Origin of the sequence: Streptomyces sp. NPDC092952, assembly GCF_044754785.1 — a bacterium.
Taxonomy (GTDB): domain Bacteria; phylum Actinomycetota; class Actinomycetes; order Streptomycetales; family Streptomycetaceae; genus Streptomyces.
Genome location: NZ_JBIVPT010000009.1, coordinates 55554 through 111016 on the forward strand (window position 1 = coordinate 55554; position 55463 = coordinate 111016).

General features: G+C 72.2%; 54 protein-coding genes (2 of these 54 cut by a window edge). 11 read left to right on the plus strand and 43 right to left on the minus strand.

All coding sequences use genetic code 11. From position 1 onward, the window contains the following. Positions 1–449, minus strand: the 5' end (the start) of a protein-coding gene (locus ACIQGQ_RS22140) for an ABC-F family ATP-binding cassette domain-containing protein (protein WP_402398350.1). It extends 1189 nt beyond the left edge of the window; 449 of the gene's 1638 nt are visible here — the first part of the coding sequence; the start codon lies at positions 447–449; its stop codon lies off the left edge, out of view. Between the two features lie 51 nt (positions 450–500). Continuing rightward, entirely contained in the window at positions 501–2495 is a 1995-nt protein-coding gene (locus tag ACIQGQ_RS22145; protein ID WP_402398351.1) for a Xaa-Pro dipeptidyl-peptidase, read from the minus strand. 213 nt (positions 2496–2708) lie between these two features. On the opposite strand from ACIQGQ_RS22145, the gene ACIQGQ_RS22150 reads away from it, so the two are divergent. Together ACIQGQ_RS22150 and ACIQGQ_RS22155 are read left to right on the plus strand one after the other, a co-directional pair. Then, the gene (locus tag ACIQGQ_RS22150; protein WP_402398528.1) at positions 2709–4202 is read left to right on the plus strand and encodes a M1 family metallopeptidase; all 1494 of its coding nucleotides are present in this window, start codon (positions 2709–2711) and stop codon (positions 4200–4202) included. A 122-nt stretch (positions 4203–4324) separates the two neighbouring features. Continuing rightward, a complete protein-coding gene (locus ACIQGQ_RS22155; RefSeq protein ID WP_402398352.1) occupies positions 4325–5365 on the plus strand; it encodes a LacI family DNA-binding transcriptional regulator in 1041 nt (346 codons plus the stop codon). 81 nt (positions 5366–5446) lie between these two features. On the opposite strand, the gene ACIQGQ_RS22160 is transcribed toward ACIQGQ_RS22155, so the two are convergent. The 3 genes from ACIQGQ_RS22160 to ACIQGQ_RS22170 form a co-directional block, all read right to left on the minus strand. Continuing rightward, a complete protein-coding gene (locus ACIQGQ_RS22160) occupies positions 5447–8143 on the minus strand; it encodes a M4 family metallopeptidase (protein WP_402398353.1) in 2697 nt (898 codons plus the stop codon). Positions 8144–8276: 133 nt separating this feature from the next. Continuing rightward, the gene (locus tag ACIQGQ_RS22165; RefSeq protein ID WP_402398354.1) at positions 8277–9302 is read right to left on the minus strand and encodes a helix-turn-helix transcriptional regulator; all 1026 of its coding nucleotides are present in this window, start codon (positions 9300–9302) and stop codon (positions 8277–8279) included. 209 nt (positions 9303–9511) lie between these two features. Beyond that, a complete protein-coding gene (locus ACIQGQ_RS22170) occupies positions 9512–9988 on the minus strand; it encodes a macro domain-containing protein (protein WP_402398355.1) in 477 nt (158 codons plus the stop codon). Between the two features lie 131 nt (positions 9989–10119). On the opposite strand from ACIQGQ_RS22170, the gene ACIQGQ_RS22175 reads away from it, so the two are divergent. Continuing rightward, positions 10120–10851: a MerR family transcriptional regulator gene (locus tag ACIQGQ_RS22175; RefSeq protein ID WP_385209036.1), complete on the plus strand. Its 732-nt coding sequence runs from the start codon at positions 10120–10122 to the stop codon at positions 10849–10851. A gap of 28 nt (positions 10852–10879) precedes the next feature. On the opposite strand, the gene ACIQGQ_RS22180 is transcribed toward ACIQGQ_RS22175, so the two are convergent. The 4 genes from ACIQGQ_RS22180 to ACIQGQ_RS22195 are packed head-to-tail and all read right to left on the minus strand — an operon-like array spanning position 10880 to position 16656. Next, positions 10880–13051: a 3-hydroxyacyl-CoA dehydrogenase NAD-binding domain-containing protein gene (locus tag ACIQGQ_RS22180; RefSeq protein ID WP_402398356.1), complete on the minus strand. Its 2172-nt coding sequence runs from the start codon at positions 13049–13051 to the stop codon at positions 10880–10882. 30 nt (positions 13052–13081) lie between these two features. After that, positions 13082–14296: an acetyl-CoA C-acetyltransferase gene (locus tag ACIQGQ_RS22185; protein ID WP_385209030.1), complete on the minus strand. Its 1215-nt coding sequence runs from the start codon at positions 14294–14296 to the stop codon at positions 13082–13084. Positions 14297–14329: 33 nt separating this feature from the next. Then, complete coding sequence (locus tag ACIQGQ_RS22190) at positions 14330–15472, minus strand: acyl-CoA dehydrogenase family protein (protein ID WP_402398357.1); 1143 nt, start codon at positions 15470–15472, stop codon at positions 14330–14332. Between the two features lie 53 nt (positions 15473–15525). Then, the gene (locus tag ACIQGQ_RS22195) at positions 15526–16656 is read right to left on the minus strand and encodes a CaiB/BaiF CoA transferase family protein (protein WP_402398358.1); all 1131 of its coding nucleotides are present in this window, start codon (positions 16654–16656) and stop codon (positions 15526–15528) included. Positions 16657–16872: 216 nt separating this feature from the next. Here ACIQGQ_RS22195 and ACIQGQ_RS22200 point away from each other — a divergent pair, with 216 nt between their 5' ends. Continuing rightward, positions 16873–18063, plus strand: coding sequence for a saccharopine dehydrogenase family protein (locus ACIQGQ_RS22200; RefSeq protein WP_402398359.1), 1191 nt, complete (start codon positions 16873–16875; stop codon positions 18061–18063). A 28-nt stretch (positions 18064–18091) separates the two neighbouring features. On the opposite strand, the gene mmpA is transcribed toward ACIQGQ_RS22200, so the two are convergent. Together mmpA and ACIQGQ_RS22210 are read right to left on the minus strand one after the other, a co-directional pair. Then, positions 18092–18256 (minus strand): morphogenic membrane protein MmpA, encoded by a 165-nt coding sequence (gene mmpA / locus ACIQGQ_RS22205; RefSeq protein ID WP_366298224.1) that lies wholly within the window; start codon positions 18254–18256, stop codon positions 18092–18094. Between the two features lie 28 nt (positions 18257–18284). After that, complete coding sequence (locus tag ACIQGQ_RS22210) at positions 18285–18947, minus strand: endonuclease V (protein ID WP_402398529.1); 663 nt, start codon at positions 18945–18947, stop codon at positions 18285–18287. 520 nt (positions 18948–19467) lie between these two features. Here ACIQGQ_RS22210 and ACIQGQ_RS22215 point away from each other — a divergent pair. Next, positions 19468–19953, plus strand: coding sequence for a hypothetical protein (locus ACIQGQ_RS22215; protein WP_402398360.1), 486 nt, complete (start codon positions 19468–19470; stop codon positions 19951–19953). Positions 19954–19983: 30 nt separating this feature from the next. Here ACIQGQ_RS22215 and ACIQGQ_RS22220 read toward each other — a convergent pair whose 3' ends face one another. Further along, the gene (locus ACIQGQ_RS22220) at positions 19984–20523 is read right to left on the minus strand and encodes a hypothetical protein (RefSeq protein WP_402398361.1); all 540 of its coding nucleotides are present in this window, start codon (positions 20521–20523) and stop codon (positions 19984–19986) included. 121 nt (positions 20524–20644) lie between these two features. Here ACIQGQ_RS22220 and ACIQGQ_RS22225 point away from each other — a divergent pair, with 121 nt between their 5' ends. Further along, positions 20645–20944: a YciI family protein gene (locus ACIQGQ_RS22225; protein WP_402398362.1), complete on the plus strand. Its 300-nt coding sequence runs from the start codon at positions 20645–20647 to the stop codon at positions 20942–20944. 57 nt (positions 20945–21001) lie between these two features. On the opposite strand, the gene ACIQGQ_RS22230 is transcribed toward ACIQGQ_RS22225, so the two are convergent. Next, the gene (locus tag ACIQGQ_RS22230; RefSeq protein ID WP_402398363.1) at positions 21002–22102 is read right to left on the minus strand and encodes a WD40/YVTN/BNR-like repeat-containing protein; all 1101 of its coding nucleotides are present in this window, start codon (positions 22100–22102) and stop codon (positions 21002–21004) included. A gap of 174 nt (positions 22103–22276) precedes the next feature. Here ACIQGQ_RS22230 and ACIQGQ_RS22235 point away from each other — a divergent pair, with 174 nt between their 5' ends. Both ACIQGQ_RS22235 and ACIQGQ_RS22240 read left to right on the plus strand, forming a co-directional pair. Then, positions 22277–22693: an SsgA family sporulation/cell division regulator gene (locus ACIQGQ_RS22235; protein WP_402398364.1), complete on the plus strand. Its 417-nt coding sequence runs from the start codon at positions 22277–22279 to the stop codon at positions 22691–22693. Positions 22694–22919: 226 nt separating this feature from the next. Next, a complete protein-coding gene (locus ACIQGQ_RS22240) occupies positions 22920–23894 on the plus strand; it encodes an acyl-ACP desaturase (RefSeq protein ID WP_366298219.1) in 975 nt (324 codons plus the stop codon). A 54-nt stretch (positions 23895–23948) separates the two neighbouring features. Here ACIQGQ_RS22240 and ACIQGQ_RS22245 read toward each other — a convergent pair whose 3' ends face one another. From ACIQGQ_RS22245 to ACIQGQ_RS22285, 9 genes are all read right to left on the minus strand, one after another. Further along, on the minus strand, positions 23949–24449 hold the full coding sequence (locus ACIQGQ_RS22245) for a tetratricopeptide repeat protein (RefSeq protein ID WP_402398365.1): 501 nt from the start codon (positions 24447–24449) through the stop codon (positions 23949–23951). 62 nt (positions 24450–24511) lie between these two features. Beyond that, a complete protein-coding gene (locus tag ACIQGQ_RS22250; RefSeq protein WP_352274724.1) occupies positions 24512–24760 on the minus strand; it encodes a WhiB family transcriptional regulator in 249 nt (82 codons plus the stop codon). Positions 24761–24964: 204 nt separating this feature from the next. After that, positions 24965–26038 carry an LLM class flavin-dependent oxidoreductase gene (locus ACIQGQ_RS22255; protein WP_402398366.1) on the minus strand — a complete coding sequence of 358 codons (1074 nt, stop codon included), beginning with the start codon at positions 26036–26038 and terminating at the stop codon, positions 24965–24967. A 4-nt stretch (positions 26039–26042) separates the two neighbouring features. Next, positions 26043–26930: an ABC transporter substrate-binding protein gene (locus ACIQGQ_RS22260; protein WP_402398367.1), complete on the minus strand. Its 888-nt coding sequence runs from the start codon at positions 26928–26930 to the stop codon at positions 26043–26045. Then, positions 26931–27695 (minus strand): ABC transporter ATP-binding protein, encoded by a 765-nt coding sequence (locus tag ACIQGQ_RS22265; RefSeq protein ID WP_402398368.1) that lies wholly within the window; start codon positions 27693–27695, stop codon positions 26931–26933. Beyond that, on the minus strand, positions 27692–28522 hold the full coding sequence (locus ACIQGQ_RS22270) for an ABC transporter permease (RefSeq protein ID WP_402398369.1): 831 nt from the start codon (positions 28520–28522) through the stop codon (positions 27692–27694). The genes ACIQGQ_RS22265 and ACIQGQ_RS22270 overlap by 4 nt, the downstream gene beginning before the upstream one ends. Further along, positions 28519–29529, minus strand: a complete 1011-nt coding sequence (locus tag ACIQGQ_RS22275; RefSeq protein ID WP_402398370.1) for an NrtA/SsuA/CpmA family ABC transporter substrate-binding protein — start codon at positions 29527–29529, stop codon at positions 28519–28521. Before ACIQGQ_RS22275 ends, ACIQGQ_RS22270 begins: the two co-directional genes overlap by 4 nt. Then, a complete protein-coding gene (locus ACIQGQ_RS22280; RefSeq protein WP_402398371.1) occupies positions 29526–30548 on the minus strand; it encodes an ABC transporter substrate-binding protein in 1023 nt (340 codons plus the stop codon). The genes ACIQGQ_RS22275 and ACIQGQ_RS22280 overlap by 4 nt, the downstream gene beginning before the upstream one ends. A 170-nt stretch (positions 30549–30718) precedes the next feature. Further along, positions 30719–30829, minus strand: coding sequence for a putative leader peptide (locus tag ACIQGQ_RS22285; RefSeq protein WP_366298210.1), 111 nt, complete (start codon positions 30827–30829; stop codon positions 30719–30721). A gap of 216 nt (positions 30830–31045) precedes the next feature. Between ACIQGQ_RS22285 and ACIQGQ_RS22290 the strand changes: the two genes are divergently transcribed. Both ACIQGQ_RS22290 and ACIQGQ_RS22295 read left to right on the plus strand, forming a co-directional pair. Continuing rightward, on the plus strand, positions 31046–31828 hold the full coding sequence (locus tag ACIQGQ_RS22290; RefSeq protein WP_402398372.1) for an IclR family transcriptional regulator: 783 nt from the start codon (positions 31046–31048) through the stop codon (positions 31826–31828). A 101-nt stretch (positions 31829–31929) separates the two neighbouring features. Further along, positions 31930–34212 (plus strand): DEAD/DEAH box helicase, encoded by a 2283-nt coding sequence (locus ACIQGQ_RS22295; RefSeq protein ID WP_402398373.1) that lies wholly within the window; start codon positions 31930–31932, stop codon positions 34210–34212. On the opposite strand, the gene ACIQGQ_RS22300 is transcribed toward ACIQGQ_RS22295, so the two are convergent. Next, positions 34213–35292, minus strand: a complete 1080-nt coding sequence (locus ACIQGQ_RS22300) for an ABC transporter permease (RefSeq protein WP_402398374.1) — start codon at positions 35290–35292, stop codon at positions 34213–34215. Next, a complete protein-coding gene (ligD, locus tag ACIQGQ_RS22305) occupies positions 35289–36299 on the minus strand; it encodes a non-homologous end-joining DNA ligase (protein WP_402398530.1) in 1011 nt (336 codons plus the stop codon). Before ligD ends, ACIQGQ_RS22300 begins: the two co-directional genes overlap by 4 nt. A 97-nt stretch (positions 36300–36396) precedes the next feature. Between ligD and ACIQGQ_RS22310 the strand changes: the two genes are divergently transcribed. Next, entirely contained in the window at positions 36397–37464 is a 1068-nt protein-coding gene (locus ACIQGQ_RS22310) for an ATP-dependent DNA ligase (RefSeq protein ID WP_402398375.1), read from the plus strand. Here ACIQGQ_RS22310 and ACIQGQ_RS22315 read toward each other — a convergent pair. The 19 genes from ACIQGQ_RS22315 to ACIQGQ_RS22405 all read right to left on the minus strand — a co-directional run. Continuing rightward, the gene (locus tag ACIQGQ_RS22315) at positions 37447–38658 is read right to left on the minus strand and encodes a lytic murein transglycosylase (RefSeq protein ID WP_402398376.1); all 1212 of its coding nucleotides are present in this window, start codon (positions 38656–38658) and stop codon (positions 37447–37449) included. The genes ACIQGQ_RS22310 and ACIQGQ_RS22315 overlap by 18 nt on opposite strands. Before the next feature lie 31 nt (positions 38659–38689). Further along, positions 38690–39460, minus strand: coding sequence for a hypothetical protein (locus ACIQGQ_RS22320; protein WP_402398377.1), 771 nt, complete (start codon positions 39458–39460; stop codon positions 38690–38692). Positions 39461–39500: 40 nt separating this feature from the next. Continuing rightward, positions 39501–39998: a hypothetical protein gene (locus ACIQGQ_RS22325; protein WP_366298244.1), complete on the minus strand. Its 498-nt coding sequence runs from the start codon at positions 39996–39998 to the stop codon at positions 39501–39503. 88 nt (positions 39999–40086) lie between these two features. Next, the gene (locus ACIQGQ_RS22330) at positions 40087–40740 is read right to left on the minus strand and encodes a hypothetical protein (RefSeq protein ID WP_402398378.1); all 654 of its coding nucleotides are present in this window, start codon (positions 40738–40740) and stop codon (positions 40087–40089) included. Between the two features lie 23 nt (positions 40741–40763). Next, the gene (locus ACIQGQ_RS22335) at positions 40764–41285 is read right to left on the minus strand and encodes a hypothetical protein (RefSeq protein ID WP_402398379.1); all 522 of its coding nucleotides are present in this window, start codon (positions 41283–41285) and stop codon (positions 40764–40766) included. Continuing rightward, entirely contained in the window at positions 41282–42544 is a 1263-nt protein-coding gene (locus ACIQGQ_RS22340; protein WP_402398380.1) for an MCE family protein, read from the minus strand. Before ACIQGQ_RS22340 ends, ACIQGQ_RS22335 begins: the two co-directional genes overlap by 4 nt. Next, positions 42541–43683 carry an MCE family protein gene (locus ACIQGQ_RS22345; protein WP_402398381.1) on the minus strand — a complete coding sequence of 381 codons (1143 nt, stop codon included), beginning with the start codon at positions 43681–43683 and terminating at the stop codon, positions 42541–42543. Before ACIQGQ_RS22345 ends, ACIQGQ_RS22340 begins: the two co-directional genes overlap by 4 nt. Beyond that, complete coding sequence (locus ACIQGQ_RS22350) at positions 43680–44789, minus strand: MCE family protein (RefSeq protein ID WP_402398382.1); 1110 nt, start codon at positions 44787–44789, stop codon at positions 43680–43682. Before ACIQGQ_RS22350 ends, ACIQGQ_RS22345 begins: the two co-directional genes overlap by 4 nt. 1 nt (position 44790) lies before the next feature. After that, the gene (locus ACIQGQ_RS22355) at positions 44791–45810 is read right to left on the minus strand and encodes an MCE family protein (RefSeq protein ID WP_402398383.1); all 1020 of its coding nucleotides are present in this window, start codon (positions 45808–45810) and stop codon (positions 44791–44793) included. Continuing rightward, positions 45807–46838 carry an MCE family protein gene (locus ACIQGQ_RS22360; RefSeq protein WP_402398384.1) on the minus strand — a complete coding sequence of 344 codons (1032 nt, stop codon included), beginning with the start codon at positions 46836–46838 and terminating at the stop codon, positions 45807–45809. The genes ACIQGQ_RS22355 and ACIQGQ_RS22360 overlap by 4 nt, the downstream gene beginning before the upstream one ends. Then, positions 46835–48148, minus strand: a complete 1314-nt coding sequence (locus ACIQGQ_RS22365) for an MCE family protein (protein WP_402398385.1) — start codon at positions 48146–48148, stop codon at positions 46835–46837. The genes ACIQGQ_RS22360 and ACIQGQ_RS22365 overlap by 4 nt, the downstream gene beginning before the upstream one ends. Then, positions 48148–48951 carry an MlaE family ABC transporter permease gene (locus tag ACIQGQ_RS22370; protein ID WP_402398386.1) on the minus strand — a complete coding sequence of 268 codons (804 nt, stop codon included), beginning with the start codon at positions 48949–48951 and terminating at the stop codon, positions 48148–48150. The genes ACIQGQ_RS22365 and ACIQGQ_RS22370 overlap by 1 nt, the downstream gene beginning before the upstream one ends. Positions 48952–48954: 3 nt before the next feature. After that, positions 48955–49818, minus strand: coding sequence for an MlaE family ABC transporter permease (locus ACIQGQ_RS22375; protein WP_402398387.1), 864 nt, complete (start codon positions 49816–49818; stop codon positions 48955–48957). Next, positions 49815–50810, minus strand: coding sequence for an ABC transporter ATP-binding protein (locus ACIQGQ_RS22380; RefSeq protein WP_402398388.1), 996 nt, complete (start codon positions 50808–50810; stop codon positions 49815–49817). The genes ACIQGQ_RS22375 and ACIQGQ_RS22380 overlap by 4 nt, the downstream gene beginning before the upstream one ends. A 558-nt stretch (positions 50811–51368) precedes the next feature. Next, positions 51369–51887: a hypothetical protein gene (locus ACIQGQ_RS22385; RefSeq protein WP_402398389.1), complete on the minus strand. Its 519-nt coding sequence runs from the start codon at positions 51885–51887 to the stop codon at positions 51369–51371. A gap of 52 nt (positions 51888–51939) precedes the next feature. After that, a complete protein-coding gene (locus ACIQGQ_RS22390; protein ID WP_402398390.1) occupies positions 51940–52899 on the minus strand; it encodes a hypothetical protein in 960 nt (319 codons plus the stop codon). A 47-nt stretch (positions 52900–52946) separates the two neighbouring features. Further along, positions 52947–54419, minus strand: a complete 1473-nt coding sequence (locus ACIQGQ_RS22395) for a DUF6801 domain-containing protein (RefSeq protein WP_402398391.1) — start codon at positions 54417–54419, stop codon at positions 52947–52949. 71 nt (positions 54420–54490) lie between these two features. Then, a complete protein-coding gene (locus tag ACIQGQ_RS22400) occupies positions 54491–55150 on the minus strand; it encodes a hypothetical protein (protein WP_402398392.1) in 660 nt (219 codons plus the stop codon). Between the two features lie 96 nt (positions 55151–55246). Further along, positions 55247–55463, minus strand: partial view of a hypothetical protein gene (locus tag ACIQGQ_RS22405; protein WP_402398393.1) — the 3' portion only. The gene runs 434 nt beyond the window's last position; the window shows 217 of its 651 coding nt (coding positions 435–651); its start codon lies off the right edge, out of view; it ends in the stop codon at positions 55247–55249.

The window sequence follows — 55463 nt, forward strand, 5'->3', positions numbered from 1 at the left end:
ACGGTCAGGCCGAGCTCGGCCGCGGTCTCCTCGGCGCGCTCGTCCAGGTCGGCGCCGCCCAGGGCCAGCCAGCGCTCCAGGGTCTCGGCGTAGGCGTCGTCCGCGCCGGGCGTCCCGTCGACGAGCCCCTGCGTCGCGGCGTCCATCGCGGCCTGGGCCTCGGCGACGCCGGTGCGGCGGGCCAGGAACTCCCGCACGGTCTCGCCCGCGCGCCGCTCCGGCTCCTGCGGGAGGTGGCCGACGGTGGCGGTGGGCGGGGAGAGCCGCAGCTCGCCCTCCTCCGGCCGGTCGAGTCCGGCGAGCAGCCGGAGGAGGGACGATTTTCCGGCTCCGTTGACTCCGACGAGACCGATCACGTCGCCGGGCGCGACCACGAGGTCGAGCCCGGCGAAGAGCGTGCGGTCGCCGTGTCCGGCGGCGAGGTCCTTGGCGACGAGAGTGGCAGTCATCAGGGGGCCGATTTTAGGGGACGCCCCCCGATGGCCCGCCGGCCGGCGGTGTCAGGAGCGGCCGTCTCCCGGAACGTGCCGGGTCCGGTGCGGCGGGGTCACGCCCCGGAGCCCGGGCACCGGGTCCGCGGCCGTCGCGGTGGCGGAGCCGGCGGTGGCCCGTACGAAGGCGCCGGCGCCGCCGACCAGGGGCAGCTTCGCGGTGGTGCGGGAGAGGTCGAGGGTGAGGGTGGGGGTGGAGTCGGGCGGGTCGATGAGGTCGCGGTCGGTGCCCGCGACGATCAGGGCGAGGCGGTGGCCGGCCGGGACGACGTGGTCGGTGGCGGCCAGGTCGACGGTGAGGGTGACGGGGCGGCCCGGGGTGAGCGGGCGGCCCTTGCCGGGCGAGGCGTAGGTGCCGAGGTCGGCCCAGCCCCGGCTGATCACGGTCCGGTCGACGGTGGTGGTGCGGGCCGCGGTGTTCCGGTAGCAGGCGCTGTCGCCGGGGGTGCTCCCGCCCCAGCAGCTGCGGTCGGCGAGGGTGGTGATGCCCTCGCCGGAGGCTCCGTAGTCGCGGATGGTGTCGGGGCCGATGTCCACCAGGACCGCGGAGAGGTGGGCGGTCGAGGTGGTCGGGGTGGCGGTGACGGTGACCTTCGTGGAGCCGGACAGGCGCAGGTCGGCGGTGAGCGGCGCGGTGCGGAACCCGGCCTTGGCGCCGGTGCTCCGGTCCACGTCGGCGGCCCAGTCGGTCTCGCTCAGCGCCGGGTCGTCGGTGAACGTCTCGGTGGCGCCGGGGCGGGCGGGGCGCAGGCCCAGGGTGCCGACGCCGGGGGCGGTGCCCGGGGCGGGGCGCACGGTGGTGGGGCGGGTGGTGCGGGGCGGCCAGGCCCGGTCGGTGGACCACTGGTCGGGGTGGCGTTCGACGTCGGCCATCGGCTCGCGGTCGATGCCGTTGTCGTAGCCGAGGAGGTAGTGGTCGAACCAGCGGTGCAGGGTGTCGACCCACTCGGCGCGCCGGTAGTCGAACGGGTCCACGTGTCCGGTCTGGGAGAGCCAGATCTTGCGTTCCACGCCCTGGGCCGCGAGCGCGTCCCACCACTGGCCGAGGTGCTTGGTGCGGACGTTGAGGTCCTGCATGCCGTGGACGGCGAAGACGCTGGCGCGTACCTTGCGGGCGTCCTTCACGTAGTCGCGCTCGCTCCACAGCGGGGTCCAGTCGCCGTTGCGCGGCGACCCGTCGGCGAGCCGCTGCTGCACGGCGGCGCAGCGTCCGCCCGCCTCGGGGCTCTCCACGTAGCCGGCGAGCAGGTCGGGGCCGCCGTCGTAGAGGGGTGCGCCCTGGGCGAAGTAGTAGTCGTACCAGGAGGAGATGGCGCTGATCGGCACGATGGTGCGCAGTCCCCGGACGCCGGTCGCGGCGACGCCGTTGGCGATGGTGCCGTCCCAGCTCTTGCCGATCATTCCGGTGCGCCCGTTGGACCAGCCCGCCGTGGCGCGTTCGTCGCCGGTGCGGGTGGTGTAGGCGCGGGCGCGGCCGTTCAGCCAGTCGATCACGGCCTTGGCGGACTGCACCTCGGCGCGTCCGCCGACGTCGACACAGCCGTCCGCGCGATTGGTTCCGGCCAGATCGACGGCGACGAAGGCGTAGCCGCGCGGGACGAAGTAGTTGTCGTAGTAGAGCGGGAATCCGACCGGTTGACCGTCGCTGTCGTAGGTCTTGAGCTGGCTCTCGTTACCGCGTCCACAGCAGGAGTAGTACGGGCTGGCATCCATGATGACGGGGATCTTCCGGCCCTGGCGGGCAGGTTCGCGCGGCCGGATGATGTCGGCGGCGACCCGGTCGGAGCGGCCGTCCCCGTCGCTGTCGAGGCCGGTGTCGACCCAGACGGATTCGCGGACGGCGTCCGCGTAGGAGTAGACGGGCCGGCTCTCCGGCGGCCGGGCGTCGCCGGGGCCCGCGCCCTGTGCGCCGGCCGGGGAGAGCAGGACGGCCATCAGGGCGGCCACGGCCGCCACCACCAGGGATCTGTACCTCGAACGGAGTCCTTGCGCACGTGTCGGCATGGGCGGAAGGTACTCCTGGTCAACTCCCGTGCGACAGAGGGCGGTCGACGGCGAAGGGGGCGTGATCGCGGTGTGCACCGGGCGCCCCGCGATGGCGGCCGAATGGCGATCGTGTGACAGCTGTGGCCATGGACACGACCGGGGCGGTGGCCTCTGATTAGGGTCGACGTGACGGTTCAAGAGATCTTCCGCCCCGACCACTTGGAGCATTCCGTGCACCGCAGACTCATCGTCCCGAGCGCGCTCGCGGCCTCCCTGCTGCTGGCGATCCCGGCCTCGGCCGCCGGGGGCACCGCGGGCGCCCCGGGCATCGGCGACCCCTACTACCCGTACAGCGGCAACGGCGGCTACGACGTCTCCCACTACGACCTGCGGCTGAAGTACCAGCCGAAGACCGATCTGCTGGAGGGGACGGCGACGATCCTCGCCACGACCACCCAGGAACTCTCCCGTTTCAACCTGGACTTCGGGCTGGACGTCTCCGAGGTACGGGTGAACGGGAAGATCGCCGGTCACGAGAAGACCGGCGAGCAGGAGCTGGAGATCACCCCGGCGGCTCCGCTGGCGAAGAACAAGGCCGTCTCGGTGGTCGTGCGGTACGCGGGCAAGCCCTCCGAGGTGAAGATCAACGGCTGGACGTCCTGGGTCCGCACCCCGGACGGCGCGGTGGCCGCGCAGGAGCCGGAGTCGGCCGCCTGGTGGTACCCGAGCAACGACCACCCGCTGGACAAGGCCACGTACGACATCTCCGTCTCGGTGCCGGACGGCCTCCAGGCGATCAGCAACGGGACGCTCCAGTCGCAGAGCTCCAAGCTCGGCTGGACCCGCTTCAACTGGCGCTCCAGCAAGCCGCAGGCGACGTACCTGACGACGCTGGCGGTCGGGAAGTTCGACATCACCACCGACACCACGGCCGACGGGCTGCCGGTGATCAACGCGTACAGCAGGGACCTCGGCGCCAACGCCGGGGCCGCGCGCGCCAGCATCGAGCGGTCCACCGAGGTCGCGGAGTGGCTGTCGGAGGTCTACGGGCCGTACCCCTTCGAGGCGCTCGGCGGCTACGTCCCCAACGTGACCAGCAGCTTCGCCCTGGAGACGCAGACCCGGCCGTTCTACAGCCCGAAGCAGTTCGCCAGCGGCGCGAACATCCAGGTCGTCGTCCATGAGCTGGCGCACCAGTGGTACGGCGACAGCGTCTCGGTCAAGGGCTGGAAGGACATCTGGATCAACGAGGGCTTCGCCCGGTACAGCCAGTGGCTGTGGTCGGAGAAGGAGGGCGAGGGAACCGCCCAGGAACTGGCGGACTACACCTACGCCCAGCACCCGGCCGACGACCCGTTCTGGCAGGTCAAGCCCGGTGACCCGGGCCCGGACAACCAGTTCGACGGGGCGGTCTACGACCGGGGCGCCCTCGCCCTCCAGGCGCTCCGCAACGAGGTGGGCGACGAGAGCTTCTTCGCGCTGCTGAAGGGCTGGCCCGCCGAGCACGCCTACGGCAACGCGAGCGTGGCCGACTTCGTCGCGTACGCGGAGCGGGTCTCGGGCAAGCCCCTGGCCTCGCTGCTGGACACCTGGCTGTTCCAGCCGGTCCGGCCGGAGGCTCCGGCGGCCGCCGGAGCGCGGGGTCGGAGTGCCGACGCGAAGCCCGCGCGGCCCGCCTCCTGGAAGCGGATCGCGGCGACCGACTCCGTGCACGACCGCCGCTGATCGGCACACCGGCGTACCGGGGCCGCCGCCCCTCCCCCACCGGGAGGGGCGGCGGCGTTGGTTAGGCTGACGGCGCCGGTGCGGTAGGACCGGTCCGATGCCGTGTGTACGAGGAGCGCCCCTTGCCCGGTCCGTCCCGCGAATCCGCTTCCGAGGCCCGCCCCACCCTGGAGGCGGTGGCCGCCCGCGCCGGGGTCTCGCGGGCGACCGCCTCCCGGGTGGTGAACGGCGGGGCCGGGGTGCGCAAACCCCTCGCGGAACAGGTGCGCAGAGCCGTCGAGGAGCTGGGCTACGTCCCGAACCACGCCGCCCGGACCCTGGTCACCCGGCGCAACGGCGCGGTCGCCGTGATCGTCGACGAACCGGAGTCCCGGCTCTTCTCCGACCCGTTCTTCTCCCGGCAGATCCGCGGCATAAGCCGTGAACTCACGCTCCACGACTCGCAGTTGGTGCTGCTCCTGGTGGAGGGGCGCGGTGATTTCGACCGGGTCGCCCGCTACCTGGCCGGCGGTCATGTGGACGGCGTACTGGCCTTCTCGCTGCACACCGACGGCGGACTCCCCGCGGTCATCCACCGGTTCCGGGTGCCCACGGTCTACGGCGGCCGGCCCGGCGAGGACCCCGGACCGGGCGCACCCTATGTCGACTGCGACAACCGGGGCGGCGCGGCGGCGGCCGTGCGCCATCTGGTCTCCCTGGGCCGCCGCCGGATCGCGCACATCGCCGGGCCCCGGGACCAGACCTCGGCGCTCGACCGGATCGACGGCTACCGCGACGTGCTGCCGGACGCGGACCCGGCCCTGGTCGCGGACGGGGACTTCACCGCGGAGGGGGGTGCGCGGGCGATGGCGGAGCTCCTCGGCCGCACCCCGGACCTGGACGCGGTCTTCGCCGCCAACGACCTCATGGCCTCCGGCGCACTGCGGGTGCTGCGCGAGCGGGGGCGGGTGGTGCCGGAGGAGGTGGCGCTGGTCGGCTTCGACGACATGGGGTCGATAGCCGAGGCCACCGATCCCCCGCTGACGACGGTCCGTCAGGACGTGGAGGGGATGGGCCGGCTGATGGTGCGGATGCTGATGGAGCGGCTGTCCGGCGACGGCGGCGACGAGGCGCCCCGCTCGGTGGTCACCCCGACCGAGCTGGTGCGCCGGGCCTCCGCCTGAGCCCTGCCCCGGTCACGGGGCAGGGGCGCCCCCCGGGTACCGGGTGGACGCCCCTGCCTTCGGTGCGGTGGTGCCGGACCGCTACTCGCAGGTTCCGGCGAAGGTCGCGCGGGTCACCACGTCGGTGGCGGCCGCGGTGGTGTCCAGCCAGGCGATGCGCTGGCCGTCACCGAGCGACGGGGCCAGCTGGGCGCCGGAGGAGCAGGAGACCCGGGTGAAGGTGTTGAGACCGGCGAGCACGTCGGCGGTCCTGGCGACCTTCGCCTTGCCCGGCCCGCTCCAGGAACCGAGCGCGCCCCACAGGTCGAACGTGGAGTAGGCGAAGTACTCGTCGGTGACGGAGAACTGGGCGAGGTAGACGCTCGACGGGTAGCGCAGCGCGGCGGCCTTGGGCAGGTCGTCGAGCGGGCCCGACACGAACTTGGTGCTCGGGATCAGGAAGCCGCCGGTCTCGCGCCAGAAGACCCGGTCCGAGGTGAGCTGGATGTCCGAGACGTAGTCGAAGAGGAAGCCGGTGATGCGCTTGGTCTGCGTGGTGCCCGTCCTGATGTCGTGGACGTACACGTACGTGCCGTCGCCGCCGGCCCAGGCGATGCGGCCGTTCTTCATCGCCAGGTGGCTCGCGTGGGTGCCGGCCTCGGGGGTCACGTTGACCGTGGTGCCGTCGGCCTTGCGGAGCATGACGTCCTGCTCGCCGTCGGCGGTGGTGCTGATGTAGGCGAGCGCGCCGTTGTCGGTCACCGGCTCGGTCTCGTCGGCGTCGGGGCGGTCCACGACCTTCTTGATCGCGCCCTGGCCCTTGGGACCGGTCTGGTAGACGCCGATGGAGTCACCGGCGATCCGGGTGAAGACGATGCGGTCGTCGTCGAGCGAGGGGTCGAGCAGGTAGGCGTCCTTCTGGGCCAGCTCGTGCGTCGGCTTCTTGCCGAAGCGGCCCACGGTGATGCCGAAGGCGGCGCTGCCCTGGTCCCAGGCGATGGCGTCGCCGTGGCTGATCGCGTAGACGTCGCCGTTGATCTGGGCGGCCTGCTCGTCGACCCCGCTGTAGACCTCGTACGCGGGCAGGACGTCGGCGCCGATGGTGGTGCCGTCGTGCGTGCCGCCCTTCTGCTCCCAGCCGGCCTCGATGCCGTGCTCGTCGAAGGCCTTGTCGATGGCGGCGAGGTCGGCCTTGGAGACGTTCAGCGACTTGGCGGCGAGGGTGACGGCGTTGCGCATGTCGGTGAAGCCGGAGAGCGGGGTGAGGTAGTTCTGCGCGGACCGGTAGATGATCCGGTCGGCGAGCTTGCTGTCGATGTTCTTGCGCATGTCCCACAGCGCGCCGCCGACGATGGTGGAGTTGTAGTGCACCCCGCCGTTGTCGATGTCGAGCGGGATGGGCTGGTAGTCCTTCTGCGCGCTGCGCCCGTCGTTCAGGTCGCGCAGGGCGCACTCCTCCAGCGGCTTGGTGCCGTTGCAGAGGTACTCGCCGATGAGGCCGGACGTGGGGTCGCTCATCGCGACGCCCTTGTCGGCGGTCTCCATGGCGTTGCCGAAGTAGTCGGATATCGCCTCGTTGAGCGCGCCGGACTGGTTGAGGTAGACGAGCCCGGCGGAGTGCTCGGTGACGCCGTGCGTCATCTCGTGGCCGACGACGTCCAGGCCGACGGAGAGCGGGACCCCGTTCATGTGGCCGTAGACCATCTTGGAGCCGTCCCAGAAGGCGTTGGCGTAGTCCTTGCCGTTGGAGGCGACGTTGACGACGGAGTAGATCGTGCCGCCCTTGCCGTCGACGCCGTCGCGGCCGATCTGGTTCTTGTAGTACTCGTAGACCTTCGCCGCGTTCAGGTGGGCGTCGACCGCGCCGGAGGTGGTGTTGGCGCCGTCGAAGCGGTCGCCCGCCGAGGTGGCCAGCGGGATGTCGTCGGTGACCGGGCCGCCCGCGACGTCCGTGTACTGCTTGCGCTGCGCGTCGTAGGTGCGGATCTGGCCGCCGGTGGCCGGGTACATGGCGCGCGTGGAGTCGACGAGGGTGTACGAGCCGTCCGTCTCCTTGTTGACGTCCAGCTTCGCCTCGGTGCCGTCGACGCGGACGCCGGTGCCCTGCGCGGGCGAGGCGTCGGCGGCGTCGACGTTGTTGTACGAGAGCGCGATGCCGCCGACCCGGGCGTCGATGTACACCTCCTGGCGGACCGGGGCGCCGTTCGCCCTGCCGCCGGTGACGGTGAAGTGCCAGGCCAGCCGGCCGCCCTTGGCGTCGGGCAGGACGGACAGGCCGTGTGCCTCGGTCTTCGCGCCCCGTACGCCGGACAGGCCGCGGTCCAGGGAGAACATCCGCTGCTTCGCGGTGGCCTCGCTCACCGTCGGCGTGGTGGAGACCGTGAGGTCGGTGTAGAGCGTGCCGGTCGCGGAGGTGACCTGCTGGCCGCCGTCGGCCGCCCGGGTCTGCACCGCGTACTCGGCGCCGAAGACCGGGACCCCGTTGTGCTTCTGCTGGAAACGCACCGAGGACTGCGCACCGTCCTTGGTCGTCCTGACCGTGCTCAGGTCGGAGACGGGGACCTTGTACGTGCCCCGGTGCGCCTTGATGTGGGCGCGGGCGGCCTGGGCCGGGGTGCCCGCGCGGGCGGCCTTGTCCAGCCCCTGCGTCATCGCCGGGGCCACCCCGACCTGGTCCGGCGCCGGCGCCGGTTCCGGTGCGGTGTCGCCCGCCCAGGCCGGCGCGGCCATCAGGGACGCGCCGGTCGCGGCGGCGACCACCCCGGTCGCCAGCAGCCGCAGCACGTTCGTTCGTCTCACAGGACCTCCCCATCGCACACCTGCGCCCGGTCCGTACGAGGCATCGAGCGCTTGACGTGCTGATCGTTCGCCATGCGGGTGCGGGTGAACAAGGGATGACGCTGGCGCGAAAGCGCCGTGGCGTAATTACGCCTCAGCCGCCGCCGGGCTCGCCGGAGTTGCCCGGAACGTCCGGCAGCCAGCCCGCCCGGGCCGCGTACCAGCCGAGCTGGAAACGGGTCGCCGCGCCCACCTCGTCCATCAGCGCGTGCAGCCGCCGCTGGACGGTGCGGTGGCCCATGCCGAGCTGGCGGGCGATGGCGGCGTCGGTCAGGCCGACGTGGAGCAGGGCCACGATCTGCCGGTCGACGGCGGCGATCCGGTCGCCCCGCTCCTCCTCGGAACCCGTGATGCTCAGCCGCCAGCCCTTCTCGAAGTGCTCCTCGAAGAGCGAGACGAGCGCCGTGAGCAGGCCGGTGCGGTGCACGACGAGGGCGACCGGCTCGGACTCGCGTTCCGGGTCCAGCGGCAGCAGGGCGACCCGTCGGTCCACGATGGCGAGCTTGATCGGCAGCTTGTCCGTGACGGAGACGTGCTGGCCCTGGGCGACGCAGGAGGAGAGCAGCGCGGCGGTGTGCGGGTTCTCCAGCCATTCGCGCTCGACGACGCTGCGCACGCGCACGCCCCGGCGGGCCATCTCGGCGTCCACCTCGTGGTGGTTGTCCTCGAAGCTGAGCACGGCGGGCACCCGCCGGGTCGGCACCAGGGTGCACACCTCGCTCCTGGCCCGGCGCTGCATGCTCAGCAGCCGCTGCCGGATGGCCGCCGGGCCGGAGAGCACCTCCACCGGTGCCCCCGAGGCATGTGTCTGGGCGGAGCGGTGGCGCTCGGCGAGATCGCCGACGAGCGATTCGACCCGGAGCAGCGCGGAGCGGCGGGATTCCAGGAGCGGGCCGAGCGCGAGGAGCGGGGAGGCGGCCCGGTAGCGGACCACGCCCCCTTCGTCCGGCCGGGCGGCGCTGGCGAGCCCCCGGTCGACGAGGGAGTCGAGGACCCGGGTGACCGCCCGGACGTCCAGCGGACCGGTGAACATCTCGGGTTCGCTGTCGGGCCGGTCCACCAGACGGCGGTAGACCGCGTCCTCGTCCGGGGCGAGCCCCAGCATGGTGAGCAGGGACATGTCGATCTGGCCGGGCGGTGGAGCGCCCCCGGGTCTTGCGGACTCCCCGCGCCCCGCGGACGCCCCGTCACCAGCACCGTCCTCAGCCCCGCCACCAGCCCCGGCACCCGTCACCGGACCCACCCCGCTTCCTGCCGCCACGCCAAACGGAAGCAGGCTATCCGGCCGGTTCCTGTCGGCCGGGGCGGGCCGGGGACGGGCCGAGGGCGTCAGTCGAAGTCGTACACCGTCACCGCTATGCCCCGGCCGGTCAGCCGCTCCTCGATCAGCGGCTCGATCAGGGACCACTTCCCGCCGGCGAGCCCGCAGCCGATCCGCGGCATGTGGACGGAGGCCCCCAGCTCCTGGGCCTTTCCGGCGACCGCGTCGAGCGCCGTGCCGATCGCCTCGTAGCGCACCGGGACGCCGTTGCTCCCCCGGCGCATGCCCCGCTGGCCCACCATGTTGGCCACCCAGATGTCCGGGCGCACCTGGACGAACTGCGTCGCGCCGAGGGCGAAGTCGTTCTCCGCGCGCTCGCGGTGCCAGCGGCGGTAGGCCGCCTCGGGCTCGGGCCAGCGGCGGGAGACCGCGAGGACGAACCCCTTGCCCCAGCCGCCGAGGTCGTTGCAGACATGGGCGATCAGCTTGACGCCCTTGGCCTGGGGCGCGGTCGCGTCCCCCTGGATGTATGTGATCCCGGACATGGGAACGGACCCTACGCGCCGCCTCTGACAACCGGGCACTTTCACATCATTGGTGAGACAGCAATACTGTTGCAGTGGACGGACGCCGCGCGCCGCGGCCCGTCCCCCACGGCCGGACACGAGGAGCAGATATGGCGACCGGGGCCGACGAGCCCGCGCTCACCGTCGACGAGCTGGCGGCACGCGCCGGGGTGACCGTGCGTACGGTGCGTTTCTACAGCACCCGCGGGCTGCTGCCGCCCCCGGTCATCGGCCCGCGCCGGGTGGGCCGTTACGGCCCCGACCACCTCTCCCGGCTGGCGCTCATCGAGGAGCTCCAGCACCAGGGCATGACGCTGGCCGCGATCGAGCGCTACCTGGAGCAGTTGCCGCCCGACCTCAGCGCCCAGGACCTGGCGATCCACCGGGCCCTGGTGGCCTCCTGGGCACCGGACTCGCCGGAGGACGCGACCCGGGCGGAGCTGGAGCGGCGGGCGGGCCGGGCCCTGTCCGAGCAGGACCTCGCCCGGCTGGCGGCGATGGGGGTGCTGGAGCGCGCGGAACCGGTCGACGGGAACTACCGGCTGGATCCGGGGCTGCTGCGGCTGGGGGTCGAACTGCTGGGCGTGCCGATCGCGCACGAGACGATCCTGGCCGCCCGCACGGTGCTGCTGGAGCACTCCCGGTCGGCGGCGCGGGATCTGACCCGGCTGTTCCGGGACGAGGTGTGGGGACCGTACCGGGAGCGGGAGTCGGACCCGGAGCACGTGGCGGCGATGAAGTCGCTCTCGGCCCATATGCAGCCGATGGTGCTCCAGGCGCTGGTGACCGCGTTCCAGCGGTCGTTGAAGCAGGAGCTGCGGGCCGCGTTCACGGCGGAATGAACGCGGCCCGCGGGGGCCGGGGCCGCCGTCAGTCGTGGAAGGTCTCGCCCTTCTCGGCCTTCTCCACCAGCAGCGCGGGCGGCAGGAAGCGGTCGCCGTACCGTTCGGCGAGCTCCCGGGCGCGGGCCACGAAGCCGGGCAGTCCGCCCTCGTAGCCGTTGATGTACTGGAGCACGCCGCCGGTCCACGGCGGGAAGCCGATGCCCATGATGGAGCCGATGTTGGCGTCCGCCACGGTGATCAGGACGTTCTCCTCCAGGCAGCGGACGCTGTCCAGCGCCTCGGAGAAGAGCATCCGCTCCTTCATGTCGAGGAACGGGATGTCCGTGTCCGGCTTGGTGAAGTGCTCGCGCAGTCCGGGCCACAGACGGGTGCGGGCGCCGTTCTCGTCGTATTCGTAGAAGCCCGCGCCGCCGCTGCGTCCCGGGCGGCCGAACTCGTCGACCATCCGGTCGACGACCTCGTCGGCGGGGTGGCCGGGCCAGGTGCCGCCGGCCTCCTCGACGGCCCGCTTCGTCTCGTTCCGGATCCTGCGCGGCAGGGTGAGGGTCAGCTCGTCCATCAGGGAGAGCACCTTGGCCGGGTAGCCGCACTGGGCGGCGGCCTGCTCGACGGAGGCGGGCTCGACGCCCTCGCCGACCATCGCCACGCCCTCGTTGATGAACTGGCCGATGACCCGGGAGGTGAAGAAGCCGCGCGAGTCGTTGACGACGATCGGGGTCTTCCTGATCCGGCGGACCAGGTCGAAGGCGCGGGCCAGGGCCTCGTCGCCGGTCCGCTCGCCCTTGATGATCTCGACCAGCGGCATCTTGTCCACGGGCGAGAAGAAGTGCAGCCCGATGAAGTCGGCCGGGCGCTCGACACCCTCGGCGAGGACGGTGATGGGGAGGGTGGAGGTGTTGGAGCAGAGCAGCGCGTCCGGGGCGACGACGTGCTGGATCTCCTGGAACACCTTGTGCTTGAGCGCGGTGTCCTCGAAGACGGCCTCGATGACGGCGTCGCAGCCCGCCAGGTCGGCGGGGTCGGCGGTCGGGGTGATCCGGGCCAGCAGCTCGGCGCGCTTGGCCTCGGTGGTGCGGCCGCGGGCCAGCGCCTTGTCGAGGAGCTTCTCGCTGTACGCCTTGCCCTTGGCGGCGGCCTCGGCGGAGACGTCCTTGAGTACGACGTCGATCCCGGCGCGGGCGCAGGAGTAGGCGATGCCCGCGCCCATCATCCCGGCGCCGAGCACGGCGACCCTGGTGACCTGGCGCTCCTCGATGCCCTTGGGGCGGCTGGCGCCGGAGTTGACGGCCTGGAGGTCGAAGAAGAACGCCTGGATCATGTTCTTCGCGACCTGGCCGGTGACCAGCTCGGTGAAGTAGCGGGCCTCGATGGTCTGCGCGGTCTCGAAGTCGACCTGGGAGCCCTCGACGGCGGCGGCCAGGATGTTGCGGGGCGCGGGCATCGGGGCGCCGCCGAGCTGCTTCTTCAGGTTCGACGGGAAGGCCGGCAGGTTGGCCGCGAACTTCGGGTTCGACGGGGTGCCGCCGGGGATCCGGTAGCCCTTGACGTCCCAGGGCTGCTGGGACTCGGGGTGGGCGTCGATGAAGGCGCGGGCCTTGTCGAGCATCTCCTCGCGGGTCGCGGCGAGCTCGTGGACCAGGCCGTTGTCCAGGGCGCGGCGCGGGGTGTACTGGGTGCCCTGGAGGAGGACCTTCAGCAGGGCGTCGGCGATGCCCATGAGCCGGACGGTGCGGGTGACGCCGCCGCCGGCGGGGAGCAGGCCGAGGGTGACCTCGGGCAGACCGATCCGGGAGCCGGGGGCGTCGAGGGCGACGCGGTGGTGCGCGGCCAGGGCGATCTCGTAGCCGCCGCCGAGCGCCGCGCCGTTGATGGCCGCGACGACGGGCTTGCCGAGGGTCTCGATGCGGCGCAGCGCGCTCTTGATGGCGAGGCCGGTCTCGAAGACCTGCTGGGCGTTGTCGGGGCCGACCCGGACCATGTCCTTGAGGTCGCCGCCGGCGAAGAAGGTCTTCTTGGCGGAGGTGTAGATGATGCCCCGGATGGAGTCCTTCTCGGCCTCGGCGCGCTCGGCGACGGCGGCGATGGAGTCCTTGAACGCCTGGTTCATCGTGTTGGCGGACTGGTCCGGGTCGTCGAGTACGAGGGTGACGACGCCTGTCTCGTCCTGTTCCCAGCGGATGGTCGTGCTCTCGGTCATGGTTCTTCTTCTCCGTAGGCGGGGGGACGGTCAGACGCGCTCGACGACGGTGGCGATGCCCATGCCTCCGCCGACGCAGAGGGTGGCGAGGCCGTACCGCTGGTCGCGGCGCTCCAGTTCGTCGATGAGGGTGCCGAGGATCATGGCGCCGGTGGCGCCGAGGGGGTGGCCGAGCGCGATGGCGCCGCCGTTGACGTTGATCTTGTCGAGGGAGAGCCCCATGTCCCGGGCGAAGCGGAGCACGACGCCGGCGAAGGCCTCGTTGATCTCGACGAGGTCGATGTCGTCGATGGTCAGCCCGGCCTTGGCGAGGGCCTTGCGGGTGGCGGGCGCGGGGCCGGTCAGCATGATGGTCGGCTCGGAGCCGGAGACGGCGGCGGAGACGATCCGGGCGCGCGGGGTGAGCCCGTAGCGCTCGCCGGTCTCCTTGTTGCCGATCGCGACGAGGGCGGCGCCGTCGACGATGCCGGAGGAGTTGCCCGCGTGGTGGACGTGGTCGATCTTCTCGACCCAGTGGTACTTCTGCAGCGCCACCGCGTCGAAGCCGCCCAGCTCGCCGACGGTGGCGAAGGAGGGCTTGAGGGCCGCGAGCGAGTCGGCGGTGGTGCCGGGGCGCATGTGCTCGTCGTGGTCGAGGACGACGAGTCCGTTGCGGTCCTTGACGGGGACGACGGAGCGGGCGAAGCGGCCCTCCTTCCACGCCTCGGCGGCGCGCTCCTGGGAGAGCGCGGCGAATTCGTCGACGTCGCGGCGGGAGAAGCCCTCGATGGTGGCGATGAGGTCGGCGCCGACGCCCTGCGGGGCGAAGCCGACCTGGTAGCTGGTCATCGGGTCCATCGCCCAGGCGCCGCCGTCCGAGCCCATCGGCACCCGGGACATCGACTCGACGCCGCCCGCGAGGACCAGGTCCTCCCAGCCGGAGCGGACCTTGGCCGCGGCCAGGTTGACGGCCTCCAGTCCGGAGGCGCAGAAGCGGTTCTCCTGGACGCCGGCCACGCTGTCCGGGAGCCCGGCGGCGATGGCGGCGATGCGGGCGATGTCGGAGCCCTGGTCGCCGAGCGGGCTGACCACGCCGAGGACGATGTCGTCGATGGCCGCCGGGTCGAGGCCGGGGAAGCGGTCGCGGATCTCGTGGATGAGGCCGACGACGAGGTCGATCGGCTTGGTGCCGTGCAGGGCCCCATTGGCCTTGCCGCGGCCGCGCGGGGTGCGGATCGCGTCGTAGACAAACGCTTCGGTACTCAAGACAGCAGCCTTTCGGGGTGGTTGTGCGAGGGTTCAGGCGAGCAGGGAGCGGCCGATGATCTCCTTCATGATCTCGGTCGTACCGCCGTAGATGGTCTGGATACGGCCGTCGGTGAACGCCCTGGCGACCGGGAATTCCGCCATGTAGCCGTATCCGCCGTGCAGTTGGAGGCAGCGGTCGGCGACCCGCTTCTGCAGTTCGGTGGCCCACCACTTGGCCATCGAGGCGTGCACGGCGTCCAGCGTCCCCTCGGAGTGGTCGACGATGCAGCGGTCCAGGAAGGTGCGGGTGACGGCGCACTCGGTGGCCATCTCGGCGATCTCGAAGCGGATGTGCTGGAGCTTGGCGAGCGGGCGGCCGAACGCCTCGCGCTCCTTGACGTACTTCGTGGTGATCTCCAGCAGGTGCTCGGCGGCGGCGATCCCGGCCACGGCGATGCCCATCCGCTCCTGCGCGAGGTTGGTCATCAGGTGGATGAAGGCGCCGTCCCGTTCGCCGAGCAGGTTCTCCTTGGGGACGCGTACGTCGTGGAAGAAGAGTTCGGCGGTGTCCTGGGACTTCTGGCCGATCTTGTCGAGGTTGCGGCCCCGCTCGAAGCCCTCGGCGCCGCGTTCGACGACGATCAGCGAGAGCCCCTTCGCGCCGCCCTCGGGGGTGGTCCTCGCGACGACGACGACCAGGTCGGCGAGGATGCCGTTGGAGATGAAGGTCTTGGAACCGTTGAGCAGCCAGTGGTCGCCCTTGTCCTCGGCGGTGGTGCGGATGCCCTGGAGGTCGGAGCCCGCGCCGGGTTCGGTCATCGCGATGGCGGTGATCGTCTCGCCGGTGCAGAAGCCGGGCAGCCAGCGCCGCTTCTGCTCCTCGGTGGCCAGGCCGGTGAGGTAGGGGCCGATGATGTCGTTGTGCAGGCCGAGCGCGAGGCCGGGGGCGCCCGCCCGGGTGAACTCCTCGGCGAGGACGGCGCTGTAGCGGAAGTCGGTGTTCCCGCCGCCGCCGTACTCCTCGGGCACGGCGAGGCCCAGCAGCCCCTGCCGGCCGGCCGCGAGCCACGCCTCGCGCGAGACGATGCCGTCCTTCTCCCACTGCTCGTAGTGCGGGAGCACTTCCTTGGTGAGGAAGGTCCGCACGGTCTCGCGGAACGCGTCGTGCTCCTCGGTGAAGATCTGCCGCTGCACAGCGGTCCTCCTGGAGTGGTGTCTCGGTGGTGGGTGGGCTCCGTGCCGTCCGGTCAGCCGGTGAGGCCGGGGACGTCCCAGTCGGCGGCGACGGCCCCGGTGTCCGCGCCGGGCCGCGCGGGTCCCCGGCGTACGGAGACGGGGGTGGCGGAGAAGCGCGGTGCGGGGGCGGGCTGGGTGAGGCCCTCGTGCTCGACGAAGGTGGAACGGGCGGCGAGGTGCGGGTGGCCGGGCGCCTCGCGGAGCGAGAGGACGGGGGCGACACAGGCGTCCGACCCCTCGAACACCTCGGTCCACTCGGCGCGCGTCCGGGTACGGAACCGTTCGGCGACCGCCGTGCGCAGCTCCTCCCACCGGGCGATGTCCCCCCGGGCCGGGGCATCGTCGCCGAGCCCGAGGAGCCGGACGAACTCCTCGTAGAACCGCTGCTCCAGCGCTCCGACCGCCATGTACTGCCCGTCCGCGGTCTCGTAGGTGCCGTAGAACGGGCAGCCGCCGTCCAGGAGGTTGGAGCCGCGCCGGTCCTGCCAGCCGCCGGCCGCCAGCATGCCGTGGATCATCATGGCGAGGTGGGCGGAGCCGTCGACGATCGCCGCGTCCACCACCTGCCCCTGGCCGCCGGGGGTACGGGCGTGCTGGAGGGCGGCGAGGACGCCGACGACGAGGTAGAGCGAGCCGCCCGCGTAGTCGCCGACGAGGTTGGCCGGGACGGTGGGCGGCTCGTCGGGCCGGCCGATCATCGAGAGGGTGCCGGTGAGCGCGATGTACGCGATGTCGTGCCCGGCGCGCTCGGCGAGCGGCCCCTCCTGGCCCCAGCCGGTCATCCGGCCGTAGACCAGCCGGGGGTTGCGGGCCAGGGCGGCGTCCGGGCCGACCCCGAGGCGTTCGGCGACGCCCGGCCGGTAGCCCTCGATCAGGACGTCGGCGCGCTCGGCCAGGTCGAGCACGGTGGCGGCCCCGCTCTCGGACTTGAGGTCGACGACGACGGAGCGCTTGTTGCGGTTGGTGAGGTCGTACGCGGGATCGATGCCCAGCCCCGGGCCGCCGGGCCGGTCGACCCGGACGACATCGGCGCCGAGGTCGGCCAGGAGCATCGCGGCGAACGGGCCCGGTCCGATGCCGGCCAGCTCGACCACCCGCACCCCTGCCAGCGGGCCCCGCGGGTCGTGCTCTGTCGTGGTCATCAAGCCCCCAGCGGTATGACACAACTGATGTAACATCGATGATGCTAAGAATGTGCCGCGCTCCGCACAACCCCTGGGCCCGAGCGGGCGCCCAGGACGTCCCCGGTGCCGCGTTCCGGATCCTTCCGCACCCCGGCCGCCCTGCCGGGCAGCGCCACGACCCCCTCCGCTAACCTCTGGCTGCCACATCGGCATCTGGCCCCCGCGGAGGCAGTCATGAACAGACGGAACGGGGAACAACGCCCCTACGACGTGGTCCTTTTCGGCGCCACCGGCTTCGTGGGAACCCTCACCGCCGAGTATCTGGCCGTCCACGGACCCGCCGGTCTGCGCTGGGCCGTGGCCGGACGGAACCGGGCCGGGCTGGAGCGCCTGCGCGAGCGGCTCACCGCGCTCGCCCCGCACTGCGCGGACCTCCCGCTGCTGCATGCCGACGCCGACGACGAGCCCTCACTGCGCGCCCTCGCCGAGTCGGCCCGGGTGGTGGCCACCACGGTGGGCCCCTACGTCTGGTACGGGGCGAAGCTCGTCGCGGCCTGCGCCGAGGCGGGGACGGACTACGCGGACCTCACCGGCGAGGCGGAGTTCGTGGACCGGATGTACCTGGAGCACGACGCGCGGGCCCGCGAGACGGGGGCCAGGCTCGTGCACGCCTGCGGCTTCGACTCCGTTCCGCACGACCTCGGGGCGTACTTCACCGTGCGGCAACTGCCGCGGGACGTGCCGCTGACCGTCGACGCCTTCGTCAGCAGCGACGCCGTCTTCTCCGGCGGCACGTTCGCCTCGGCGCTCACCGCGATGGGCCGGGGCACCGGGATGCTGCGCGCCGCCCGGGAGCGCCGGCTGCACGAGCCCCGGCTGGTCGCCCGCCGGGCGCGCGCCCCGCTGGGCGCCCCGCACTTCAGCCCGGAGACCGGCGCCTGGGCGCTGCCGCTGCCGACCCTGGACCCCCGGGTCGTCGAGCGCTCGGCGCGGGCACTGGACCGGTACGGCCCCGACTTCCGCTACCGCCACTTCGCCTCGGTGCGGCGTCTGCCGGTGGCGCTCGGCGGCGCGGCGGCGGCCGGCCTCCTGCTGGGGGCCGCGCAGATCCCGGCGGCCCGGTCCTGGCTGATGGACCGGTACGAGCCGGGGCGGGGGCCGGACGCGGAGCGGCGGGGGCGCAGTTGGTTCCGGGTGCGGTTCGTCGGCGAGGGCGGCGGACGACGGGTCTTCACCGAGGTCTCGGGCGGTGATCCGGGCTACGACGAGACGGCGAAGATGCTCGCCGAGTCCGCGCTCTGCCTCGCCCTGGACGACCTCCCGCCGGTCTCGGGGCAGCTGACCACGGCCGCCGCGATGGGCGACGCGCTGCTGGAGCGGCTGCGCGCGGCCGGGCTGCGGTTCCGGGTCGCGGCGGTCCGCTGAGCGGGGCCCCGGGGCCGCCCGTACGGCGTCAGAGCGCCCAGGACACCAGCGTGCAGACGATCGACACGGCCCAGACCACGCCCGCCACCATGCCGAGTGTCACCCCCACCGCGAGTCGGCGCTGGGCCAGGTAGACGGTGCCGGGTCGCGTGGACGTTCGATGTTCGTTCATGAACACAAGCTTGCCGGTCATGATCGTCGAAGGGTATCCGCGGGGGTGCTCAGGCGGTCGCTTCCTTCAGGACCCGGCGGCAGAGCGCGTCGGCCCTGCGGGTGGTCTCCGGCTGCCGGAAGCCGCGGGCCAGGAGCAGCGTGTGGGCGCAGGCGTTGTCGAGGCCGGTGCGGTGGCCCACCGAGACGAAGACGGGCTTGACGCCGTCCTGGGTACGCAGTGCCGCGCCCACCTCCTCCTCGCCGTCGAGCAGCGGTGACCGGTCGCCCCGGCGCGGACCCGGCTGCTCGTAGGTGAAGGTGAACGGGTTCTTGGCGACGCCGATCACCGGGAGGCCGGTGAGCACCCCGAGATGACTGGCGAGCCCGAAGCTGCGGGGGTGCGCCCGGCCGTATCCGTCGCAGATCACGAGCCCGGGGTCGACCGGCAGCGCTTCGAGGGCGGCCAGCACGGTCGGGATCTCCCGGAAGGCCAGGAGGCCGGGCACGTACGGGAAGGTGACCCGGCCGGTGGCGGTGGCCTCGGCGACCACCTCGGCCGTCGCGGCGTCGAGGACGACCGCCGCGGCGACGACGAGATCGCGCTCGTCGTCGTAGGCCACGTCGACGCCGGTGACCCGCCCGGTGCCGGGCGGCGGCCCCGGCTCGTCGAGCACCACCCGGGCCCGCAGCGTCTCCTGGACGGCACGGGCTTCGGTCTCGTCGGCGGGCATCGAGAACTTTGTCATGGTGCTGGCGAGTCTAAGGGCTGTCCCGTAATCCCTGGCGGGCGTGCGGCGTCAGTCACGGCACCTCGCCGCGTTGTCGGAACGCCCGAATACATCCAGTATTCGGGCGTCCCTCCGCCTTGCGATGCACCGCGTCTGACGCCGCACGCTGATCCACCAGGGATTACGGGACAGCCCTTAGGACGTCACCTTCTTCGATGGGTCCGCGGCAACGGGGGAGGAAGTGGACGGCGCTGCGCGTTCATGGCGGTGGTGGAGACGGCGGGAGCCGACCGGACACCGCACCGACGCTCACCTCGGAGGTCCCCCGGATCCGGAACTTGTGCCGGGAGGTACAGCTGGCATGCTTCGTGGCCGATGGCACGGGAGAGGGAGGGGCCGGATGCACGACCGAGTACCTGACGGCGACGAATACGAGGACGACTTCGAGGACCGGGACGGGGACAGGGACGGCGACGGGGCCGGGCCTGCCGGGGCGTCAGGGCGATGGCGCTCCTGCTTCCTCGTGACCGTGCTGGCGGTCGTGCTCGTGGCCGGTGGCGTGACCCGGCTCTTCTGGGACGATCTGATGTATCCCTTCGGTGACCCCCGTGCCTGCGACGGCAGCGACGTGGCCCTGCCGGCAGCGATCAAGGCGGGCGGTGCGTTGCTGCCGCGGGACGCCACCGACGTCCGGTACTACACCCACGAAGGCAAGGCCGTCGTCTCCTTCGTCAGTGACCAGGTCCCGGACTACCTTGTGCGGACCGGATCGATTCCCGATACGGATTCGCTGTTCGCCGACGAGAGCGTCGTCAAGTACGGCATGGCCCCCGGGGACACGGAACTGCCCAAGGGGTTGTGCGGGGCGGGCTTGCGGGCACCGGCCTGGTACGGCGGCGCGCCGTCGGCCGAAACGATCCTCGTCGAACGCTCGCCACTCGGTTCCGAGACACTGCGGAGTCCGGCGCGGGTGCAGGTGACGTTCCTCTACACCGATCCGGCCCCCTGAGCGGAGGCGGTCCGACCGCTGGAGGGCCGGTCAGGGCAGGAGCCGGCGGATTGCGGTCCAGGTGACGAGTCGCTCACGGACCGGGCCGGGTGCCAGGTGGCCGACCAGGCTTTCCAGATGGGCCGTCAGGCTCTTGTGCCACCGCAGCTCGCGGATCTGCCCGGTGGGAAGGTCGCGCCGGCCCTCCGCGAGAGCAGCGGCCCGTAAGGGCGTGAAGGTCAGTGCGTCGAGCGTGTCGGACGCCAGCGCCTCGGGACTCCAGTCGGGGTCCGTGTCGTCGGGACCCAGCAGGTCGATCACCCACATCCGGAGCGTGAAGTCCTGCTGAGCCACGCGCGCGGGGTTTCCCTCGGCGTGGTCGAGCATGCGTCGGTTCGCGAGCAGCGACAGCTTCGCCCACTGGCGACGGGATTCTGGCGGACGGTCGGCGTTGTGGGCCTGTCCCTGCGCGACGACGCGTGCCGTCTCGAGTTGCCGGCCACCGGCGCCATGGACGAACGTCCGGAGCTGGTCGAGCGTCCATGTGCTCGGATCGCGGCCCGGCTGTTCTCCATGCTCGTCGCCGGTCAAGGTCCCCGCTCCCTGGTCGTGGGCGTGCCGAGGCCGATGGTGGCCGTCCGGGACCGCCTGTTGATCCGGGCGGCCCCCGGGCGGTGTCCGGGGGCCGTTCTCCGGCCCGTAGCCTGGCGGCATGTTCGTACTGGAATTGACCTACACCGCGCCCGTCGAGCGCGTCGACGCGCTGCTCGCGGACCATGTCACCTGGCTGGACGCGCAGTACGCGACCGGGGTGTTCATCGCCTCGGGGCGCAAGAATCCGCGTGACGGCGGGATCATCCTGGCCGTCGGCGACGACCGGGCAGCGATCGAGGAGATCGTCGCGGCGGACCCGTTCACGGTGCACGGGGTGTGCGCGTACACGGTCACGGAGTTCATCGCGACGAAGACGGCCGCCGAACTCGCCCCGTACCGGCAGCAGTTGCCGGGGTAGTGGGGAACCTCCCCGGGGCGGTCCGGAGCCCGTCCCGAGGAGGTGTGCCGTACGTGGTCAGCGTCCGGCGTGGGCCACGCGGCCCTGTTCGCCGGCCGCCCAGCAGCCGCCGTCCGCCGTGCAGTCGACGGTGTCGTACGAGCCGGTGTCGACGGTGCGCCAGGTGCGGCCGCCGTCCGTGGTGAGGTCGGTGCCGGTCGGGCCGACCGCGAGCGCGCCGGATCCGCCGTGCGGCAGCCAGGCGACGCCGGAGCGGTAGGCGGTCGGCGGGGTGGCGGACTGCCGCCAGGTGCGGCCTCCGTCGCCGCTCACCGCCGCGGCCCGGGGCGAGGGCCCGCCGGCCCGGTAGTCGCCGCCGACCGCGATGCCGTGGTGGCGGTCGCGGAAGGCGAGGCCGAAGACGCCCCGGGCCGGGTCCCCGGCCGGGATCGTCGCCCCGGTCGCGGTCCAGGTCAGCCCCCGGTCGGCGGAGTGCAGCACCCGCGCGGTGGCGGCGCCGCCGGTCGCCAGCCAGACGTCCCGGGGGCCCGAGGAGACCAGGCACTGGCCACTGGCGGCGAACGCCGCTTCTCCGGGCTGTGCGGCCGGCATGCCCGCGGCGGGCAGCACCCGCCAGCTGCGGCCGCCGTCCCCGGTCGAGAGGATGCGGTACTTCCCGTCCACCGGATCGCTCATCGCCAGACCGTTCCGGCTGTCGAAGAAGGTGAGGCAGTCGTAGAAGGCGCGGGCGTCGGTGTTGCGGAACGATTCCGTCCAGGTCGCGCCGCCGTCCTCGGTGCGCAGCACCCGGGACGCCTCGCCCTCGCCGATGGCCAGGGCCACCGCGCGGCGGGCGTCGAACGCCTCGATGTCACGGAACTCCAGCGCCTCCTGGGCGGCCCCGGCCGGTGACACGTCGCGCCAGTGCCGGCCGCCGTCGACGGTGCGCAGCACCGTGCCCTTGGACCCGGCGACCCAGGCGGTGCGGCGGTCGACGGCTGCCAGGCCCCGGAACCGCGCGTCGGTGCCGGTGTCGGTGAGCGTCCACACCGGGCGCTCACCGGGCCGGTCCCGGTCGTGCGGCGTCGCCGCTCCCGCCGGTGCGGCCGCGGCCGCGACCAGCGCCGCCGCGCAGAGCCCCCAGGACATCAGTCGTCTCGTCTTCCCCTTGACCCTCATGGCGGTGGAAGCTAGCCCACTCGTTCGCGCCGCGTCCAGGGGTCGCCGCGCCCGGACGCACCGCCGCGACGTGCGGTGACGCAGTTCACCTCGGCGCCGGATGCACGGATGGGCGGAAACCGCCGTCTCCATCAGCGGCGGGAACCGTTCGTCCCGCAGAGAGGGGAGCCGGTCGTGTCCACCGTCATCCAGCAGTCCGTGCAGGCCCGCATGGTCGCGTCCGCGCCGCGGATGGAGACCCTTCCCGCCAGGCTCCAGTACGACCCGGCCGACCCGTTCACCGTACGGATGGCGTTCCCCGCGTCCGCGACCCTGGAGGGCACCGAGGTCGTCTGGGAGTTCTCCCGCGAGCTGCTGGCCGCGGGGATGGAGGCACCGGCCGGCGTCGGGGACGTACGCGTCGCGCCGTTCGGCTACGACCGTACGGTCCTGGAGTTCCACGCCGTCGAGGGGGTCGCGATGGTGCACGTCCGCACGGCGGAGCTGCGGTGCTTCCTGGCACGCTCGCAGGAGCGGGTTCCGGCCGGTGACGAGCACCGCTTCCTCGACCTCGACCAGGGGCTGACCGCGCTGCTCGGCGGCGCCTGCTGAACCCCGGCCCGCGGCGGATCCCGACGACGCCGACGGGCCTCCGGCCGGACCCCCGCGGGCGTGTGCCCGGCGGGGGTCCGGCGCATCCGAAGCGGAAAATCCCCACATAACATCAGATAACAGGTCGATGAACACGGCGGCTTGGCGGTGGGCTTACCCCCGCCTTAACCTACGGTCTCGTAACCTACGTATCCGTAGGTACTTCTCCCGTCCCCAGGAGTCCCCCGTGACGATCACCGCTCCCCACCTCGGCAGCCCGAAGGCGTGGACCGACGCCCAGCTGCTGTACGCCTTGGAAGAGGTGGTGGAGAAGGAGCTCAACCGCCATCTGAAGGTCGCCCGGGACTGGATGCCCCACGAGTACGTGCCGTTCTCCGACGGGCGGAACTTCCCCGGCGTCTTCGAGGACGGCGAGGCGTGGCGGCCCGACCAGTCCAAGGTCACCGACATCGGCAAGATCGCGCTGGTGGTGAACCTGCTGACCGAGGACAACCTGCCCAGCTACCACCACGAGATCGCCTCGCTCTTCGGCCGCGACGGCGCCTGGGGCACCTGGGTGCACCGCTGGACGGCGGAGGAGGGCAGGCACGGCATCGTGATGCGCGACTACCTGCTCACCTCGCGGGCGGTCGACCCGGACAAGCTGGAGCAGTTCCGGATGGCGCACATGGCGGAGGGCTTCGAGTCGGACAACCGGCACTCGATGCTGCACTCGGTGGCCTACGTGGCGTTCCAGGAGCTGGCCACCCGGGTCTCGCACCGCAACACCGGCCACCAGTCGGGCGACCCGGTCTGCGACCGCATGCTGGCGCGGATCGCGACCGACGAGAACCTGCACATGGTCTTCTACCGCAACCTCCTCGGCGCGGCCTTCGAGCTGGCCCCGGACCTGACGATGCAGGCCGTGCGCGACGTCGTCGTGAACTTCCGGATGCCCGGTCACGGCATGCCCGGCTTCGAGCGGGCCGCCGCGCAGATGGCGATCGGCGAGATCTACAACATGCGCATCCACCACGACGACGTGATCCAGCCGGTGCTGCGCTACCTGAAGATCCTCTCCATCGACGGCCTGGGTCCGGAGGGGCTCAAGGCGCAGGAGGAGCTGGGGCTGTTCATGGGCGGTCTGGACCACGAGGCGTCGAAGTTCGACGAGAAGCTGGCGGCCCGCAAGGCCCGGATGGCGGCGCGCGGCCGCGCCTGACGGCCGGCGGCCCGAGGGCGGCGGGGCGGACCGTCCGGCCCCGCCGCCCGGCGTTCACACCGTCGCGCGCAGGTCCTGGGCGTAGTACGTGATCGCCTCGTGGTACTCGCGCACCGACGGGTCCGTGCTGCCGGACGCGAGCAGTTCCAGCAGCAGCCGCATCGCCTCGTGGTGCTCGCCGGTGTTGAAGAGCGCCATCGCGAGGAAGGTGCGCAGCGCCCCGTCCCCGGGGAACTCCTCCGCGCCCTCGCGCAGGGTCCCGACCGCTTTCCCGTACTGCCCGAGGACCCGGTAGGTGCTGCCCAGTCCGAGCAGCGCGCCCCGGCGGTCCTCCTCGGTCAGTCCGGGCGCGGCCAGGGCGCGTTCGTAGAAGGGCACGGCCTCGGCCTCCAGGCCGAGTACATCGTGGGCCCAGGCGGTCTGGTAGGCGATCGTCGCGTCGTCGGGGAAGGCGGAGCAGAGGGCGAGCAGCCGCTGCCGGGCCTCCTCGCGGTGGCCCTCCGCGCGCAGGGCCACGGCCGCCGCGAGCAGAGTGTCCCGGTCGTTGTCGTTCATCCCGGTATCCTCCCAGGTCCCGTGCGTCCGGCCTGATCCGGGCGGGACCTTCGGGAGGGCACTCAGGCGCGGCGCGTTCTGCGCAGCCGCTCCCGCTCCTTCTCGGAGAGCCCGCCCCACACGCCGAAGCGCTCGTCGTTGGCGAGGGCGTACTCCAGGCAGGCCACCCGCCCCTCGCAGGCGCCGCAGAGCTGCTTGGCCTCACGGGTGGAGCTGCCGGGGGCGGGGAAGAAGAACTCGGGGCCGGCCTGGGCGCACAGCGCGGTCTCCTGCCAGGCGAGCGCGGGGTCGGTCGCGGTGTTGATCAGCATGGGACCACCATGCCCGGCCGCGATAAACGACTGATCAACGCGCCATCAATGCGGCGCGCCGACGACTTCCGGCCAGCTCTTGGACTACCCGGGCGACGGGGCCGGGAAACCCGGATGCCGGGGAGGGCGCGGCGCTCCCCCGCGCCCTCCCCGGCCGCGCCCTCCCCGGCCGCACCCTGACCGCCGGCGCCCTCCCCGTCCGGGTCAGCGGTGGACGCCGAGTGCCGGGAGCACCGTCTCCGCCACCCGGTACGCCTCCTCCAGCAGCGGGTTCCCCGAGAGGATGAAGGTGTCGACGCCCAGGTCCCGGAACTCCGTCAGCCGCTCCACGACCTGGGCCGTGGAGCCGACGACGGCGGTGCCGGGCCCTGGCCGGAACAGGCTCATGCCCGGCCACAGGTTGGGGTACGTCTCCAGCTCCCTGGCCCGGGCGGGAACCCTGCCGCCGTGCTGGCGGAACTGGCGCTGCCAGCCCACCCCGTCCTCGCCCGCCCCGGCCCCGAGCTGCCGGGCGTAGGTCGCCGCGCTCGTCACGTCGAGGAGCCGGTCGGCCGCCGCCCAGGCCTCGGCCTCGGTGTCGCGGACGATCAGGTGGAGGCGGAGCCCGATCCTGAGCGTGCGGCCGTGCGCGGCGGCCCGCGCCCTGACCCGGTCGAGCTTCTCCTTCAGCAGGTGCGGGGGCTCGCCCCAGGTGAGGAAGACGTCGACGTGCTGGGCGGCCATCTCGATGCCGGGGTCGGAGGAGCCGCCGAACCAGAGCGGTACGTGCGACTCCTGGACCGGTTTCAGCTCGCCGAAGGAGGCCCCGGCGTTCTTCAGGTCGTAGAAGCGGCCCTTGTGGTCGAAGACCTCGCCGGCGGTGAGCCGTTTGACGATCGACCAGTACTCGGCGCTCAGCTCGTACCGTTCGTCGTGCTCCACATGGAGCCCGTACTCCTGGAGGGACTTCGTCGAGCCGTTGACGACGTTGAAGCGGAGCCGGCCGCCGAAGAGGTGGTCGAAGCTGAGGGCCATCTTGGAGAGCAGGGTGGGCGAGATCAGGCCGGGGTGGACGGCCAGCAGCGGTTTGAACCGGGTGCTGGTGGAGGCGGCCAGCGCGCTGCCCAGCGGCCAGACGTCGTACAGGTCGGTGGCGAGGAGTGCCCCGCTGTAGCCGAGGCGTTCGACGGTGCCGGCGAGGTGGGCGAGGTAGCCGTGGTCGATGGGGCGCCTGCCTTCGGGCTCCCAGGGGTAGGCGCCCTCGCGCGGGATGATGTACCAGAGGACTTCGGTCGTCATGGCGTCACGCCGCCCGGTCCGCGCGGGCCCCGGCCAGGGCGTGTGCGACGGTGACGGCGTTCTCGACGACGCCGGTGCGGTGGAAGATGTCGGCGGCCTCCTGCTGCTCGGCGAGGAAGGCGTCGGTGACCGGTTCGATCCGCCACGGCAGGGCGCGCAGCGCGCTCTCCCAGTCGTCGGCCGATCCGCCGAGGTCGGCGGCGGCGATCCCGGCGGCCTGCCGGGGGTGGGCGGCCGCCCACTCGTCGGCCTTCCGCAGGGCCCGGACGAGCGCCTCGACCACCTCGGGGCGGCTCTCGGCGAGGTCCCGGCGGGTGAAGAAGACGGAGCGGTCGGTGATGACGTCGCCGGTGCGGATCAGGGTGCGCAGGCCGCCGGTGCGGCGGGCGGCGGCCAGTTGGGCGCCCTGGGCGACCCAGGCGGCGACGGCGCCGGTGCGCAGGAGTTCCTCGCTGTGCGCGCCGCTGCGGACCGGGGTGATGTCGGTGGCGTAGGAGAGTCCGGCGTCGTCGAGCGCCTTGGCGACGAGGTGGGTCTGCCAGGAGCCGACGGCGAGGTGGACGGTGCTGCCCCTGAGGTCGGCGACGGTGCGTACCGGGGAGTCCTCGGGGACCAGGAGGGCGCCGTGCTCGGGGCGGGGTGCGGAGACGGCGGCGTAGACGATGTCGTGGCCGGCGGCCTGGGCGGTGATGGGCGGGGTGGAGCCGGTGCCGCCGAAGTCGATGACACCTTGGGCGAGGAGTTCGCCGGTGCGGACGCCGTTGGCGTACGGGTGGAAGACGACGCGTTCGCCGAGCGGGGCCAGTTCCTCCTGGGCGAGGCCGAGCCGGGTCAGGTGGTGGAGGTGGTAGAGCGACGGGTTGCTGCTGTGCACTCCGATGGTGATGGTCATTCAGATCACTCCGGCTTCGGTTCGGTCGGGGGTGTCGGGGACATCGGGGGTCTTCGGGAGGGGTGGGCCGGTGCGGACCCCGAGGTCGTCCAGGAGGCGTCGGCGCAGTGCGCCGAAGGCGGGGTCGCCCGGGTCGCGCGGGCGGTCGACGGTGACGGGTTCGTCGGTGACGAGGCGGCCGTCGCGCAGTACGGCGACCCGGTCGGCGAGCCGTACGGCCTCGTCGACGTCGTGGGTGACGAGCAGGACGGCCGGCCGGTGCCTGCGGCACAGCTCCCCCACCAGGTCCTGCATCCGGAGCCGGGTCAGGGCGTCGAGGGCGGCGAACGGCTCGTCGAGCAGGAGCAGTTCGGGTTCGCGCACCAGGGCCCGGGCGAGGGCGACGCGCTGTGCCTCGCCGCCGGAGAGGGTGGCGGGCCAGGCCTCGGCGTGCCGTTCGAGACCGACCTCGGCCAGCGCCCGCAGCCCGTCCCGGGAGCGTCCGCGCGGCAGGGCGACGGTCACATTGGCGAGGACCTTCTTGGAAGGGACGAGCCGGGGTTCCTGGAAAACGATGGTGCGGGCCTCGGGGACCAGGACCTCCCCCTCGTCGGCGGCGTCGAGGGCGCCGAGGATGCGGAGCAGGGTGGTCTTGCCGCTGCCGCTCGCGCCGAGCAGGGCGACGAACTCGCCGCGCGCGATGTCGAGCCGGAGCCCGTCGAGCACGGCGCGGCCGCCGAAGACGCGGCGCACCCCGCTGACGTGTACGGCGGTGGAGTCGGTCATCGGGTGGCCCCCTGACGGGTGCGCCAGGGCATGAGCACGCGTTCCAGGAGCCGTACGGCGATGTCGGCGGCGAGCCCCAGCAGTCCGTAGACGAGGATGCAGACGGCGAGGACGTCGGTGCGGGCGTAGCTCTGGGCCTGGGACATCAGATAGCCGATGCCGGCCGTGGCGTTGATCTCCTCGGCGGCGATCAGGGCGATCACGCTGAGGGTCATGGAGAGCCGCAGCCCGGCCAGGAGCGACGGCAGTGCCCCGGGCAGGACCACTTCGCGGACCAGGGCGAGCCGTCCCATGCCGAAGCTGCGCATGGCCTCGACGAGCTTGGGGTCGGTGTCGCGCACGCCGCCGGACGTCGAGACGTACATCGGGAAGGTGGTGGCCACGGCGATGAGGAGGATCTTGGCGGTCTCGTTGATCCCGAACCAGACCATGAAGAGCGGCACCAGGGAGAGGAAGGGGATGGTGCGCAGGGTCTGGAGGGAGGAGTCGAGGAGTTCGTCGCCGAGCCGGGTGAATCCGGTGGTGATGCCGAGGACCAGTCCGGCGGTGAGGCCGATGAGGAGGCCGGTTCCGGAGCGGGTCAGGGAGGTGGTGAGGGCGTCGGGCAGTTGTCCGTCGGCCCACAGCTCCCGCACCGCGCGCACCACGTCGGCGGGCGAGGCGAGGACGTCGGGGGTGAGGACGCCGGTGGCGGACGCCGTCCACCACAGGACGAGCAGGGCGACCGGGCCGAGGGCCCGGACGGTCGCCGCGCAGCCGCGGCTCCGCGGCCGGTGGCGGGGCGGGCGGGGGCGGACGAGCCCCGGGGGCGGGGCGGTGGCGCTCATGCCGGCTTCTCGATGTCGAGGAGGTGCGGGGTGACGTCGATCCGGCCCTTGGTGACCTTCTGTTCGGCGTAGAAGGCCGCGACGGCCCGGAAGCGCTCGATGTCCTCGGGCCCGATGGGGTCGACCGTGCCGCCCTGGCGGGTGAACCCGGTCTGGACCTCCTTCGCCTTCCCGGTGACGGCGGTCGGCCCGACGTCGGTGAAGACGTTGAGGTACGCGGCCGGGTCCCGCTTCTCCTCGGCGCTGGCCTCGTGCAGATAGCGGTAGAGCGCCCTGACGATCTCGGGATGCTGCTCGGCGAAGCCGGTGCGTACGGCGTTGAGGCTGTAGTTGTCGGAGCCGATCGCGGCGCCGTCGGCGACGAAGTGGGCCTTGCCGCTGCCGATCTCGGCCACGGCGTACGTCGCCCAGACCGCCCAGGCGTCGACCTGCCCGGCGTTGAAGACGGCGGCCGTCTGGTCGGGGCGGAGATAGACCCGCTCGACCCGGTCGGCGGGGATCTTCGCCTTGGCGAGGGCCTTGAGCAGCAGGTACTCGCCGGTGCCGCCCTGGTTGACGGCGACGCGCCTGCCCACCAGGTCCTTGACGGAGGTGATGCCGGAGCCGTTCCTGACCAGGATGCCCTCACCGGCCGCGTCCGGGGCGACGGCGGTGAAGAACTTGAAGCCGGGGCGCTGGGCGAGCGAGGTGATCCCGGAGGTGATGGAGCCGGTGGCGATGTCGAGCTGGCCGGCGTTCATCGCCTGGGCGGCGGGGGCGAAGGGGCCCGCGCTGCCGGTCCAGCGGACCTTGGCGCCGACCTCGGCGAGCGCCCGGTCCAGGCTGCCGTCCTTCTTCCCGAGGGCGAGGACGCCGGAGTTGCCGGGGTCGGGGATGCGGACCTCGACCGTGGGCCGGGCCGCGGAGCCGTCGCCGGAACCGCCGGAGGTGCCGCAGGCGGTGAGGGCGGCCAGTGCGGTGGCGGCGAGGAGGGCGGCGGCCCTCCGGCGGGTGCGGGGGATGTTCACGGGGCGGGGGTCCTCACGGGGTCGGGGCGGGCGGCGGTGGCCGACGCGGTGGCGCGGCGAAGCGGTTCGGGATCGGCCCAGGCGGTGACGTCGACGGGTTCGGGCAGGAATCCGTGGGCGCGCAGGGCGGCCTCCTGTTCGGCGAGCAGGGCCAGCCGGTCCGGGGCGAGGCCGGGGCGCAGGGCGAGGTGGGTGCCCGGCCGGTAGGCCCCGGCCACTCCTTCGGCGCCCGCGCCGGTCTCGGCGCCGAGGATGCGGGCGACCTCGGCGGGCTGTCCGGCGGCCCAGTCGGCGGCCCTGAGCAGGACGGCGAGGAAGCGGTCGACGAGCCCGGGGTGCGCGTCGAGGAGTTCCTGGTGGACGGTGATGGGGCGCGGGGTGCCGTTGTTGACGCGGAAGCGGCCGGGCAGGTCGTCGAGTTCGACGGCGACCTCCGCGCCCGCGCGCCGGGCGGCCTCGACGGCCCGGGCGCCCTTCACGTACACGGCGTCGACCTCGCCCCGGCGCAGCGCCGCCAGTTCGGCCGCCCACTGGCCCCGGTGTCCGGCGGCGGGTACGTCGACGAACGCGGCGTCGTCCGGAGTGAGCCCGGCGGCGGCGAGCGCGCCGTCGAAGCCGCGCAGGGCCATCGCCCGCCAGAAGTCGATGGCGATGGCGTGGACGGGGACGGCGAGCCGCAGCCCCCGCAGGGACTCGGCTCCCCGGATCCCGGAGCCGGGGCGGACGAGGACGGTCTGCCGCTCCTCGATCCAGGTGAGGCCGATGAGCCGGGTCCGTTCGCCGCGTGAACGGGCCCACAGCGCGGGGACGTTGCCGCCCTCGCGGAAGAGGCCGGGCAGGGCGTGGGTGAAGTGGGCGGCCGGGTCGGTGCCGGGGGCGGTGTCCTGGAGGGAGCGCACCGTGATGCCGTCGGGGGCGAACTCCTCGGTGAGCCAGCCGCGGTCGGCGGCGATGCCGGTCGCGGTGGGGACGGGACAGCGGGTGAACCAGAGCGTCGAGGGCAGGACGGCAGGCGTCATGGGATCTTCCCGAGGGGTCGGCGAAGCGGAGGGAGGGGTGCCGGTGGCGCACCGGATCAACTCCGGGGTCCGGTCACCGGGTACGGCGGGCGCCCCGTCGCACCGGAGCACGGCAGGGGGCGACGAGGGCGGGGAGGGCGCGAGGCGCGGGGAGAAGGAGCCGCGGGGTGTCAGCGACAGGCGGCGCTGGCGACCCGTGCCAGGTCGATGTGGCGGCGCAGCGTCAGGGCGAGCGGGACCGGAGCGGCGTGGACACGGTCCGCGGTTCGGCGGTCGGCCATGGCACTGCTCCCTTCCGCTCGTCGGGCTGACGTGCCGAGACTGCCACGCGCCGGGGCGGCCCCACAACTCGCTTCCCATGATGTGGGATTCCGTATGAACGCGGTGTTTCCGCAGCTCGTTCCGTATGCCTCCGGCTCCCGTAATGTGGCACCTTCGGCCCGGTCGAGGCCCCCGGGACCCGGCCGCGGCACCCGACGAGCGGAGAGTGAACCGATATGGCCGAGGACGCGACGACGCGTGCCCCCGGCGGTGCGCAGGCCGTGCGGCGCGCCCTGGACGTCCTGCACTGCTTCCACGACAACGGTCCCGATCTCAGCGCCTCGGACCTCGCCCGCCGGCTCGGCCTCTCCGGCTCCACGGCGCACCGGCTGGCCCGTACGCTGCTCGGCGCGGGCTTCCTGGAGCAGGACGCCCGGACGTCCCGCTACCGGCTGGGCCCCGCGGTGACCGAGCTGGGCAGGCTCTCGTACCACCAGCGCGGTCTGCATCTGGCCGCTCCCGAGCTCGCCGATCTCGCCGGGCGGACCGGGGCCACCGCCGATCTGGCCCTGCGCAGCGGCCCGCACGCGGTGATCGTCGCGGGCGGTTCGGTCACCCCGGGGGCGGGGCTGCGCAGGCCGCTGCACTCCACCGCGCTCGGCAAGGTCCTGCTGGCCTGGGCCCGGCCGGGCGAGGGAGGGCCCGCCTCGCTGCCCCCGCTGCCCGCCTTCACCGACCGTACGATCGTCGAACCGGCGGCGCTGGAGGCCGAGTTGGCGCGGGTGCGGGCCGAGGGGTACGCGGTCAACGACGGCGAGTCGGCGCACGGGGTGCGGACCCTGGCGGTCCCGGTGCTGGACGCCGCCGGGCACGCCCGGTTCGCGCTGGCGCTCCGGGCCACCCCCGCGGTGATCACCGAGGAGCGCGCCGGGTGGTTCCTGGAGCGGGCCCGGTCCTGCGCGCGGGCCCTGGAGGTGCTGCTGCTCCCTCCGGCCGAGCGCCGCCCGCCCGCGCCCTGATCAGCGGGGCTGTCGGTGCCGCGTGGCACGATAGGAGCCGTCCGGGCAGGTACCGGACCGGGCGGGGACGGCAGCCGGGCTGCGCGGACAGAGGGACGTGGATGACACAGGCCGGGGTCGTGGAGGAGGGGGCGCCCACCGGGCGGGCCGCCCGGGAGCTGCTGGATCGGGCCGATGCGCTGCTGGCGTCCGCCCGCGGCGTCCTGGCCGACCACACCGGCGCCGTGGGCGCCGTGCGCGGGGTGCTGGACCCGCTGCTCGACGGCCTGGTCGGCCGGGAGCTGACCGTGATCCCGGTGTCCCGGCTGAAGGACGTCACCGAGGGCCGGCTGCGGATCGGCGCGTTCGAGCAGGCCGGTTTCACGACCGTGGGCCAGGTCCACGCCGCCGGACGGTACGAGCTCCAGCAGATCCCCGGGGTCGGTTCGCAGACCGCCGCCCAGGCGCTGGCCGCGGCCGGGCAGATCGCCCACGCGGTACGGGAGACGGTCACGGTCCGGATCTCCGTGGAGGAACCGGACGAGACGACGACCGCGCTGGTCATGGCCCTGCACCGGCTGATCGAGGCCGGGCCGGACGTCCGCCGGGCGGTCGACGCGGCGGGCCGGCTGGCCGGGCGGCTCGAACCGCTGCTGGTCACCGCGGGCCCGGCCCGGCGCCGGATGCGGATGCTGTTCACCGGCCGGCAGAACCGTTCCCGGGCGCTGGAGGCCGTCGCCGAGGTCCGGGACGTCGTCGCCGAGGCGGAGCGGCGCGAGCTGTCGCTGCTGTTCGCGCAGGTCTCGGTCGACCTGCTGCGGGCCGGAGAGTCCGACGTCGCGGCCTGGGTCGACTTCGAGCTGCGGTCCGCCGAGTACTACAGCCTGCTCGCCGAGCTGTCCGGCATCGGCCCCGACCGGGACGCGGCCGAGGGTTTCCTGCCGTCCGGAATAGCGGAGCGGGTGCGCGAACTGCAGCTGGACGACGCCCGGTTGCGGGTCTCGCTGCGCGGCTACCAGTCGTTCGGGGCCCGGTTCGCCCTGGCGCAGAAGCGGGTGATCCTCGGTGACGAGATGGGGCTCGGCAAGACGATCCAGGCCATCGCCGCGCTCGCCCATCTCTCGGCCCGCGGCGAGACGCACTTCCTGGTGGTCTGCCCGGCCAGTGTGCTGATCAACTGGGTGCGGGAGGTCCGTGCCCGCTCCACGCTGCGCACCCTTCCGGTGCACGGCCCCGAGCGGCGGGCCGCCTTCGACGCGTGGCGCGAGGGCGGCGGGGTCGCCCTCACCACGTTCGACGCGCTGCACACCCTGCCCGACGCGGCGGGGTGCGGTCTGCGCCCCGGCATGCTGGTGGTCGACGAGGCGCACTACGTCAAGAACCCCGCCACCCGCCGCGCCCAGGCCGTCTCCGGCTGGACGCAGCACACCGAACGGGTGCTGTTCCTGACCGGTACGCCCATGGAGAACCGGGTCGAGGAGTTCCGCAGCCTGGTCCGGCACCTCCAGCCGGAGCTGGCCCCCTCGATACGCATCACGCACGGCGCCGCCGGTTCGCTCGCCTTCCGCCGGGCGGTGGCCCCGGCCTATCTGCGCCGCAACCAAGTGGACGTGCTGTCCGAACTGCCCGCGCTGGTGCAGGTCGACGAGTGGGAGGAGTTCGGCCCGGAGGACCTGGAGGTCTACCACGCGGCGGTGCGGGCCGGGCATTTCATGCGGATGCGCCGGGCCGCGTACGCCCGTCCGGAGACGTCGGCGAAGCTGCACCGGCTGCGGGAGCTGGTGGCCGAGGCGTCGGAGGGCGGGCTGAAGGTGGTGGTGTTCTCGTACTTCCGCGAGGTGCTCGACACGGTCGGGAAGGCGCTGGACTCTCCGGTGTTCGGCCCGCTGTCGGGGCGGCTCGCGGCCGCCGGGCGGCAGCGGCTGATCGACGACTTCGCCGCGGTGGACGGCCACGCCGTGCTGCTCAGCCAGATCCAGGCGGGCGGGGTCGGGCTGAACATGCAGGCGGCCTCGGTGGTCATCCTCTGCGAGCCGCAGATCAAGCCGACGATGGAGCACCAGGCGGTGGCCCGCGCCCATCGGATGGGCCAGATACGGACGGTCCGGGTGCACCGGCTCCTCGCGACGGACAGCGTCGACCAGCGGATGCTCGACATCCTGGCCCGCAAGGAGCGCCTGTTCGACCTGTACGCGCGGCGCAGCGACGTCGCCGAGACGACGCCCGACGCGGTGGACGTGTCGGACGGGGTGCTGGCCCGGCGGATCGTGGAGGAGGAGCAGCAGCGTCTGGTGACCGGTGCGGCGGACACGGACGGGGAGTTCACGGCCGACACGGACGGGGCGGACGCGGCGGAGACGGACGGGGCGGGCGCGGACGGGGCGGATCCGGTGGGTCCGGCCTGATCAGCCGGCCGTGGCCGCGTGCCGGGGCATCCGGTCGCGGCCGCCGGGGTGCCGGTGGCGCCACACCCAGAACACCGTGCAGGAGACCAGCGCCCAGGCCGCGAGCACCAGGAACGGGAAGAGCCGCTGGTGCCCCTGGAAGTAGACGGCGCTGTGCTGGGCGTTGACGGAGGCGCCGGGCGGCAGCCAGCGCCCGATGTACCCGAGCGGGGAGGGCAGCAGCGGCCAGGAGACCGCCCCGCCGGACGACGGGTTTCCCAGCAGCACCATGAGGCCCCAGGTCGGGATCATCGCCCAGCGCCCCATCAGGGTGTTGAACATGGTGAAGACCATGCCGCTGGTGAACATCGTGAACGCCAGGATCAGCCAGGACTCGACGAACGGCAGGTCCACCGCGCCCAGCAGCCAGTCCACCACCGCGGCGATCACGAAACCGCCGAGCAGGGAGTACGCGACGGTGAAAACGATCCGTTCCAGCGGGAGCAGGGCGCGGGCGTGCACGCTCAGCTGGATCGCGCCGACGAAACCGACGATGACGGCGGCGAGCGAGATGTAGAAGAGGGCGAGGCCGTGCGGGTCGCCCCGCTGGAGCGGTTTGATGTCCTTCACCACCACCGGTTCGCCGATCTCCTTGGCCACCTTCACCGCGGACTGGGCCAGCAGTTCGGCGACGGTGGCCCCGGAGGCGCTCGCGACGTCCAGCGACACCCCCCGGTCGGTGGTCCGCATGATCGCGAAGACCTCCTGCTCCTCCAGCGCGTGGCGGGCCCGGTCCCGGGTCGCGAAGACATGGACGTCGAGCGAGGCGTCGAGCGCCTTGTCCATCCCGGTGACGAACTCCTGCCCCTTGCCCTTCTCGGTGCCGCTGACCACCGCGACCGGGATCGAATGCGGGGTCGGGTTGGCCATGGCGTACGTGTAGGAGCCCGCGAACAGCCCGGCGGCCGCGGCGACGATGAAGACCAGGACGGTGGCGGGGAAGTACGGCGACTTCTTGTACGCGGCCCACTTCTCCGCCCGGCCCAGCGGCCTGCCGTGCGCCCCGTGCGGGACGGTGGGCTCCAGGTCGGGGGCGCTCATCCCTCGGCGTCCTCGTCGTGCCGGGCCCGGCTCGGCTGGACGCGTTTGGGTTCGCCCGGCATCTTCGGGTACTCCGGCGGATAGGGCAGGTCGCCCAGGCCGCGCTCGTGCGCGTCGCGGTCCGCCAGCTCCAGCAGCGCGTCCAGCCGGAAGGCGTGCTCGTCCATGTCGGCGTGGACGTCGCCCACGTCCGCGTAGCGCCCGGGCATGGTCCGGATGTCGAAGTCGTGCGGTTCGGCGTCGTCGATCTCCTCCCAGCGCAGCGGGGCGGAGACCGGGGCGTGGGGGCGGGGGCGTACCGAGTAGGCGGAGGCGATGGTGCGGTCACGGGCCGTCTGGTTGAAGTCGACGAAGATCCGCTCGCCGCGCTCCTCCTTCCACCAGGCCGTGGTCACCCGGTCCGGCATCCGCCGTTCCAGTTCCCGTCCGGCGGCGATGGTGGCCCGTCTGACCTCGGTGAACGTCCATTTCGGGGCGATCGGCACGAAGACGTGCAGGCCCCGGCCGCCGGAGGTCTTGGGCCAGCCGCGCAGCCCGTGGTCGTCCAGGACGGACCGCAGTTCGTGGGCGGCGCGCACCGCGTCGGCGTAGTCGGTGCCGGGCTGCGGGTCGAGGTCGATGCGGAGTTCGTCGGGGTGGTCGGTGTCGGCGGAGCGGACCGGCCAGGGGTGGAAGGTGAGGGTGCCGAGGTTGGCCGCCCAGAGGACGGCGGCCGGTCCGGTGGGGCAGACCTCGTCGGCGGTGCGGCCGCTGGGGAAGGCGATGTGTGCGGTGGGAATCCAGTCGGGCAGGTTCTTCGGGGCGCGTTTCTGGTAGAAGAACTCGCCCTCGATCCCGTCCACAAAGCGCTGGAGGGTGGTGGGGCGGTCGCGCAGGGCGCGGGTGATGCCGGGGGCGACGGCGAGGAAGTACTCGGCCACGTCCCTCTTGGTGTAGCCCTTCTCCGGGAAGTAGATCTTGTCCGGGCTGGAGAGCCGCACGGTCCGCCCGTCGACGTCGAGTTCCACTGCCTTCACCGCTGCACCCATGACGGTCACGGTAGGCCGGGCTCACCTATGCCGCATATCGGGCGACATGGGGCGGGCCGTACCGGAGAATCGGGCCATGGACCTGCCGGTGATGCCGCCCGTGAAGCCGATGCTCGCCAAGTCCGTGGCCACGATCCCGCCCGGTATGCAGTACGAGGCCAAGTGGGACGGATTCCGGGCGATCGTGCACCGGGACGGCGACGAGGTCGTGATCGGCAGCCGCACCGGCAAGCCGCTGACCCGCTACTTCCCCGAGCTGGTCACCGCCGTACGGGACAACCTGCCCCCGCGCTGCGTGATCGACGGCGAGATCGTGGTCGCCCACGACGGGCGGCTGGACTTCGACCGGCTCGGCGAACGCATCCACCCGGCGGCGTCCCGGGTACGGCTGCTCGCCGAACGGACCCCGGCGAGCCTGATCGCCTTCGACGTGCTGGCGGTGGGGGACGAGTCGCTGCTCGCCACCCCGCAGTCCGACCGGCGCGCCGTGCTGGTGGCGGCGCTGTCCGGGGCCGCTCCCCCGGTCCATCTGGCCCCGGCCACCACCGACCGGGACCTCGCCCGCGAGTGGTTCGAACGGTACGAGGGCGCCGGGCTCGACGGCGTGGTGGCCAAACCGCTCGATCTGCCGTACCGCCCGGACACCCGGGTGATGTACAAGATCAAGCACGAGCGCACCGCCGACTGCGTGGTGGCCGGGTACCGGCTCCACAGGAGCGGCCCGGTCGTCGGATCGCTCCTGCTCGGGCTGTACGACTCCGGGGGCGTCCTCCAGCACGTGGGGGTCTGCTCGGCGTTCCCGATGAAGCGGCGCGCGGAGCTGGTCGCCGAACTGGAGCCGCTGCGCACCGGCTTCGACGGCCATCCGTGGGCGGCCTGGGAGGACGCCGGGGCGCACGAGCGGGCCCGGCTGCCGGGGGCGCCGAGCCGCTGGTCGGGGAAGAAGGACCGGTCGTGGGTGCCACTGCGCCCGGAGCGGGTCTGCGAGGTGGCGTACGAGCACATGGAGGGCGACCGGTTCCGGCACACCGCCCGGTTCCGCCGGTGGCGGCCGGACCGCACCCCCGCCGGCTGCACCTACGCGCAGCTGGAGGAGGTGGTGCGGTACGACCTGGCCGAGGTGCTGTCAGCCGGTGGCGGTTGAACCGGTGGACGCCGGGTCGGTCGGGGTGGCGCACGGGTCGTCGCTCGCCGTCGGGTCCGGCTCGGGCGTGGTCGTGTCGCCGGGGTCCGGGCTCGCCGGGTCCGTCGGGCAGGTGGGGGTGGGCTCCGGGGTGCCGGGGTCGGGGCTCTCGCCGGGGTCCGGGGTCGCCGAGCCGCTGTCGGTGGGGTCGGGCGAGCCGCTGCCCGGGTCGGTGGGGTCCGGGGAGCCGGGGGCGGACGGGGAGGTGGTCGGCGATCCGGAGGGCTTCGGGGAGGCCGAACCGGAGGGTGAGCCGGAGGGCTGCGGGCCGACGATGATGCCGCCGTCCGGGGCGCCGGGGCCGCCGACCGGGTGCTTCGGCTTGTTCGGTCCGCCCGCGCCGGGGCTCTTGGGGACGACGCCCTTGCCGTCGGCCACCGGGTGGATGCCCTTGCGGTAGAACTCCAGCCAGGACAGCACGGTGCGCAGATAGGTGTCCGAGTGGTTGTAGCTGAGGACCGCCCGGTCCAGGTCCGCCTTGACCGACAGATCGCGCGCCCCGGCGCAGAGGTAGGACCCGGCGGCGAGCGCGGCGTCGAAGACGTTGTTCGGGTCGCGGCGGCCGTCGCCGTTGCCGTCCTTGCCCCAGTGGGCCCAGGTGGAGGGGATGAACTGCATCGGGCCGACCGCCCGGTCGTAGCTGCGGTCGCCGTCGTACCGGCCGTTGTCGGTGTCGGTGATGCTGGCGAAGCCGTCACCGTTGAGGACCGGGCCGAGGATCGGGGTGAGGGTGGTGCCCCGCGCGTCCACCCGTCCGCCGCCCGCGTGGCCGGACTCGACCTTCCCGATCGCCGCGAGCAGCTGCCACGGAAGACGGCAGCTGGGGGCGGTCCGCGCGAGGGCGCTCTCCGCCTTGCGGTAGGCGGCGAGCACGGTGGCGGGGATGCCCGCCTCGGCCCAGGCGCGGACGGCGACCGGGCTCTGCTTCGCCCCGGGCCTGGGCGGCTTCGGCGAGGCCAGCGGCGGGAGTTCGGTGTGGTACGAGTCGTCGTTGGGCACCTGCGTCCAGGTGACCTCGTCCGCCTCCCGGGTCTTGTCCGGCTTCATCCGCTGGCTCGCGAGTCCCGGTGCCTGGGACGCGGTGAGCGCGGCCACCGCGACGACTGCGACGGCCGTGCCGCCGAGTCCGCGGCGCATCGTGCCGTTGATCCTCATGCGTGCCCCTCTCTTCCCCCGGGTCGCCGGGTCAGCGGGTGAACGTGTCGATGGAGGAGATCCGCCAGGTGCCGCCCCGGCGGACCGCGTCCACGGCGAACATGGCGGCGGCGTAGGTGGTCTCGTCGGACGCGCCGGTACGGGTGTTGCTCTGGTCGGCGAAGATCAGCAGCCGGGCCCGGTCGCCGTCGAGCAGCTCCACCCCGCTGTCGGTGACGGTCGTGGTCAGCACCAGCTTCTGCTTCTGCCCCTGCGCCCGGACCTGGGCCAGCATGTCCTTGTGCTGCTGCACCGCCTTGCCGACCAGATGCCCGGCGGCCGCCTCCTCGGAGCGCTCCGGCGCGGCGTAGTTGTACGAGAACACCGCGCCGACGGCGTCGGAGATCTGGCCCTTCACCTCGCTGGTGCGGGCGATGTCGGTGAGGGCGGTGTTCTGCCGGGACGGGTCGTCGCGCAGGTCGGCGGCCGAGCCGAACGCCCAGGCGGCGAAGGCTCCGAGCAGCACGGTCAGGGCGCAGAGGACGACGGGCAGCCGGTCCCGCAGGCCGGTGGTCCGCGGCGTCTTCGCCGGCCGTTCGTCGGTGGCCCCGGCGTCCTTGCCCTCGGAGCCCTCAAGTTCCTCGGAGTCCTCGGTTTCGCCGGAGCCCTCGGAGTCGGCGGATCCGCCGGCGGGGGCGTCCTTCACCGCGGGCGCGGCGTCCGGCTCCCCGGGGGAGGCCGCACGTTCCGGGGCGGCGGTGCGCTCCGCCGCGACGGTGGCCAGCCGGCGCCGGCGGTTGACTAGGTGACGGGTCGTCGACATGTCCGGGATCCTCTCGGTGACGGGGTGGGGTTCGGTGGCGTCAGCCGGCGGTGTTGCCGACGGGCGCCTGGCCGAGGGCGCTGAGCTTCCACCCCTCGGAGGTCCGGGTGAGCTTGCCGAGCATCCGGCTCTCCTTCACCGCGGGCTTGCCCTTCGGCGCGGTCACGGTGACCCGCAGGGCCACCATCACCCCGGCCTTGCCCGCCCGGTCGTCGAGTTCGGTCACCGCCCCGGAGAGGATCTGGGCCGTGCTGACCGTCTTCGCCTCCTGGATCTGCTTGATGAACGCGGACCGCCCGTCGACGAGTTGCTGGTGCAGGTCGCCGGTGGTCGAGTCCTCCCAGCTGTCGAGGCCCTTCTCCAGCTTCCGGTGGTCGAGGGTGTTCATGTTCTGCACGGCCTGCTCCCCCGCCGCCAGCGCCGCGTCGCGGGCCTGCGCGTAGGCGGCCGAATCGTCGTGCGCGGCGCCGTACCAGGACACCCCGCCCCAGGCCGCCGCGCCGGTCGCCGCGACCGTCAGGACGACCGCCGCCACCATCAGCGGGTTCCTCGTCTTCCGTACCCGTGCCATGTGCTGTCTCTCTTCTGCTCTGCCGGCCGTTGCGTACCGAGTCGCGCGGACGCTGCTATCTGGCGGTGATCTCGACCACGGTCCAGCGCCCGTCGCGCAGTTGCGCGGTGACGGAGAGCTGGGCGGCCGCCGTGGTGGCGGGCTTTCCCTCGCGCTCGTAGACCTGGTCGAGGAAGACCAGCAGGTGGGCGCTGTCGTCCGTCAGCCGGGTGACCCCGGCGCGTACGACGTGGGTGGTGAGGGTCAGCTTCTGGTCGGCGGCCTGCTTCTCGACCTGGCCGAACAGGGCCGCGTACTGCTGGAGCGCCTTGCCCGCCAGCAGTTGCTTCGCCGACTCCTTGGTGACGCCGGTGGCCTGCGGGCTGTACGAGAAGACCTTGCCGAGCGCGTTGCTGACATCGCCCGCCACCCGGGTGGTCGCCTCGCCGTCGGTCAGCGCGTGGTTCGCGGTGGCGGGGGTGTCGCGCAGGGCACGGCCCTGGGCGAACAGCACCCCGCCGGCCACCAGCAGCACGACGGAGAGGACCGCCGCCACGACGCGCGGCCACCGCCGGGCGGGGGCCGCCGCCTCCGCCGGCCCGGGCGCGGCCCCGGTCTCCTCGGTGCCCGGTTCCGCCGCGGCCTCCTCGGCGCCCCGGTCCGCCCCGGTCGTCTCCGCGCTCTCGTCCGTCCCGGTCTCCCGGGCCTCCGCGTCGGTGTCGGTGCTCACGACCGCCGTCCCTCCCCGCTCGTTCATGCGCCGCCCCCGACCGGGATCGCCGTGAGGGCCTTGATCTTCCAGCCGTCCGGGGTCCGGGCCAGCGTGGCCTCGAAGCGCTTGCGCTCGGTGCCCGGCTGCCCGGTGCGCGGGGTGACCTCGACGTCGACGGTCGCGATCATCTCGGCGGTTCCGGCCCGCTCGTCGAGCGCGGTGAGCGCGGCGTCGGTGACCTTTCCGCGAGCGGTGGCACCGGCCTTGGCCAGCTCCTCGGCGTCCTCGCTCCGGGTGCGCCCGAGCCGGTCGTGGAGCGGACCGGTCGCGGAGTCGAGCCAGGCGCCGAGACCGGCGTCCACGCTCCGGGCGTCCTTGGCGTCGAGGCTGTTGAGCAGGGCGAGACGGTGCTTGCCGTCGGCCAGCGCGGCATCCCGGCTCTTCGCGTACGCCAGGTTCTCGTCACCCCGCGCCCCGAGGTACGACCAGCCGCCCAGCGCGCAGACCGCCGCGGCGACCAGCAGCACCACCCAGCCGGTCAGGCTCTTCCCGCGGGAGGTCATCGGCCGTCCTCCTGACCGAGGCCCAGAAGCCCGGCCATGGCGTCGCCGCCGCGCGGGGCCCGGCCGGTGACGCCGAGCGCGCCGGGGAGCCGGCCCGCCTCGCCGTCGCCCAGCAGCATCGAGCCGGGCTTGGCGGGCGCGGGGACGGCGCCGCCCTTCGGGGCGTTGGCGCTGCCGCGCACGTTGATGCCGGTGCCGGGCGAGGAGGTGCAGCGGGCCTTGGTGTTGACGGGCGGTCCGGCGGTGGTGTCCAGGCCGGCCCGGTAGGTCGTGCCGCCGTATCCGGCGGTGCACGGCAGGGGTTCGAAGAAGGTGACGGACATCCCGAACCGGGCGCCGTTCTCGTCGATCGCGCTGGACCCGGCCGCGGCCACCGCGGGCAGCTTGACCAGGAGTTCCTCCAGGCCGCGCTGGCGGGTGACGGCCACCTCGGAGGTGGTGAGGAGGTTGGCGACGACGACGCCGAAGGCCGGGTCGACGTCCCGCAGCAGTCCGCTGATCTGCCCGGTGGCGTCGGGGGCGGCCGCGATCAGCCTGCGGAGGTCCGTGTCGGAGCTCTTGAGCTGGGCGGCGAGTTCCTCGGCGCCGGAGGCGAAGCCCTTGAGCGCCTCGCCCTGTTCGGCCTGGGTCCGCAGCACGGTCCGGCCGTCGGCCATCAGCTTGGTGGTGGTGGGCAGTGCCTTGTCCGCCGCCTGGACGAAGTCGCTGCTGGTGTCGAGCAGCACCTGGAGGTCGTCGCCGCGCCCCTCGAACGCGGTGCCGAACTCGTCGACGACGGTGCGCAGGGATTCCAGGTTCACCGAGCTCGCCAGGTCGTTGACGCTGGTCAGGACGTTGGTGACGGGGGCGGGCACGGTGGTGTCGGCCTGGTCGATGACGGAACCGTCCGCCAGGTACGGGCCGCCGCCGCGGGTGGGCCGCAGGTCGACGTACTGCTCGCCGACGGCGGAGAGGCTGGCGACCACGGCCTTCAGCCCGTCCGGGATCCTCGGCGCGTCCTTCTCGATGCGCAGTTCGGCCTCGACGCCGTCGTCGGTCAGCTCGATGGGGCCGACCCGGCCCACCGAGACGCCCCGGTAGGTCACGTTGGAGTGGGTGTACAGCCCGCCGGTGCGCGGCAGTTGGACCTTGACGGTGTAGTAGCTGCGCAGGCCGACGTAGTGGCCGAGGTCGGCGTACCGCACCCCGAGGAAGCCGAGCACGAGCACGGCGATGACCAGGAACGAGATGTTCTTGAGCCGGATGGCCAGAGTGATCATCGACTGCTCCCGTCGGTGCCCGCCGTCGGGATCGCGGGGAGCGGCAGGGGCAGGGAGCGCGTGCCGGCTGCCCCGCTCTTCGGTGCCTCTGCCGGGATCAGCGACGGGACGATCTGCGTGCCGGGCATGGCCGTCACATCCAGGTAGACGTTGAGGTAGTCGCCCTTCACTCCGCGCAGCACCTCGTCCGTGAACGGGTAGGTGAGCAGCACCTGGAGGGAGTCGGGCAGGTCGCGGCCGGAGTCGGCGAGCGCCTTGAGGGTGGGCGCGAGGGCCTTGAGGTCGGCGATCATGTCGGCCTTGCTCTTGTCGATCGTGTCGACGGCGACGCCGGAGAGGGTGTCGAGCGACCGGAGCATGGTGAGGAGCGAACCGCGCTGCTTCTCCAGCACCTTGAGGCCGGGGCTGAGTCCGGTGAGGACGGTGCCGACGTCCTGCTTGCGGGTGGCGAGGGTGGCGGAGAGCCGGTTCACCCCGTCGAGGGCGTCGGTGATGTCCTTCTTGTGGTCGTCCAGGTCGGTCACGAGGGTGTCGACCCGGCGGAGCACGGACCGGACCTCGGGTTCGCGGCCCGAGAGCGCCTTGTTGAGTTCGGTGGTGATGGTCTTGAGCTGGTTGACGCCGCCGCCGTTGAGGAGCATCGACAGGGCGCCGAAGACCTCTTCGACCTCGGGGTTGCGGTTGGTGCGTGCCAGCGGGATGCGGTCCCCGTCGGCGAGGTGGGCCGGTGCGGCGCCTTTGGCGGGGGCGGAGAGCTGGACGTACTTCTCGCCGAGGAGGCTGGACTGCTCCAGGTGGGCGTAGGCGTTCGCGGGCAGTTCGACCTTGCCGTTGACCCGCATGGTGACCTTGGCGTTCCAGCTGTCCGAGGACAGCGAGATCCCGGTGACCCGGCCGACGGCGACGTCGTTGACCTTCACCGAGGCCTGCGGGGCGAGGCTGAGCACGTCCGCGAACTCGGCGGTGATCTCGTACGGGTGGTCGCCGAGGTCGGCACCGCCGGGCAGCGGGAGCTGGTCGATGCCGGTGAACGTGGGCAGGCCGGAGTTGGTGACGACGAGGGCGAGGCCGACGCCCACCGCCAGGAGGGCGGCGACCCCGGTGGTACGGGCTCCGGGTCTGCGCAGCGCTGGGCTCATCGGTTCGCCCCCTTCTTCTGCGTGGCGGTCTTCGCCGGGGTGCCGTAGACGGTGCCGACGGCGGGCAGGGGCAGACTGGGCAGCGCCTTCTGGCGTGCGGTGTCCACCGGTGCGAGGCCGGCGAGCCCGGGGCTCTCGGTGAGCGGTCCGCCCATGGACAGCTCGTTGAGGTTGGTGCGGCCGTTGAGGGTGCGGTTGGCCGGGTCGTAGGCGTTGAGGACGTTGCCCGCGGCGAGCGGCAGGGTGTCCATCGCCTCGGCGAGCGAGGCCCGCTGGTCGACCAGGCTCTGGGTGATCGGCACCAGGGCCTCGACGTTCTTCTTGAGCGCGCCGCGGTTCTTCTGGATGAACCCCTTGACCTGGGCGAGCGCGGTGCCCAGTTCCTTCAGTGCGGCTCCGAGGTTCTCCTTGTCGTCGGCGAGGAAGCCGGTGACGGAGTTGAGCTGCTGTTCGGCGGCGCGGACGTTGCCGTCGTTCTTCTTCAGCATGGTGGTGAAGGACTGGAGGGAGGACAGGGTGTCGAAGAGGTTGCCGCTGCTCTTGTCGAGGGTCTTGGTGGCCTTGCCGAACTGCTCGATGGAGTCGCCGATGGCCGCGCCGTTGCCGTCGAGGTTCTTGGCCCCGGTGTCGAGCAGGTCGGTGAGCGCCCCGTCGGCGTTGGCGCCCTCCGGGCCGAGGGCCTTGGAGAGCTCGGTGATGGAGTCGTACAGCTGGTCCACCTCGACGGGGGTGGCGTTGCCGGCGGCGGGCAGTACGGCGTCGTCCGCCAGCTCCGGGCCGCCGTCGTACGCGGGGGCGAGCTGGACGTAGCGGTCGGCGACCAGGCTGGGCGCGACGACGACGGCGTGCGCGTCCTTGGGGATCTTGACGCCCTTGTCGAGGCGGAGGGTGACCCTGACCTCCTTGCCGCGGGGGGTGACCGACTCGACCGTGCCGACCCGCACGCCGAGGACGCGCAGGTCGGACCCGGCGTAGACACCGGTGGCCTGGTCGAAGTAGGCGGTGATGGTCGTTCCCTCGTCGTCCATGGCCAGGACCCCGGTGGTGGCGGCCACGGCCACCACGGCGAGTCCGGCGCCGATGCCGACGATGCGCTTCATTCTCATGTCAGCGGCCGCCTTGCTGCTTGGGTGGCTTGCACTCGGCCCCGGCGGGTGTGCCCGCGGGCACGTACTCCTTCGGGACGACTCCGCAGACGTAGTTGTCGAACCAGCGGCCGCTGCCGAGGGTGTTGCCGACGAGCCGGCTGTACGAGCCGGCCATCGAGAGCACCTTGTCGAGGCTCTTGCGGTTCTTGACCAGTACGGCGGTGACCCGGCCGAGCGAGTCCAGGGTCGGCTTCAGCTGCTTGTCGTTGTCCCGGACCAGTCCGGTGAGCTGGGTGCCGAGGTTCCGGGTGCCGGTGAGCAGTTGGTGGATGGAGTCGCGGCGGGCCTGGATCTCGCCGAGGAGCAGGTTGCCGTCCTCCAGCAGGGTCTCGAAGCTGCTCTTCTTGTCGGCGAGCGTCTTGGTGAGCTGCTTGCTGCCCTTGAGGAGGGTGGCGAGCTGGGCGTCGCGCTCGGAGACCGTCTTCGAGAGGGCGGAGAGCCCTTCGGCGGCGCTCTTCACGTCCGGCGGGGAGTCCTTGAAGGTGGCGGAGATCGTCTCGAAGCTCTTGGCGAGCTGCGCGGTGTCGATCTCGCCGATGGTCTCGCCGAGCCCGTTGAACGCCTGGGTCACGTCGTACGGGGAGGTGGTGCGGCTGGCCCGGATGCGTTCGTGCGGGTCCTGCGCGGCGTCGCCCAGCGGGTCGACGGCGAGGTACTTCTCGCCGAGCAGGGTCTTGATGGCGATGCCGACGGTGGAGGAGTTGCCGATCCAGACGTCCTTGACCCTGAAGCTGACCTTCACCTTGGGGCCGTCCAGCGCGACACCGGTGACCTCGCCGACCTTCACCCCGGCGACCCGTACCTCGTCGCCCTCGGAGAGTCCGGCCGATTCGGTGAAGTCGGCGCTGTAGGTGGTGCCGCCGCCGATGAACGGCAGCGAGTCGACGCGGTAGGCGCCCAGGCCGATGAGGGCGAGGACGACCAGTCCCACGACGGCGACGGCCACGGGGTTGCGTTCCCGTACGGGCTTGATCCTCATCCCTGGCACCTCGGCTTCCTGACCTCGATGCCGGTGGGCGGGGTGCTGCCGTCCTCGGTGGTCACTCCGCTCACCCGGGCCTCGCAGAGATAGAGGTTGAGCCAGGAGCCGTACGAGGTGAGCCGGGTGATCGCGTTCATCTTCGCCGGGGTCTTGGCCAGGAAGTTCTCGATCTGCGGCGTGCCCTTCTCCAGCTGGCCGGAGAGCCGTCCGAGCTGCTTGATGTCCTGTTTGAGGGGGGCGCGTCCGTCGTCGAGCAGGTCCGCGGTGACGGTGGTGAGCGCGCCCATCGCGGTGACGGCCCGGCCGAGCGGCTTGCGGTCGCCGGCGAAGCCGGTGACGAGCTGCTGGAGCGTGTCGACGAGGTCGTCGAAGCCCGCCTCACGGTCGTTGACGGTCTTCAGGACCGTGTTGAGGTTCTTGATCACCTCGCCGATCACCTTGTCCTTCGCGGCGACCGTTCCGGTCAGCGAACCGACGTGCTGGAGGATGCTGTCGACGGTTCCGCCCTCGCCCTGGAGCACCTGGACGATGGAGCCCGCCAGCTGGTTCACGTCGGGCGGGGAGAGACCTTCGAACAGGGGCTGGAAGCCGTTGAAGAGCTGGGTCAGGTCGAGCGCGGGGGTGGTACGGGAGACCGGGATGGTCGCCCCGGCGGCGAAGCTCCGGCCGACCGGCCCGGCCCCCTGGTCGAGGTCGATGTACCGCTGGCCGACCATGTTGAGGTACTTGATCGAGGCGGTCACCGAGGCGGGGAGCCTGCGCCCCTTGCGTACGGCGAAGGCGACCTCGGCCAGCCGCTTGTCGGCGACCTCGATGGACTCGACCTGTCCGACCTTGACGCCGGCGATCCGGATGCTGTCGCCGACGACCAGTCCGGTGACGTCGGTGAACCGGGCCCGGTAGGTGGTGGTGTCGCCGACGCTGGTGTTGGCGATGGACAGGGCCAGCACGCTGGTGGCCACCACGGTCACCAGGACGAAGACGATCGACTTGGTGAGGGGACCGGCGAGAGAGCGGCGCTTCACTTGAGCTTCACCTCCGCACCGCGGAAGGCCGGACCGATGAGCACGCTGCTCCAGTCGGGCAGGGTCTGCGGCTGGACTTTCAGTGAGGGAGCGACCAGCTCGTTGACGAGCCGGCTCTCCTGCGGGGAGTTGGGCATGCCGAGTTCCGGCTTCGCGGCCGAGGGAGCGGTGCCGCCCGGCCGGCCGGCGTCCCCGGTGCCGGGCGCGGTGACCGGGCTCGCGGTACGGGCGTCGGCCGTCGGCGCGGCCTTGCCCATGTAGGGCACGGAATAGCAGTGCGGTCCGCCGGTGGCGTTGTAGACCGGGGTGTCCCGGCCGGGCACGTACTTGCCCTTCGACTTCACCGGTTTGACGGTGACGTGGAGTCCGGGCCGGTCGGTGCCCTTGCCGAGCGCCTTGTCCATGGCCGGGACGAATCCGGCCAGGGTCCGCAGGGTGCAGGGGAACGAGGACGAGTACCGGGCGAGCGTCTCCAGCGTCGGCCTGCCGGTGGCGGAGAGCCGGATGAGGTTGTCCTTGTTCTCCTGGAGGAAGGAGGTCAGGTCGCGGGCTGAGGCGGTGGTGGAGCCGTAGACCCCGGCGAGCTCCGCTTCCTTCTCGGCGAGGGTGCCGCTGGTGGTGGTGAAGTCGGTGAGCGCGTCGAGGATGTCGGGGGCGGCGTCCCCGTACACCTTGGACACCTTGACGAGTTCCTTGATGTCGTCGTTGAGCGTGGGCAGTTGGGGGTTGAACTTGGCCAGGTGGGCGTCGAGCGTGGCGAGGGTGTCGCCGAGCTTCTCGCCGCGTCCCTGGAGCGCCTGGGAGACGGCGCCGAGGGTGGCGGCGAGCTTCTCCGGTTTGACGGCGGTCAGCAGCGGCAGCACGTTGTCGAGCACTTCCTCCAGCTCGATCGCGTTGCTGGACCGGTCCTGCGGGATGACCGCCCCGGACCGCAGCGGCTCGGTGGACGGTGCGGCCGGCGGGACGAGGGCGACGAACCGCTCCCCGAAGAGGGTGGTGGGCAGCATCTGGGCGGTCACGTCGGACGGGATCCGGCCGAGCTTGCCGGGGTCGATGGCGAGGGTGAGCCGGGCCCCGTCCCCGTCGGCCGCGATGTGGCGGACCTGCCCGACGACGACGCCGCGCAGTTTCACGTCGGCGTTGTCGTGCATCTCGTTGCCGACGCTGGAGGTGCGTACGGTCACGGTCGCGTCGTCGGTGAAGTCCTTCCGGTACACCGAGACCGAGACCCAGACGAGTACGGCGGGCACGAGGAGGAAGGCGACTCCGGCGAGTCTGCGGCGCACGGTCTGCGTGCTGTGGGAGATCATCAGCCGGCCACCTTCACCGTCGTGGTCGCGCCCCAGATCGCGAGCGAGAGGAAGAAGTCGGTGACGCTGATCAGCACGATGGCGTTGCGGACCGACCGCCCCACCGCGACGCCCACCCCGGCGGGTCCGCCGGTGGCGTGGAAGCCGTAGTAGCAGTGGGCGAGGATCACCATCACGCTGAAGATCAGCACCTTGAGCACCGACAGCAGCACGTCGTCCGGGGAGAGGAAGAGATTGAAGTAGTGGTCGTACGTGCCCGCGGACTGCCCGTTGAACAGGACGGTGACCAGGCGGGAGGCGAGGTACGAGGAGAGCAGTCCGACCGCGTACAGCGGGATGATCGCGACGACCCCGGCGATGATCCGGGTGGAGACGAGGTACGGCATGGACCGGATCCCCATCGCCTCCAGGGCGTCGACCTCCTCGTTGATCCGCATCGCGCCCAGCTGGGCGGTGAAGCCGGCGCCGACGGTCGCGGAGAGCGCGAGTCCCGCGACCAGCGGGGCGATCTCGCGGGTGTTGAAGTAGGCGGAGATGAAGCCGGTGAAGGCGGAGGTGCCGATCTGGTTGAGGGCGGCGTATCCCTGGAGGCCGACGACGGTCCCGGTGAACAGGGTCATCGCGACCATCACACCGATGGTGCCGCCGATGACACCGAGACCGCCGCTGCCGAAGGCCACTTCGGCCAGCAGCCGCTGGACCTCGCGCAGATAGCGGCGCAGGGTCCGGGGGATCCAGATCAGCGCGCGTACGTAGAACGTGAGTTGTTCGCCGGATCGGTCGAGCCAGCTGAGCATCGACATCGGTCAGCTCCCCTTCGCGGGGACGATCTGGAGGTAGATCGCCGTGAGGACCGTGTTCACGAAGAACAGCAGCATGAAGGTGATGACGACGGACTGGTTGACCGCGTCGCCGACGCCCTTGGGGCCGCCGCGCGGGTTGAGTCCCCGGTAGGCGGCGACGATGCCCGCGATGAAGCCGAAGATCAGCGCCTTGAGCTCGCTGATGTACAGGTCGGGCAGCTGGGCGAGGGCGGAGAAGCTGGCCAGGTACGCGCCGGGGGTGCCGTGCTGGAGGATCACGTTGAAGAAGTAGCCGCCGAGCGTGCCGACCACCGAGACCAGGCCGTTGAGCAGGACGGCGACGAGCATGGTGGCCAGGACCCGGGGGACGACGAGCCGCTGGATCGGCGAGACGCCCATGACCTCCATCGCGTCGAGCTCCTCGCGGATCTTGCGCGAGCCGAGGTCGGCGCAGATGGCGGAGCCGGCGGCGCCGGAGATCAGCAGCGCCACGATGATCGGGCTGGCCTGCTGGATGACGGCCAGGACGCTGGCGCCGCCGGTGAACGACTGGGCGCCGAGCTGCTGGGTGAGCGAGCCGACCTGGAGGGCGATGACGGCGCCGAACGGGATCGAGACGAGTGCGGCGGGCAGGATGGTGACGCTGGCGACGAACCAGAACTGCTCGATGAACTCCCGCACCTGGAAGGGGCGTCGGAAGACCTCGCGGCTCACGGTGGCGGCGAGGGAGAACAGCTTCCCGGTCTCGCGGAGCGGGGCGAGCAGCCTGCTCGGCGGCTTCTGCCCGGCGCTCTTTCGGGCCTCGGGCTCCGGTGGCGGGCCGGAGTCCGGCGGTTCGGGGGGCAGCACCGGCATGGGGGCCGTCACGGGCTCTCACCGCCGCCGGCCGGGGTGTAGCTCTTCAGGATGGCGGTGCGCGCGGCCTCGGGCAGCTGGCCCATCATCGACATGACCCGCTCCCGCCGGCGCAGCGCGGCCTGCCGTACGGGCATGCCGGGCGAGGGCTCCAGCTGCGGGACGACGGTGCGCGGCGCGTTGGCGGAGCTGATGCCGACCCCGTAGCCGTTGATCTCCTCGGCGGCGAGGGTGGCCGCGTCCTTCTCCTCGGCCATCCCGATGGGGCCCTCGCGGCGGCCCGCGAGGAACTGGGAGACGACCGGCAGTTCGCTGGTGAGCAGCACCTCGCGGGGGCCGAAGGTGACCAGGTTGCGGCGGAAGAGCATCCCCATGTTGTCGGGGACGGTGGCCGCGATGTCGAGGTTGTGGGTGACGATGAGCATCGTCGCGTCGATCTGCGCGTTCAGGTCGATGAGCAGCTGGGAGATGTAGGCGGTGCGGACCGGGTCGAGGCCGGAGTCGGGTTCGTCGCAGAGGATGATCTGCGGGTCCAGCACCAGGGCGCGGGCCAGTCCGGCCCGCTTGCGCATACCGCCGGAGATCTCGCCGGGGAGTTTGTCCTCGGCCCCGAGGAGGCCGACGATCTCGATCCGCTCCATGACGATGCGGCGGATCTCCGACTCCTTCTTGCGGGTGTGCTCGCGCAGCGGGAACGCGATGTTGTCGAAGAGCGTCATCGATCCGAAGAGGGCGCCGTCCTGGAACATGAGCCCGAAGAGTTTCCGGGTTTCCATGATGTCGCGTTCCGGGCTGTTCACCATGTCGACGCCGTTGATGAGAACACGGCCCTGTTCGGGCTTGAGCAGACCGATGATGGATTTCAGGAAAACGGTCTTTCCCGTGCCGGACGGGCCGAGCATCACGCTCACCTCTCCGGCGGGCAGCGTGAGGGTGACGTCCTGCCAGATGTTCTGCTTGCCGAAGGACTTCGTGAGGCCTTCGACGACTACTTCGATTCCCATCGGCCCTCCTTCGAAGTTGTGGTGAACGAAGTCATCTGTCAGCGCTCCGGCTCTGAGAAATCCAATGGCGGCTCGTCACACATGCACCAGGAGGCGCACACGCTATGTCCGTCGAAACCGCCAGGACAAGCCGTTGAGCAGCGGAAATCGACGAATCTGGGGCGGGGTTCGGAGCACTTGTCACCAAGTGACAAAGACCTACGGTCGCTTTGTCGAAAGGTGCGCAAGCCCTCCGGCCCGCGGATCGGGCGCCGACGGCCGGCGAAGCCGGTTCCGTCCGGGCCCCCGGGGTACCGGGCGAGCAGCCGCGGATACGTTTCCCCGCTGCTCAACCGGGACGCTACGACCCGGTAACCTGCTTAGCAATACTGGATCGTAAACTTTCTGTGGGCTGGAACACGTTCTCGGCGCTTTTTGTCGTCCGGTGAGCATTCACCTCCATTCACTTATGAAGAAGTGAGTGGAGGCGGTGTCCGGCCGAAGGCCCCGTTGCATACGTCCGCCCCACCCGGAAGCACCATCCGGGTGGGGCGGACGAGGTGTGCGGTACGCGTATTGCTAGGTGAAGGTGACCAGGTGGGTTCCCGAATAGGGGAACTGGTCCCCGGCGTATGCGAGACCCGCGCAGTTGTTGGCCTGCGAGACGGTGAGCCCGCCACCGGAGCCGACCGAGAATTCACTGGTCGCCTGGTCGAACGCGGCGTTCTGCGCGTTTCCGGTCGCCGTCACGGTGCAGGTGCCGAACAGGGTCTCCATCTGGACCGCGAGAACGACGCCCTGGAAATTGCCGGAAACGACCGTTCCCGAGGACGAGGACGGAGCGAACGCCGCGGCCCGGGTCAGCCGGGCCGAGCCGGTGGCGCCGAGCGGCCCCTGGCACTGCCACGTCGCGGACAGGATGGTGGTGTCCACGCCCGAGGCCGTGCCACTGTCGCAGGTGAACCCGCCCATGCCGGCCGTGGTCCCGGGCACGAGCTTCGCCGTCCAGGCCCCGGCGAGCGGCGCCGGAGCCTCGTCCACCGAGGCGGCGTACGCGGACGGCACCGCGGCCGCGATCAGCGCGCCGACCGCCGCCACGCACGCTAACCGTCCGGTCCGGTTCCTCATCGCCGTTCCTCCCCCGCCCCGGCTACTTCGCCACTCCGGCGTGCCAGTTCTCCGCGAGGAGCCGGCCCGCGTTGGGCGCCGAGGCCCCGGGCAGGGCCAGGCCCGCCGTGTAGGTGGCGGCGTTGTTGAGCGTCAGGCTGTTCTTGCCGGAGGCCGACGGGAGGCCGGTCTTCAGGTTGACCGCCCAGTTCAGCTCGCCGAGGGTCAGCGGGCCGCAGCCGCTCACGCCGGGCACCGCGAAGGCCGAGTCGCCCTGGTCGTTGCCGGTCAGCTCGATCCGGTTGAGGAAGCCCCCGGTGTTCGTGGTGCCGTCGGCGTCGAAGCGACGGCTGCCGATGGCGGGCTGGGTGAGGTTGCGCGGGCTCAGCACGATCGGGTCGGAGGCCGTGCCGATGTAGCACTTCGAGCCGAGGAAGGGGTTCTCCAGGTGGATGCGCACCGGGATGTCGACGATCGTCTTCCCGCTCTGCATCCCGGCCGTCAGGTCGAAGTTCGTGGGCGTGCCCACCGACTGCACCGTGGCGACGACGCGGTTCAGGCTGTTGTCCGTCAGCTGCTTGCAGATGTCGGAGACGACCGGGATGCCGCTCGGGCACATCAGTCCGAGCAGTCCGCCGGGGATCTCCGTCGGGGCGCCCACGATCGATCCGCCCGCGGCCGGCACGACCTTGGACGCACCGGTCGACGTGTTGCGGATGATGCCGAACTGGAGGTCGTTGGCACCGGTCGTCGCCTCGGTGCTACCGAGCTTGATGGAGCCGCTCTCGGAGTGCGAGGACACGCACATCGCGATCTCGCTCGTGCCGTCCGCGGCCAGCATGGCCGGGTCGTCGACCGGACAGCGGCTGAACGGCGCCCAGTTGCCGTTCATCGCCTGCGCGGAGGCGGCGCTCGCCGGTGAGGTGCTCAGCGGAACTCCCACGGCGACGGCCAGCAACGCACCGACAAGAGCGGGTCTGACTCGCTTCGGGGCAGCACTCATTGATCGTCCAGCCTTTCTGAGGAAGAAATACGAGGGTGTGCGTGCGTTCAGCGTTCGGGCTTGGGCCTCGGCGGTTCCGGGCAGTTCGCCGGTACACCGTCCACGCAGAGCGGGCCCTGCATCATCTTGGTGTAGTTCCCCGGCCCGGAGACCGCGGCGGTGAACATGTTGTCCAGGTCCTCGGTCACTCCGCAGCCGGTGAACGGGGGAACGTCGGCGGAACCGAGGAGCGGCCCGCCGGACTTGACGGTGTATCCCTCGTCCGGGCCCGAACCGGTGGTGCCCTTGCCGGTGAGGGAGAGTTCCATCGACCGCGCCGTGCGACAGTTCGGCCCCACGTCGAGAGGCGTGCCGTTCACGGACACGTCGGAGAGCCGGAGGCTCACCTGGGTCGTCGCCGTCGTGGATTCCTTCCGGCGTCCGGTCTCCGGGTCCGGCGCCCCGTCGTTGAACGTGTCGATGTAGACCGGGCCGGTGAGCGACATCTCGACGGTGGCCGTCGTGGGCATGAACCCGAAGGTCAGGAAGGTCGACCGGGCCGGCGGCATCTGCGGCTTGCCCCGGTAGTCCATCGTGCCTTCGCTGTGGACCCAGGTCAGAGAGCCGGTGGGGCAGCGGTAGACCGCGATCACCGAGTTGAGCTGGAGCAGCAGATGGGCCGGGTCCTCGAACTTCGTGGCGGCCTTCTGCTTGTTCACATTGGCGTAACCGGCCATGTATCCCTGCGCCGGCCTGGGCACCTGGGTGACCGGGCCGAAGAGGATCGTGCAGTCCGGCAGGTTCGGCGGTGTGACCTCTCGGGTGTCCGCCGCGGTACCGGCGTCCGCGCTCCGGGCGTCCGGCTTCGGCGAGGTGCCCGCGTCCGGCCCCTGGCCGGGTGTGCCGGGCACGGTGCCGTCGGAGGACACCGGTACCTGTACGGTCCCCAGTTCCGCCGACTGGTCCGCGTCGGCCGTGCAGGTCACCGGGACGACGTCGGGCGCGGTCGCCTCTCCGTCGGCCGCTGCCCGGACCACGAGGTCCAGTTTCAGCTCGCCGGCCGCGAAGACCATCGCGCCGCTGGACCGGGGCGTCACGGTGGGCACCGCCCCGCTCGCCTCGACGTTCGTGTCCCCGTCCGTCTCGACGGCCGACTCCGGGATCTCCAGGGCCTGCCACATCACGTCCGTCGAAACGCCGTTCTGTGTGACCGTCGTCCGCAGGCTCGCCGCGCCGGACAGTACCGGAGAGTCGCCCTCGGGCAGTTCGCCCAGCATCTCCGGTGCGAGCGCCACGCCGATCCGGACCTGTTCCGGCTGGACCTCGGCACCCACCGGGGAACTCACCGGCAGCTCGACGGAGACGGTCACGTCCGCGCCGTGTTCACCCGACGCCGTCGTGCAGGTGTACCCGAGCGGGGTCTCCACCACGTGGGTCGTGCTGGCCACGCCCGTTCCCGGCATGAGCCCTGCCAGCAGGGCCATGCCGCCGACGGCACCGACCTGGCCCCATCGGCGGGAGCGGATCGACTTCATTCTCATGCGGCAACCTGCCGTTGTCTCGGAGCTGACTGGTCGTCTGCGAAGGGGGCTCGGCCCCCGCGGTCAGGGGTTCATGGGGACGTCACGGTGAGGGGTTCGTCCAGCACGAAGGTGGCCGAGTACCTCACCTGGTCGCCCTCGTTCAACAGGCCCATGCACGAACCGTCGGTGGAGACGTCCCGCATCGTGAGCCCCGTACCGCCGGCGATGCTCAGCTCACCGGTGGAATTGCTGTACGTGACACGGTCCAGGGATCCGGAGATCCGCATCGTGCAGTGCCCCAGCCAGGTCTCGGCGGCGAAGGCCAGGTCGACCCCTGTCAGCCGTCCCGTGGCGGTCCCGCCGTTGTAGCCCTCGGCGCTGAACTCCATGTCGGTGGAGACCGATTCGGCGCTGAACGTCGTCCCGAGCGGCCCGTAGCAGGAGCCGGTTCCGGGTTCGCCCCACACGAATTCCGTGACCGTGCCCAGCCCCGCACCGTCCGGGTACGATCCGCTCGGCATGGAGCCCCCCACACGTGACTGGGGCCCTAGGCACACCAACCGCTGGCCGGTGGCCACGTCCTCGACCTCGGCCTGGACCCCGTCCTTGAGCACACCCGAGAACGACCCGTCGCTGCGGGGGTTGCTCACGGTCCAGGAGCCGGCCGACGCCGACGCCTGCGTCACGGACATCGCCCATGCGGCAACCACGCCGACGGCGGCCCGGCCGAGACGCTGAACGATGCTCATGCACACCCTTTGCGGACGGGATCGGCTGCGGACAGGTCCCCCCGCGCCGGCTCCGTGCGGAAGCGGCGCGGGGGGACCTCAGGCCCGATCAGTGGGTCACGAGTAGACGATGGTCAGCGGGTTGGCGACCTTGTACGTCGCCTTGAAGGTGGCCAGGTCGCCCGCGTTGAGCAGACCGGCGCAGTTCGAGGCGCTCTCGACCTTGAGGCCGGTGCCGGTGTTGATGGCCAGCTCGCCGGTCGAGTTGTTGTACGTCACGTTGCTCACGGAACCGCTGATCACGGCGTTGCAGGTGCCGAGGATGGTGTCACCC

What these genes read in the sequence shown, in the direction of transcription:
- ACIQGQ_RS22270 (WP_402398369.1), bottom strand. Translation starts at nt 28,522, where the DNA reads ATGAGCGCCACCGCCCCGCCCCCGGGGCTCGTCCGCCCCCGCCCGCCC.
- ACIQGQ_RS22335 (WP_402398379.1), bottom strand. Translation starts at nt 41,285, where the DNA reads ATGACCTCCCGCGGGAAGAGCCTGACCGGCTGGGTGGTGCTGCTGGTC.
- ACIQGQ_RS22255 (WP_402398366.1), bottom strand. Translation starts at nt 26,038, where the DNA reads ATGACGACCGAAGTCCTCTGGTACATCATCCCGCGCGAGGGCGCCTAC.
- ACIQGQ_RS22295 (WP_402398373.1), top strand. Translation starts at nt 31,930, where the DNA reads ATGACACAGGCCGGGGTCGTGGAGGAGGGGGCGCCCACCGGGCGGGCC.
- ACIQGQ_RS22225 (WP_402398362.1), top strand. Translation starts at nt 20,645, where the DNA reads ATGTTCGTACTGGAATTGACCTACACCGCGCCCGTCGAGCGCGTCGAC.
- ACIQGQ_RS22315 (WP_402398376.1), bottom strand. Translation starts at nt 38,658, where the DNA reads ATGAGGATCAACGGCACGATGCGCCGCGGACTCGGCGGCACGGCCGTC.
- ACIQGQ_RS22170 (WP_402398355.1), bottom strand. Translation starts at nt 9,988, where the DNA reads ATGTCCGGGATCACATACATCCAGGGGGACGCGACCGCGCCCCAGGCC.
- ACIQGQ_RS22175 (WP_385209036.1), top strand. Translation starts at nt 10,120, where the DNA reads ATGGCGACCGGGGCCGACGAGCCCGCGCTCACCGTCGACGAGCTGGCG.
- ACIQGQ_RS22310 (WP_402398375.1), top strand. Translation starts at nt 36,397, where the DNA reads ATGGACCTGCCGGTGATGCCGCCCGTGAAGCCGATGCTCGCCAAGTCC.
- ACIQGQ_RS22290 (WP_402398372.1), top strand. Translation starts at nt 31,046, where the DNA reads ATGGCCGAGGACGCGACGACGCGTGCCCCCGGCGGTGCGCAGGCCGTG.
- ACIQGQ_RS22165 (WP_402398354.1), bottom strand. Translation starts at nt 9,302, where the DNA reads ATGTCCCTGCTCACCATGCTGGGGCTCGCCCCGGACGAGGACGCGGTC.
- ACIQGQ_RS22395 (WP_402398391.1), bottom strand. Translation starts at nt 54,419, where the DNA reads ATGAGAATGAAGTCGATCCGCTCCCGCCGATGGGGCCAGGTCGGTGCC.
- ACIQGQ_RS22390 (WP_402398390.1), bottom strand. Translation starts at nt 52,899, where the DNA reads ATGAGTGCTGCCCCGAAGCGAGTCAGACCCGCTCTTGTCGGTGCGTTG.
- ACIQGQ_RS22200 (WP_402398359.1), top strand. Translation starts at nt 16,873, where the DNA reads ATGAACAGACGGAACGGGGAACAACGCCCCTACGACGTGGTCCTTTTC.
- ACIQGQ_RS22180 (WP_402398356.1), bottom strand. Translation starts at nt 13,051, where the DNA reads ATGACCGAGAGCACGACCATCCGCTGGGAACAGGACGAGACAGGCGTC.
- ACIQGQ_RS22265 (WP_402398368.1), bottom strand. Translation starts at nt 27,695, where the DNA reads ATGACCGACTCCACCGCCGTACACGTCAGCGGGGTGCGCCGCGTCTTC.
- ACIQGQ_RS22325 (WP_366298244.1), bottom strand. Translation starts at nt 39,998, where the DNA reads ATGGTGGCGGCGGTCGTCCTGACGGTCGCGGCGACCGGCGCGGCGGCC.
- ACIQGQ_RS22145 (WP_402398351.1), bottom strand. Translation starts at nt 2,495, where the DNA reads ATGCCGACACGTGCGCAAGGACTCCGTTCGAGGTACAGATCCCTGGTG.
- ACIQGQ_RS22245 (WP_402398365.1), bottom strand. Translation starts at nt 24,449, where the DNA reads ATGAACGACAACGACCGGGACACTCTGCTCGCGGCGGCCGTGGCCCTG.
- ACIQGQ_RS22280 (WP_402398371.1), bottom strand. Translation starts at nt 30,548, where the DNA reads ATGACGCCTGCCGTCCTGCCCTCGACGCTCTGGTTCACCCGCTGTCCC.
- mmpA (WP_366298224.1), bottom strand. Translation starts at nt 18,256, where the DNA reads ATGACCGGCAAGCTTGTGTTCATGAACGAACATCGAACGTCCACGCGA.
- ACIQGQ_RS22350 (WP_402398382.1), bottom strand. Translation starts at nt 44,789, where the DNA reads ATGAGAATGAAGCGCATCGTCGGCATCGGCGCCGGACTCGCCGTGGTG.
- ACIQGQ_RS22250 (WP_352274724.1), bottom strand. Translation starts at nt 24,760, where the DNA reads ATGCTGATCAACACCGCGACCGACCCCGCGCTCGCCTGGCAGGAGACC.
- ACIQGQ_RS22260 (WP_402398367.1), bottom strand. Translation starts at nt 26,930, where the DNA reads ATGACCATCACCATCGGAGTGCACAGCAGCAACCCGTCGCTCTACCAC.
- ACIQGQ_RS22320 (WP_402398377.1), bottom strand. Translation starts at nt 39,460, where the DNA reads ATGTCGACGACCCGTCACCTAGTCAACCGCCGGCGCCGGCTGGCCACC.
- ACIQGQ_RS22365 (WP_402398385.1), bottom strand. Translation starts at nt 48,148, where the DNA reads ATGATCTCCCACAGCACGCAGACCGTGCGCCGCAGACTCGCCGGAGTC.
- ACIQGQ_RS22300 (WP_402398374.1), bottom strand. Translation starts at nt 35,292, where the DNA reads ATGAGCGCCCCCGACCTGGAGCCCACCGTCCCGCACGGGGCGCACGGC.
- ACIQGQ_RS22370 (WP_402398386.1), bottom strand. Translation starts at nt 48,951, where the DNA reads ATGTCGATGCTCAGCTGGCTCGACCGATCCGGCGAACAACTCACGTTC.
- ACIQGQ_RS22210 (WP_402398529.1), bottom strand. Translation starts at nt 18,947, where the DNA reads ATGCCCGCCGACGAGACCGAAGCCCGTGCCGTCCAGGAGACGCTGCGG.
- ACIQGQ_RS22285 (WP_366298210.1), bottom strand. Translation starts at nt 30,829, where the DNA reads ATGGCCGACCGCCGAACCGCGGACCGTGTCCACGCCGCTCCGGTCCCG.
- ACIQGQ_RS22355 (WP_402398383.1), bottom strand. Translation starts at nt 45,810, where the DNA reads ATGAGGATCAAGCCCGTACGGGAACGCAACCCCGTGGCCGTCGCCGTC.
- ACIQGQ_RS22345 (WP_402398381.1), bottom strand. Translation starts at nt 43,683, where the DNA reads ATGAGCCCAGCGCTGCGCAGACCCGGAGCCCGTACCACCGGGGTCGCC.
- ACIQGQ_RS22195 (WP_402398358.1), bottom strand. Translation starts at nt 16,656, where the DNA reads ATGACCACGACAGAGCACGACCCGCGGGGCCCGCTGGCAGGGGTGCGG.
- ACIQGQ_RS22400 (WP_402398392.1), bottom strand. Translation starts at nt 55,150, where the DNA reads ATGAGCATCGTTCAGCGTCTCGGCCGGGCCGCCGTCGGCGTGGTTGCC.
- ACIQGQ_RS22380 (WP_402398388.1), bottom strand. Translation starts at nt 50,810, where the DNA reads ATGGGAATCGAAGTAGTCGTCGAAGGCCTCACGAAGTCCTTCGGCAAG.
- ACIQGQ_RS22340 (WP_402398380.1), bottom strand. Translation starts at nt 42,544, where the DNA reads ATGATCACTCTGGCCATCCGGCTCAAGAACATCTCGTTCCTGGTCATC.
- ACIQGQ_RS22230 (WP_402398363.1), bottom strand. Translation starts at nt 22,102, where the DNA reads ATGAGGGTCAAGGGGAAGACGAGACGACTGATGTCCTGGGGGCTCTGC.